General features: G+C 72.9%; 52 protein-coding genes and 1 pseudogene (2 of these 53 only partly in view). 18 read left to right on the top strand and 35 right to left on the bottom strand.

From position 1 onward, the window contains the following. The 3 genes from dnaG to dusB all read right to left on the bottom strand — a co-directional run. Positions 1-261, bottom strand: the beginning of a protein-coding gene (gene dnaG / locus ROT00_RS06120) for a DNA primase (RefSeq protein WP_404773191.1). 1629 nt of this gene lie to the left of the window's left edge; the window shows 261 of its 1890 coding nt (coding positions 1-261); the start codon lies at positions 259-261; the stop codon falls past the left edge of the window. A 73-nt stretch (positions 262-334) separates the two neighbouring features. Continuing rightward, positions 335-1624, bottom strand: a complete 1290-nt coding sequence (locus ROT00_RS06115) for a deoxyguanosinetriphosphate triphosphohydrolase (RefSeq protein ID WP_404773190.1) — start codon at positions 1622-1624, stop codon at positions 335-337. A 2-nt stretch (positions 1625-1626) separates the two neighbouring features. Next, positions 1627-2796 carry a tRNA dihydrouridine synthase DusB gene (dusB, locus tag ROT00_RS06110; protein ID WP_404773188.1) on the bottom strand — a complete coding sequence of 390 codons (1170 nt, stop codon included), beginning with the start codon at positions 2794-2796 and terminating at the stop codon, positions 1627-1629. Between the two features lie 91 nt (positions 2797-2887). Here dusB and ROT00_RS06105 point away from each other — a divergent pair, with 91 nt between their 5' ends. From ROT00_RS06105 to ROT00_RS06075, 7 genes are all read left to right on the top strand, one after another. Then, positions 2888-3370 (top strand): aminoacyl-tRNA deacylase, encoded by a 483-nt coding sequence (locus ROT00_RS06105; protein ID WP_404773187.1) that lies wholly within the window; start codon positions 2888-2890, stop codon positions 3368-3370. A gap of 51 nt (positions 3371-3421) precedes the next feature. Next, positions 3422-4087 carry a DsbA family oxidoreductase gene (locus tag ROT00_RS06100; protein WP_404773185.1) on the top strand — a complete coding sequence of 222 codons (666 nt, stop codon included), beginning with the start codon at positions 3422-3424 and terminating at the stop codon, positions 4085-4087. Then, positions 4084-4248, top strand: coding sequence for a hypothetical protein (locus ROT00_RS06095; protein WP_404773183.1), 165 nt, complete (start codon positions 4084-4086; stop codon positions 4246-4248). Before ROT00_RS06100 ends, ROT00_RS06095 begins: the two co-directional genes overlap by 4 nt. A 71-nt stretch (positions 4249-4319) precedes the next feature. Next, positions 4320-4883, top strand: coding sequence for a PadR family transcriptional regulator (locus ROT00_RS06090; RefSeq protein WP_404773181.1), 564 nt, complete (start codon positions 4320-4322; stop codon positions 4881-4883). 4 nt (positions 4884-4887) lie between these two features. After that, positions 4888-6651 carry an ABC1 kinase family protein gene (locus ROT00_RS06085; protein ID WP_404773179.1) on the top strand — a complete coding sequence of 588 codons (1764 nt, stop codon included), beginning with the start codon at positions 4888-4890 and terminating at the stop codon, positions 6649-6651. Between the two features lie 20 nt (positions 6652-6671). Then, entirely contained in the window at positions 6672-8012 is a 1341-nt protein-coding gene (locus tag ROT00_RS06080) for an SWIM zinc finger family protein (RefSeq protein WP_404773177.1), read from the top strand. Beyond that, the gene (locus ROT00_RS06075) at positions 8009-11290 is read left to right on the top strand and encodes a hypothetical protein (RefSeq protein WP_404773176.1); all 3282 of its coding nucleotides are present in this window, start codon (positions 8009-8011) and stop codon (positions 11288-11290) included. Before ROT00_RS06080 ends, ROT00_RS06075 begins: the two co-directional genes overlap by 4 nt. 50 nt (positions 11291-11340) lie before the next feature. Here the strand turns inward: ROT00_RS06075 and ROT00_RS06070 are convergent, their stop codons facing one another. Next, positions 11341-12147 carry an isoprenyl transferase gene (locus ROT00_RS06070; RefSeq protein WP_404773174.1) on the bottom strand — a complete coding sequence of 269 codons (807 nt, stop codon included), beginning with the start codon at positions 12145-12147 and terminating at the stop codon, positions 11341-11343. Then, positions 12144-12941: a DNA repair protein RecO gene (gene recO / locus ROT00_RS06065; RefSeq protein WP_404773173.1), complete on the bottom strand. Its 798-nt coding sequence runs from the start codon at positions 12939-12941 to the stop codon at positions 12144-12146. The genes ROT00_RS06070 and recO overlap by 4 nt, the downstream gene beginning before the upstream one ends. A 98-nt stretch (positions 12942-13039) precedes the next feature. Between recO and ROT00_RS06060 the strand changes: the two genes are divergently transcribed. Beyond that, complete coding sequence (locus ROT00_RS06060) at positions 13040-13708, top strand: trimeric intracellular cation channel family protein (protein ID WP_404773498.1); 669 nt, start codon at positions 13040-13042, stop codon at positions 13706-13708. A gap of 61 nt (positions 13709-13769) precedes the next feature. Here the strand turns inward: ROT00_RS06060 and leuA are convergent, their stop codons facing one another. The 13 genes from leuA to hrcA form a co-directional block, all read right to left on the bottom strand. Next, positions 13770-15542: a 2-isopropylmalate synthase gene (gene leuA / locus ROT00_RS06055; RefSeq protein ID WP_404773171.1), complete on the bottom strand. Its 1773-nt coding sequence runs from the start codon at positions 15540-15542 to the stop codon at positions 13770-13772. Positions 15543-15775: 233 nt separating this feature from the next. Next, positions 15776-17173, bottom strand: coding sequence for an ABC transporter permease (locus ROT00_RS06050; protein WP_404773169.1), 1398 nt, complete (start codon positions 17171-17173; stop codon positions 15776-15778). Then, positions 17173-17934, bottom strand: a complete 762-nt coding sequence (locus tag ROT00_RS06045) for an ABC transporter ATP-binding protein (protein WP_404773167.1) — start codon at positions 17932-17934, stop codon at positions 17173-17175. Before ROT00_RS06045 ends, ROT00_RS06050 begins: the two co-directional genes overlap by 1 nt. A 118-nt stretch (positions 17935-18052) precedes the next feature. Beyond that, a complete protein-coding gene (locus ROT00_RS06040; protein ID WP_404773165.1) occupies positions 18053-18712 on the bottom strand; it encodes a response regulator in 660 nt (219 codons plus the stop codon). Next, positions 18709-19902: a sensor histidine kinase gene (locus tag ROT00_RS06035; RefSeq protein ID WP_404773163.1), complete on the bottom strand. Its 1194-nt coding sequence runs from the start codon at positions 19900-19902 to the stop codon at positions 18709-18711. The genes ROT00_RS06040 and ROT00_RS06035 overlap by 4 nt, the downstream gene beginning before the upstream one ends. A gap of 103 nt (positions 19903-20005) precedes the next feature. Next, positions 20006-20899 carry a GTPase Era gene (gene era / locus ROT00_RS06030; protein WP_404773161.1) on the bottom strand — a complete coding sequence of 298 codons (894 nt, stop codon included), beginning with the start codon at positions 20897-20899 and terminating at the stop codon, positions 20006-20008. Further along, positions 20892-22205, bottom strand: a complete 1314-nt coding sequence (locus ROT00_RS06025) for a hemolysin family protein (protein WP_404773159.1) — start codon at positions 22203-22205, stop codon at positions 20892-20894. The genes era and ROT00_RS06025 overlap by 8 nt, the downstream gene beginning before the upstream one ends. Positions 22206-22207: 2 nt before the next feature. Continuing rightward, on the bottom strand, positions 22208-22669 hold the full coding sequence (ybeY, locus tag ROT00_RS06020) for an rRNA maturation RNase YbeY (protein ID WP_404773158.1): 462 nt from the start codon (positions 22667-22669) through the stop codon (positions 22208-22210). A 7-nt stretch (positions 22670-22676) separates the two neighbouring features. Further along, positions 22677-23771, bottom strand: a complete 1095-nt coding sequence (locus tag ROT00_RS06015; protein WP_404773156.1) for a PhoH family protein — start codon at positions 23769-23771, stop codon at positions 22677-22679. 4 nt (positions 23772-23775) lie between these two features. After that, on the bottom strand, positions 23776-24135 hold the full coding sequence (locus tag ROT00_RS06010; RefSeq protein WP_404773154.1) for a histidine triad nucleotide-binding protein: 360 nt from the start codon (positions 24133-24135) through the stop codon (positions 23776-23778). A gap of 24 nt (positions 24136-24159) precedes the next feature. After that, a complete protein-coding gene (locus tag ROT00_RS06005; RefSeq protein WP_404773153.1) occupies positions 24160-24894 on the bottom strand; it encodes a 16S rRNA (uracil(1498)-N(3))-methyltransferase in 735 nt (244 codons plus the stop codon). Position 24895: 1 nt separating this feature from the next. After that, a complete protein-coding gene (gene dnaJ / locus ROT00_RS06000; RefSeq protein ID WP_404773151.1) occupies positions 24896-25996 on the bottom strand; it encodes a molecular chaperone DnaJ in 1101 nt (366 codons plus the stop codon). 57 nt (positions 25997-26053) lie between these two features. After that, a complete protein-coding gene (hrcA, locus tag ROT00_RS05995; protein WP_404773149.1) occupies positions 26054-27079 on the bottom strand; it encodes a heat-inducible transcriptional repressor HrcA in 1026 nt (341 codons plus the stop codon). A gap of 182 nt (positions 27080-27261) precedes the next feature. Between hrcA and ROT00_RS05990 the strand changes: the two genes are divergently transcribed. Both ROT00_RS05990 and ROT00_RS05985 read left to right on the top strand, forming a co-directional pair. Beyond that, positions 27262-27669, top strand: a complete 408-nt coding sequence (locus ROT00_RS05990; protein WP_251204650.1) for a DUF4870 domain-containing protein — start codon at positions 27262-27264, stop codon at positions 27667-27669. Positions 27670-27813: 144 nt separating this feature from the next. Further along, complete coding sequence (locus ROT00_RS05985; RefSeq protein ID WP_404773147.1) at positions 27814-28233, top strand: DUF4870 domain-containing protein; 420 nt, start codon at positions 27814-27816, stop codon at positions 28231-28233. Between the two features lie 148 nt (positions 28234-28381). On the opposite strand, the gene hemW is transcribed toward ROT00_RS05985, so the two are convergent. From hemW to lepA, 3 genes are read right to left on the bottom strand one after another with little or no spacing between them, the layout of a single operon-like run. Further along, positions 28382-29605, bottom strand: a complete 1224-nt coding sequence (gene hemW / locus ROT00_RS05980) for a radical SAM family heme chaperone HemW (RefSeq protein ID WP_404773146.1) — start codon at positions 29603-29605, stop codon at positions 28382-28384. 3 nt (positions 29606-29608) lie between these two features. Then, positions 29609-30253, bottom strand: coding sequence for a DUF1990 family protein (locus tag ROT00_RS05975; protein ID WP_404773145.1), 645 nt, complete (start codon positions 30251-30253; stop codon positions 29609-29611). Positions 30254-30263: 10 nt separating this feature from the next. Further along, on the bottom strand, positions 30264-32141 hold the full coding sequence (gene lepA / locus ROT00_RS05970; protein WP_404773143.1) for a translation elongation factor 4: 1878 nt from the start codon (positions 32139-32141) through the stop codon (positions 30264-30266). Positions 32142-32221: 80 nt separating this feature from the next. Between lepA and ROT00_RS05965 the strand changes: the two genes are divergently transcribed. The 4 genes from ROT00_RS05965 (at position 32222) to rpsT (ending at position 35490) form a co-directional block, all read left to right on the top strand. Further along, positions 32222-33436, top strand: a complete 1215-nt coding sequence (locus ROT00_RS05965; RefSeq protein WP_404773141.1) for a sensor histidine kinase — start codon at positions 32222-32224, stop codon at positions 33434-33436. Continuing rightward, complete coding sequence (locus ROT00_RS05960; protein WP_404773139.1) at positions 33433-34056, top strand: response regulator; 624 nt, start codon at positions 33433-33435, stop codon at positions 34054-34056. The genes ROT00_RS05965 and ROT00_RS05960 overlap by 4 nt, the downstream gene beginning before the upstream one ends. 2 nt (positions 34057-34058) lie before the next feature. Beyond that, on the top strand, positions 34059-34952 hold the full coding sequence (locus ROT00_RS05955) for an alpha/beta fold hydrolase (RefSeq protein WP_404773138.1): 894 nt from the start codon (positions 34059-34061) through the stop codon (positions 34950-34952). A gap of 277 nt (positions 34953-35229) precedes the next feature. After that, positions 35230-35490 (top strand): 30S ribosomal protein S20, encoded by a 261-nt coding sequence (gene rpsT, locus ROT00_RS05950; protein WP_189086488.1) that lies wholly within the window; start codon positions 35230-35232, stop codon positions 35488-35490. Between the two features lie 481 nt (positions 35491-35971). Here the strand turns inward: rpsT and holA are convergent, their stop codons facing one another. The 9 genes and pseudogenes from holA to ROT00_RS05905 all read right to left on the bottom strand — a co-directional run bounded on the left by holA (position 35972) and on the right by ROT00_RS05905 (position 50230). Then, entirely contained in the window at positions 35972-37000 is a 1029-nt protein-coding gene (gene holA / locus ROT00_RS05945; protein ID WP_404773136.1) for a DNA polymerase III subunit delta, read from the bottom strand. Between the two features lie 412 nt (positions 37001-37412). Further along, a pseudogene (locus ROT00_RS05940) lies at positions 37413-38822 on the bottom strand (ComEC/Rec2 family competence protein); the annotation flags it as partial. Positions 38823-39532: 710 nt separating this feature from the next. Further along, positions 39533-40285 (bottom strand): ComEA family DNA-binding protein, encoded by a 753-nt coding sequence (locus tag ROT00_RS05935; RefSeq protein ID WP_404773135.1) that lies wholly within the window; start codon positions 40283-40285, stop codon positions 39533-39535. 90 nt (positions 40286-40375) lie between these two features. Further along, positions 40376-42952: a leucine--tRNA ligase gene (gene leuS, locus ROT00_RS05930; protein WP_404773134.1), complete on the bottom strand. Its 2577-nt coding sequence runs from the start codon at positions 42950-42952 to the stop codon at positions 40376-40378. 75 nt (positions 42953-43027) lie between these two features. Continuing rightward, a complete protein-coding gene (locus ROT00_RS05925) occupies positions 43028-44443 on the bottom strand; it encodes an anthranilate synthase component I family protein (protein WP_404773132.1) in 1416 nt (471 codons plus the stop codon). Between the two features lie 4 nt (positions 44444-44447). Next, positions 44448-46166 (bottom strand): thiol reductant ABC exporter subunit CydC, encoded by a 1719-nt coding sequence (gene cydC / locus ROT00_RS05920; RefSeq protein WP_404773131.1) that lies wholly within the window; start codon positions 46164-46166, stop codon positions 44448-44450. Further along, a complete protein-coding gene (gene cydD, locus ROT00_RS05915; protein WP_404773130.1) occupies positions 46153-47799 on the bottom strand; it encodes a thiol reductant ABC exporter subunit CydD in 1647 nt (548 codons plus the stop codon). Before cydD ends, cydC begins: the two co-directional genes overlap by 14 nt. Before the next feature lies 1 nt (position 47800). Further along, the gene (cydB, locus tag ROT00_RS05910) at positions 47801-48805 is read right to left on the bottom strand and encodes a cytochrome d ubiquinol oxidase subunit II (protein WP_404773129.1); all 1005 of its coding nucleotides are present in this window, start codon (positions 48803-48805) and stop codon (positions 47801-47803) included. A gap of 12 nt (positions 48806-48817) precedes the next feature. Next, complete coding sequence (locus ROT00_RS05905; protein ID WP_404773127.1) at positions 48818-50230, bottom strand: cytochrome ubiquinol oxidase subunit I; 1413 nt, start codon at positions 50228-50230, stop codon at positions 48818-48820. Between the two features lie 123 nt (positions 50231-50353). Here ROT00_RS05905 and ROT00_RS05900 point away from each other — a divergent pair, with 123 nt between their 5' ends. The 3 genes from ROT00_RS05900 (at position 50354) to ROT00_RS05890 (ending at position 52517) form a co-directional block, all read left to right on the top strand. Then, complete coding sequence (locus ROT00_RS05900) at positions 50354-50731, top strand: BlaI/MecI/CopY family transcriptional regulator (RefSeq protein WP_404773126.1); 378 nt, start codon at positions 50354-50356, stop codon at positions 50729-50731. 2 nt (positions 50732-50733) lie between these two features. Further along, positions 50734-51660: a M56 family metallopeptidase gene (locus ROT00_RS05895; RefSeq protein ID WP_404773124.1), complete on the top strand. Its 927-nt coding sequence runs from the start codon at positions 50734-50736 to the stop codon at positions 51658-51660. Positions 51661-51770: 110 nt separating this feature from the next. Beyond that, a complete protein-coding gene (locus ROT00_RS05890; RefSeq protein WP_404773122.1) occupies positions 51771-52517 on the top strand; it encodes a DedA family protein in 747 nt (248 codons plus the stop codon). A 34-nt stretch (positions 52518-52551) separates the two neighbouring features. On the opposite strand, the gene ROT00_RS05885 is transcribed toward ROT00_RS05890, so the two are convergent. The 5 genes from ROT00_RS05885 to ROT00_RS05865 form a co-directional block, all read right to left on the bottom strand. Next, positions 52552-53481 carry an ABC transporter substrate-binding protein gene (locus tag ROT00_RS05885; RefSeq protein WP_404773121.1) on the bottom strand — a complete coding sequence of 310 codons (930 nt, stop codon included), beginning with the start codon at positions 53479-53481 and terminating at the stop codon, positions 52552-52554. Further along, a complete protein-coding gene (locus ROT00_RS05880; RefSeq protein ID WP_404773120.1) occupies positions 53478-54221 on the bottom strand; it encodes an ABC transporter permease in 744 nt (247 codons plus the stop codon). The genes ROT00_RS05885 and ROT00_RS05880 overlap by 4 nt, the downstream gene beginning before the upstream one ends. Then, the gene (locus ROT00_RS05875; RefSeq protein ID WP_404773118.1) at positions 54218-54913 is read right to left on the bottom strand and encodes an ABC transporter permease; all 696 of its coding nucleotides are present in this window, start codon (positions 54911-54913) and stop codon (positions 54218-54220) included. Before ROT00_RS05875 ends, ROT00_RS05880 begins: the two co-directional genes overlap by 4 nt. Then, the gene (locus ROT00_RS05870) at positions 54910-55722 is read right to left on the bottom strand and encodes an ABC transporter ATP-binding protein (protein ID WP_404773116.1); all 813 of its coding nucleotides are present in this window, start codon (positions 55720-55722) and stop codon (positions 54910-54912) included. Before ROT00_RS05870 ends, ROT00_RS05875 begins: the two co-directional genes overlap by 4 nt. A gap of 99 nt (positions 55723-55821) precedes the next feature. Beyond that, positions 55822-56484: a TetR/AcrR family transcriptional regulator gene (locus tag ROT00_RS05865; protein ID WP_404773114.1), complete on the bottom strand. Its 663-nt coding sequence runs from the start codon at positions 56482-56484 to the stop codon at positions 55822-55824. A 113-nt stretch (positions 56485-56597) separates the two neighbouring features. Between ROT00_RS05865 and ROT00_RS05860 the strand changes: the two genes are divergently transcribed. Next, positions 56598-57671, top strand: partial view of an App1 family protein gene (locus tag ROT00_RS05860; protein ID WP_404773113.1) — the 5' portion only. The gene runs 12 nt beyond the window's last position; 1074 of the gene's 1086 nt are visible here — the first part of the coding sequence; the start codon lies at positions 56598-56600; its stop codon lies off the right edge, out of view.

Genomic DNA, 57671 nt, shown 5'->3' with positions numbered 1-57671 from the left:
GACCGCCTCCGTGAACGAGACGTGGTCCATCTTCTGCAGGAAGCTGTACACGTCGCCCGATTCGCCGCAGCCGAAGCAGTGGTAGAAGCCGACGCCCGGCCGGACGTTGAAGCTCGGACTGCGCTCGTCGTGGAAGGGGCAGAGGCCCTTCATCGAGCCGACGCCGGCGGACTTCAGACTCACGTACTCGCCGATGATGTCGGCGATGTTCGTGCGGGATTTCACCTCTTCGACATCGCTCTGTCGAATTCGGCCCGCCATGCTCACATCCTATGCTCCGCCGGACCCTCCGGGGCCCGATGCCACCGCGTCGTCACCGCGTCGTCGCCGCGCTTCAGCGCTGGACGAGCCGCTCGTGCCAGGCGAGGGCCGACTGATCGGTGAGGCTCTGGACCTGATCGACGACGACCCGCTTGCGCGCGGCATCGTCGGGCGCGGCCCGCCAGTCTTCCGCGAGGCCGGGATCGAGGTGCCGCTCCCCCGTCTCGAGGAGCACCTCGGCGAGCGAGGTCAGCACCTCGCGCTGCTGCCGGTAGATCGGCTGACGGGTGTTGCGCGACATCACGAACGCGGCGACGATGCCCTTCAGCACGGCGATCTCGGCCTGGATCTCGCGCGGCACCACGACGTCGCCGTCGAAGCGGATGAGGCTCGCCACGGGGAAGGCCGCGCGGGTCGCCTCGGTCGCGGCATGGGCGAAGCGGCCGATCAGCTGGCTCGTGAGGTTCTTCAGCCGGGCCTGGTCGAGCCGGCTGCCGCTCCACTCGTCGAGCCAGGCGTCGAGCGAGTCGAGCCGGTCGAACGCGGCCATCAGCTCGTCGTGCGAGTGCTGCCCGCCGATCCACTCGTACATCGAGGCGACGAGCTCGTCGTGGTCGACCCGGCTGCTGAGGGCCGCGACGTCGAGGTAGCCGTTGACGACGGCGTCCTCGAAGTCGTGCACCGAGTAGGCGATGTCGTCGGAGAGGTCCATGACCTGCGCCTCGATGCAGAGCCGGCGCTCCGGTGCGCCCGCGCGGAGCCACTCGAACACGGCCACGTCGTCGTGGTAGAAGCCGAACTTCTGCCGCCCGGAGGGATCGGCCACACCCTGCTCCTCGGGCCACGGGTACTTGCAGCTCGCGTCGAGGCTCGCGCGGGTGAGGTTCAGCCCGAAGCTGCGCCCGTCGGCGTCGAACACCTTGGGCTCGAGGCGGGTCAGGATGCGGAGCGTCTGCGCGTTGCCCTCGAAGCCGCCGATGTCGGCCGACCAGGCGTTCAGGGCCTTCTCGCCGTTGTGCCCGAACGGCGGATGCCCGAGGTCGTGCGCGAGGCAGGCGGTGTCGACGACGTCGGGGTCGAGCGCGAGGTTCGCCGCGAGCTCGCGGCCGATCTGCGCGACCTCGAGCGAGTGCGTCAGGCGGTTCCGTGCGAAGTCGAGGCCGGCCGTGGGGCTCAGCACCTGCGTCTTCGCCGCGAGCCGGCGCAGGGCGCTCGAGTGCAGGAGCCGCGCGCGGTCACGGGCGAAGTCGCTGCGGCGCGAGGAGTGCTCCTCGGGCAGCTGGCGCTCCGCATCGGCCTCGCCGTACCCGCCGAACAGCTCCGCGCCGCCGAAGAGGCGGTCGCCGAAGGCCGGGATCGTCACGCTCAGCCGCCGCTCGTGTCGAGCTCGGCGTCGACGAGCGTCACGCGGTCGTGCCCGGCGAGCTCCTGCGAGTCGAGCCAGCCGTCGGGCAGGGCCGGGTTCTTCGGCGTGCCGGCGCGACCGCGCGGGCCCTCCGCCCCCTCGCCCGGGTACGGCATCGACCAGTCGAGCGTGCCGAGCAGGTCGTCGAGCATCTGCAGGGACTCGACGGTCGCGAGTCGGGCGCGGAGCTCGCCGCCGACCGGGTAGCCCTTGAAGTACCAGGCCACGTGCTTGCGGATGTCGCGGCAGCCGCGCTCCTCGCTGTCGAAGAACTCGGCCAGGAGCTCCGCGTGCCGCCGGAACGTCTGCGCGACCTGCCCGAGGCTCGGCTGGTACAGGCCCGCGCTGCCGTCGGCGAGCTCTCCGCGGAACCCTGCGGCGAGATCCCCGAACAGCCACGGCCGACCGAGGCATCCGCGCCCGACCACGACGCCGTCGCAGCCCGTCTCGGCGACCATGCGGAGCGCGTCGTCGGCCGACCAGATGTCGCCGTTGCCGAGCACGGGCACCGAGGTCACCGTCTCCTTCAGCTTCGCGATCGCCGACCAGTCGGCGTGGCCGGAGTAGAACTCCGCCGCCGTGCGCGCGTGCAGCGCGATCGAGGCGACGCCAGCGCCCTCGGCGATGCGCCCCGCCTCGAGGTAGGTCAGGTGGTCGGCGTCGATGCCCTTGCGCATCTTCACCGTGAGCGGGATGTCGCCCGCGGCTCGCACCGCGCCCTCGACGATGTCGCGGAACAGCCCGTTCTTCCACGGCAGCGCGGCGCCGCCGCCCTTGCGCGTGACCTTCGGCACCGGGCAGCCGAAGTTCAGGTCGATGTGGTCGGCGCGGTCTTCGGCCACGAGCATCGTGACCGCCTCGGACACGGTCTTCGGGTCGACGCCGTAGAGCTGGATCGAGCGCGGCGTCTCGGACTCGTGGTGGGTGATGAGCCGCATCGACTCGGGCGTGCGCTCGACGAGCGCGCGGCTCGTGATCATCTCGGAGACGTAGAGGCCGGCGCCGAACTCGCGGCAGAGCCGGCGGAACGCCGTGTTCGTGATGCCCGCCATCGGCGCGAGCACGACGGGCACGTCGAGCTCGAGGGCGCCGATCGTGAGCGGCTTGGCGGTGGTGGGGATCGTTGACATCCCTTCGATTCTTCCAGATCAGGGCTCGCAGGCCGCCCGTTCCCGCACGGCGCGTAGGATTCGAACCGGATCGAGCGTTGTGGAGGACGAGATGACGGACGCACCCCGAACCGGTGTCGAGCGGGTCCGGGCCGACGCCGCGGCCCGCGGACTCGAGATCGAGGTGATCGAACGTCCCGCCGCCCGGAGCCTCGAGGAGGCGGCCGAGCTCCTCGGCATCTCCCCCGGCGACATCGTGAAGTCGCTCGTCGTGAAGCGCAGCGACGGCAGCTACCTCTTCGCCCTCGTGCCCGGCGGCCGCAAGATCAGCTGGCCGAAGCTCCGCGCCCTCGTCGGCGTCAACAAGCTGCAGCTGCCCGACGCCTCGCTCGCCCTCGCGGCGACCGGCTACGAGCGCGGCACCATCACGCCGCTCGGCTCCACGACCGCGTGGCCCGTGTACGCCGACGAGACGATCGCCGGACGCCGGGTCTCGATGGGCGCGGGTGAGCACGGTCGCAGCCTCTTCGTCGACGCCGACGCGCTCATCGCCGCGTACGGCGCGACGGTCGCCGACCTCAGCGACCCCGAGTAGCCCGGTCCGGCGGGTGGGAATGCCGCGCGAGGTCCGTGCGTTCGCATCGATGTGAGCTCTCCTATCAAGATCGACATCTGGTCCGACATCGCCTGCCCCTGGTGCTACATCGGCAAGCGCCACTTCGAGGCGGGCGTCGCCGCCCTGGGCGAGGACGCCCCCGAGATCGAGGTCGAGTACCACTCCTTCGAACTCGCCCCCGACACGCCCGTCGACTTCGAGGGCAGCGAGATCGACTTCCTCGCGAAGCACAAGGGGATGCCGGCCGAGCGCGTCCAGCAGATGCTGCAGCACGTGACCGGCGTGGCCGCGAACGCGGGCCTCGACTACGACTTCGACGCCCTCCAGCACACGAAGACGCTGAAGGCGCACGAGCTGCTGCACTTCGCGAAGTCCGAGGGCCGCCAGCTCGAACTGGCCGAGCGCCTCTTCCGGGCCTACTTCACCGAGGGCCGCCACGTCGGCCGCATCGACGAGCTCGTCGCGCTCGCCGCGGACGCCGGCCTCGACGCCGACGCCGCCCGCGAGGCGCTCGAGTCCGGGCGCTTCGCCGCCGCCGTCCAGGCCGACATCGCGCAGGCCGGGGCCTACGGCATCAACGGCGTGCCCTTCTTCGTCATCGACGGCAAGTACGGCGTCTCGGGCGCCCAGCCCGCTGAGGTCTTCGGGCAGGTGCTCACCCAGGTCGCGGGCGAGCGCGACGGAGCGGTCGCGTGACGAGCCCGGAGCTCGCGAGCGACGCGACGACGGATGCCCCGGCCGGCACGGCGCCGGCCGAGGCATCCGCATCGCCCTTCACGATGCTGCCCGGCGCGCCCGGCGCGATGGTCTGCGAGGGCGATGTCTGCTTCGTCCCGGGCACGACCCCGGCGGAGTAGGGCCACCCTTCCCTCCGGCCACTGAACGATATATCGTTGAGTATCGTTCGATCGCAGGCCAGGAGGTCATCATGAACGGACAGCGCCCGAGCGGCGGATTCGGCGGAACGGCTTTCGGCGGCGACGGCCCCGGCCAGGTGCTCTGGGAGGCGATGTCGCAGCTGCGCTCCTCGATCGACCCGCGCGCGGGCTCGAGCCGGATGGCGCGCGGCGACGTGCGGCAGGCGGTGCTCGCGCTCCTCGCCGAGGAGCCGATGCACGGCTACCAGATCATCCGCGAGATCGAGGAGCGCAGCGGCGGTGCGTGGAAGCCGAGCGCGGGCTCGGTCTACCCCACGCTGCAGCTCCTCGCCGACGAGGGCCTGATCTCCGCCGAGGAGCTCCGCGGTCGCAAGACCTACTCCCTGACCGAGGCCGGTCGCGCCGAGGCGGAGGCCGGTGCCGACCGCCCCGCGCCCTGGGAGACGGGCTCGCGCAGCGCGGCGCCGCACGCCGCGCTCTCGAAGGCCGGCATCGAGCTCGCCTCGGCGGCCGCGCAGCTCGGCCGCACGGGCACGCCCGAGCAGGTGGCGGAGGCCGTCCGCGAACTCGACGACACGCGCCGGCGGCTCTACTCGATCCTCGCCCAGGGCTGAGCGGGTGTCGCCCAGCGTCTCCGACGGCGCCGTCGCGTCCGGCGAAGCCGACGAACGCGCCCGGCGCGCCCGATCGCGGCGCATCCTGCGCTTCGCGGCGCGGCAGCTCGTCCAGCTCTGGTGGTTCGAGCTCGCGCTGCCGAAGCTCGGCCTCGGCGGCGTCTCAGAGCGCACCCGCGCGGCTCGCATGCAGCGGCTCGCCTCCCGCTTCCGCGGGCTCGCCGTGGAGCTCGGCGGCCTCATGATCAAAGTCGGGCAGTTCCTCTCCTCCCGGCTCGACGTGCTGCCGCCCGAGATCACCTCGGAGCTCGAGGGCCTGCAGGACGAAGTGCCCGCGGTCGCCTTCCCCGAGATCCGCGCCCTCGCCGAGCGGGAGCTCGGCGCCCCGCTCGGGCGCGTCTACGCGAGCTTCGACGAGACGCCCGTCGCCGCCGCCTCGCTGGGCCAGGCGCACCGGGCGCGACTCGCCGCCGCGGACGCGGACGACGCGGGCTTCACCGACGTCGTGGTGAAGGTGCAGCGCCCCGGAATCGACCGCATCGTCGCCGTCGACCTCGCCGCGCTCCGCCGCATCGCGGGTTGGCTGCGCCGGGTGCGGATCGTCGCCGACCGCGTGGACGCCCCGGCGCTCGTCGAGGAGTTCGCCACGACGAGCCTCGAGGAGATCGACTACCTGCACGAGGCGGCCAGCGCCGAGCGCTTCGCGGAGTCCTTCGCCGACGACCCGCGGGTCGCGGCCCCCGACGTCGTCTGGGAGCGCACCACCCGCCGCGTGCTGACCCTCGAGGACGTCACCGCGATCAAGATCAACGACACGGCGGCGCTCCGGGCCGCGGGCGTCGACCCGGCCGACGTCGCCCGCGTCTTCGCCGAGGTCATGTTCGACCAGGTGTTCACGCACGGCTTCGTGCACGCCGACCCGCACCCGGGCAACCTCTTCGTGACGCCGCTCGCCGGGCCGGCCGCCGCGGGCGACGGCGACGGCGACGCGGGCGACGGTGGCACCGCGTGGCGGCTCACCTTCGTCGACTTCGGCATGATGGCCGAGGTCCCGGGCGAGCTCCGCTCCGGCCTGCGCGCGCTCGTGATCGCCGTCGCGGCCCGCGACGGCCGCGGCATGATCGACGCCGCGCGGGAGATCGGCGTGCTGCTGCCGAGCGCCGACACCGGCGAGCTGGAGCGCGCCCTGTCCGCCCTCTTCGAGCGGTTCGGCGGCATGGGCTTCGCACAGCTGAAGGACGTCGACCCCCGCGAGTTCCGCGAGTTCGGCACGGAGTTCGGCGACGTCGTGCGCTCGCTCCCCCTGCAGCTGCCCGAGCATCTCCTGCTCCTCATCCGCGCGATGGCGCTCACCTCGGGCATGTGCAGCGGCCTCGACCCCGAGTTCAACGTCTGGGACGCCGTGGAGCCCTACGCCACGCAGCTGCTCCGTGAAGAGGGCGGCGGCGTCGCGCGCGGGTTCCTCGACCAGGCGATGACGAGCGCCGGCATCCTCTGGGGCATGCCGCAGCGCCTCGACTCCGTCGTCACGAAGGTCGAGCAGGGCCGGCTCTCCTTCGACACCTCGCGCCTCGAGCGGCGCCTCGACCGGCTCGAGGGGGTCGCCAGACGCGTGGTGTCGGCCGTGCTGTTCGCCGCGCTCGTCATCGGCGGCGCGGTGCTCCTCGGCTCAGCACCTGGGCTCGGCTGGACGCTCATCGGCCTGTCCGTCCTGCCGCTGCTGCACGCCCTCCTCGCGGGGCTCTTCGCGCGACGCGGCCCGCGGTGAGGCTCGGCTAGGCTGCCTGCATGGGGGATCGCGGATTCGCGTCGGCGTCGACGGCGACCGCGAACGGGCTCGCCCTCGCACTCGCGCCGGGGCTCGCACCCGACGGTCCCGACCCGCGGCCGAGCTTCTTCCACGGCTTCGCGACCGAGCCGCAGCTCGTCGCCCGCGGCCTGCTGACCCTCGCCGACCTCACCGCCACGAGGTACTTCAAGTACACCCCGACGACGCAGCGCGATCCCGTGCTGACCGCGCACGGCGACCGGCTCCGCGCCGAGGTGTTCTCGGCCTGCAACAGCGTCTACGCCAGGCTCGATCTGCTCGCGAGCGGGCTCGACGGCGGTGAGGTGTCGCACGGCACGACGAACGTCGATCTGGGCCTCGCGACCAGGCAGGCGCTCACCTCGGTGGGCCGGGCGGAGCTCCTCCACCTCGATGTCGGCGTCGACGGGCTCGCGCTCGCGACCCCGGAGCGGACCGAGTTCGAGCGCCCCGTCGAGATGCCGGCCCGCTGGATTCCGGCGTTCGGCAACGTCGCCGAGCTGCACCGCCGGCTGCGCCTCGCATTCGAGCTCGATCGTGCGGGTGCCCGGGCGCTGCTGCACTCGCTGCCCGCCACGACGGCCGCCGGCGCGAGCGGCTGGCTCACGCCCACCCCGACCGGCGCGCGGCTCGCTCCCCGTCGGACGGCCGGCGCAGTGCACGTCCAGGGGCTCCATCGGCTCGCGGCGCTGAAGCGACTGCTCCCCCACGTGCATGGCCTCGCCGTCTACGGTCCGGCCGACGGCGAGCCGGGGGCGACCGCCGTCGAGGTCGCCCTCCCCCACGCCCGTCTCCTCCTCGGGCTCACGGTCGAGGCCTGGCGCGGCTTCTCGGGCGAGGGCTCGCTCGTCGCCGCCCTCGCCCCGCCCGACGTCGCCGAGCACGCCGCGCTGCTCTCGGCGCTGCTCGCCTTCGAGCCCGTGATCGACGTCGACCGGCTGCAGCGGGAGTCGGGCCTCAGCCGCACCCAGACCGAGTCGGGCCTCGCCGTGCTCGCCGCCTCGGGCCGGGTGGGCTGGGACGTGCGGACGAACGCCCACTTCCATCGCGAGCTGCCCGACGATCCGGCACGGGTGACCCGTGACCACCCCCGGGTCCGCACGGCGCGCCGGCTCGCGGCGGAGCGACGGGTCGCCCCCGGCGATGCGCCCGGGGATTGGCTCGTCGCGGGCGGCACCGCCGCGGCTCCGGCGAGCTACCTGGTGCGGATCGCGGATGCCGGGAGCCGCTGCAGCTGCACCTGGCAGCTCGCCGGCGGCCGAGACCGAGGACCCTGCGCGCACGTGCTCGCCGTGCGCATCGTGATGGAGGAGAACGCATGACCGACGCCCTCGCCCGCTCGCTCGAGCTGTTCCGCGAGCTCGGCTGGGCGCAGGCCCGGCTCGCCGACGCGCCGACCCTCCCCGTCGGCACCGCGGCGCAGCAGCGGGAGGCCAGTGCGGGCCTGCGGCGCGGCGAGTGGACCGAGTGGGCGGAGCACGACGGCGGCTTCGTCCGCGCCTCCCTCGTCGGCGAGACCGAGCACGGGATGCTCGCGCTGTTCGCGGTACGCACGGGGGTCGACGCCCGGCGGGCCGAGGACGTGCTCGGCGGGGCCGGCGTCGTCCCGGACGAGCTCGCGACCGAAGTGCTCGCGAGCCGCGGCCCGGAGTTCGCGACCGCGTTCATCGCCCGTGCCTGCCGTTCGAACCGGCGCGCGTGGGAGCACTCGAGCTCGGTCCACGCCGGCCGCGCGGTGCGCCTCGTGCACCGGCTCGAGCTTCCCGTGCCCGAGAGCGTCGAGTACCTGAAGGACTGGGCGGTGTACGCGGCGCTCGCCCTCGGCGAGGAGGCCGAGCTGTTCCCGGGCGATCGGGGAGGGATCGACGCCGAGCTCATCCGCTCCCGCTTCGCCGAGCACGTGCGCGTCGGCGTCGCGGTCGGCGCACCGGCCACCGGACCGTTCGGCCGGGCGGTCGCCGCGGGCACCGCAGCCGGCTGGATCGAACGGGACCAGGCGGTCGAACTCGTGCTCGTCGCCCTCGACGCCGCCCAGCGCCCCGGCGATCGGAAGGCGTGGGCCGGCGCCCTGACCGACGCGCTCGCACTGAGCGATGCGGAGCTCGTCGCGCACGCCGGCGCGCTGCTGGGGCCGCTGAGCCACGCCGAGGCGCCCGTCGTCCTCACGCTCGCACCGGCGCTCATCGAGCACGGCGACCCCGACGAGGCATCCGAGGCGCTCTCCCTCGCCCTCGCGACCAAGCCGAAAGCCGCCCGGCGCGCCGTGCTGGACGCGGCCGCGCGGCGGGCGAGGCCGCTCACCGGCGAGCCCGGCGACACGGCGCGGCTCGCGCTCGCCGAGGTGGCCGCGGGACGGGATGCCGGTCTCGCGAAGTCCGCGACCGCGCTGCTCGAGCGGTGGGGTCTCACGGGCGAGGACGCCGGCGCGGCGCGCGACGAGCCGGAGGCGGTCGCGTGGACGCCGACGCCGCCGATCTGGGCGGTCCCCCGCTTCGTCCCGGCCGAGGCGACGAGCGATGCGCTCTCGGAGGCGGCCGAGCGCCTCGCCTCGCGCCCGGAGAACGCGGTCGACCTCGAGGTCGACCGCTTCCTCGAACTCGCGAACACCGTCGCCCGTGCCGACCCCGAGCGTGCGCGCCTCGTGCTCCGCGGTCTGAAGCCCGGCTGGCGGGCGGGCGTCGGCGCCGTCGCCGACTGGGTCGCCGGCACGCCGATCCGCTCGCTCGACCGTCTCGTCGGCCCGGACGGTGACGACTGGCGCCGGGACGTGCACTACGGCCCGACGACCGCCCGCGAGGCCGCCGTCGCCCAGCGCCTGGGCGAGGTGCCGACCCTGCTGTCGACCCCGAGCTGGGACGACCTCCGCATCGATCCCGCCGACTTCCTCGCTCGACTGCACGCCTACCGCGAGGTCGGCGCCGCCGCGAGCGAGGCCGATCTGCTCCTCGCGCTCCTTCGACTCGACCTCGGACTCGTCGTCCCGGCGCAGCTCGACGAGCTCGCGGGGCTCGATGTGCCGGTCGTGCTGCAGTCCGGGGCGCCCCTCGCGAGCGCTGCGGGACCGGCCGCACTGGCGTACGTGCTCGATCCACTGCGCGAGCCCGCGCTCGTCCAGGACGAGGACGGCGACTGGGCGCGGGCAGACACGGCGCTGCCGGCCTCCCTCGCCGGGTTCCCGCCGCGACTCGATCCGGCCCGCTACGGCTGGGGCACCGCGTACGAGCTGCCCGGCTGGGACGACGGCGCGTACTTCGGCGACTGGTCGGAACCTGGGAGCGGATTCGCCTGGCGCCAGCTCGCCCGGCGCGGCCGCCCGCTCGGCCCCAGGCTGGCCGCCGCGATGCTGGGCGGGCTCCGCTCCCCGCACGAGCAGGCCGCGGGCGCCATGTTCCAGGCCGTACTTGAGGCGTGGGAGCGGGGGCTCCTCCGCCCCGGTGTCGCCGAGCTCGGCCTCATCGAGCGCGGCGGCCCGAGCGGGGCGGCGCAGCTCGCCCGCGTGGCCGGGGAGCTCGCCGAAGCGGGCCTGGGCTCGCTCGCCTGGCCGCTCCTCGACCAGACCGTCGCCGCGTCCGTCGCGGCCGTGCGCATGATCCCCGGGACGGCGGAGCTCGTCGAGACGATCGATGCCCTGCTGCCCGCCGCCCTGGCCGCGGTCGCCGACCGTGCCGCCGACCCCTCGGTGCTCGATCTCCCCGGCACCCGCGCGCTCGCGGCCCGAAGCGGGTCGTCGCGCGCCGTCGCCGCCGCGCGAGCGGTCGTCGCCCGGCTGCCCGAGCCGAGCATCCCCGCGGTCGCCGCAGCGCCCGCGGAGCCCGGGATCGACCTCGATGACGTCTGGCCCACGGGCGACGGCGAGGGCGAGGCGATCGACGACGGCGTCGAGCCCACGGCGACCGTGCTGACTCGCGGCTCGAAGCGCTTCGTCCCGCTCGAGTTCGCGCTCCCGGACGCCCCGGACCTCCGCTACCGGGCGCTCATGGCCTGGTCGTACGCGCTCGACCGCGAGGGGCAGCTCGACGCCGAGACGGTCGAGGGCGAGGCGCGCCGCTGGATCGAGTGGGATGCCGCGGCGCACCGGCTCTCGGTCTCCGAGTTCCGCGACCGGAGCACAGGCGGCAACGGCCCGCGCAGCGACGGACTCCAGCCGCCGCTCACCGTGCTCATGGTGTCGGTCGTGCTCGCCTCGCTGTGCTCCGACGTCGAGTCGCGGTACAGCGTCGACGCGATGGTGGCCAGGCGGGCGTTCTCCGCGGCATCCGTCCGGCTCGCGGCCCGCCGCCTCGTCCCGCTTCCGGAGTTGACGCCGGCGCGCATGATGGGCTCCATCGAACGCGAGCTCCGCGCGCTGCCGGTGCTCTGGCCGCTGCTCACCGAGTCGGTCCGCTTCGCGGCGGCCCAGCCGAAGCCGCCGGCGTGGCTGAACCGGGTGCTCGACGTCGCGCTCCTCCGCGCCCCCGTGCTGCGCGCCGCGGCGGCGAACGGCCGGATCCCGGCGGAGGACGCCGCATGGCCGGGCCTCGCCGAGATCGCGGCGCGGTCGGGCTCGTCGGCCGCGCTCGTGAAGGCGCGCGCCCTGCTCGGCGAACTCGGCCTCGGCTGACGTCGCGTCGACCTGCTCCGGCCCCGGCCCGGGGCTCAAGCCCGGCTGGACTACCCGGCCGTGGGCGCGTCGACCGCCCCGCCGAATCGCCGGGTGCGGCTCGCGTACAGCTCCACCGCGCGCCAGAGGTCGATGCGGGAGAAGTCGGGCCAGAGGGTGTCGAGGAACACCATCTCGGCGTAGGCCGACTGCCAGAGCAGGAAGTTCGAGGTGCGCTGCTCCCCCGAGCTGCGCACGAAGAGGTCCACGTCCGGCATGTCCGGCTGGTAGAGCCGTTTCGAGATCTGCTTCTCGCTCACCGCGGAGGGACGCAGGCGACCGGCCGCGACGTCGTCGGCGATCGACCGCACGGCGTCGGTGATCTCGTTGCGGCCGCCGTAGTTCACGCACATCGTGAGCGTGAGCACGTCGTTGCCCGCCGTCAGCCGTTCGGCGAACTGCAGCTCTTCGATGACCGACTTCCAGAGCCTCGGCTTCCGCCCGGCCCAGCGGATGCGCACGCCCCACTCGTTCAGCTGATCGCGACGGCGGTGCAGGACGTCGCGGTTGTAGCCCATGAGGAAGCGGACCTCGTCAGGGCTCCGCTTCCAGTTCTCGGTGGAGAAGGCGTAGACGGAGAGGTGCTTCACCCCGATCTGCACGGCCCCCGCGACGACGTCGAGCAACGCGGCCTCGCCGGCCTTATGCCCCTCGATGCGCGTCAGCCCCTGGCGGTTCGCCCAGCGGCCGTTGCCGTCCATCACGACCGCGACGTGGTTCGGCACCGCGCCCCGCGGCAGCTCCGGCGGGTAGAGGCCCGTCCAGTCGATCGGGCGGTACGGCACCGCGTCGCGGTGGGTGTAGGGCTTCGGGGTCACTGGATTCCTGTCTGGGCTGGGGTGCTCGGCGCCGCCCGATCGGGCGCGCGGCGCGCGGCGGGCTCGTCGGCGTCGCGGCTGACGTGCGGCAGGGAGCGGAGCCCCCGCTCGAGATGCCACTGGGCGTAGGCGGCGACGATGCCGGACGCCTGGTTGCGGTCGCGCTCCGGCGCCGCCTCGGCGCGCGCCCAGTCGCCGGTGAGGAGCGCGCCGAGCAGCGCGATCGTCGATCGTTCGATGCGGGGCGCGCCGGGCGGGGCGCACTCGTCGCAGACGATGCCGCCGAGCTGCACGACGACCGCCCGGTGCTCGCCCGGCTTCGCGCAGCGCGAGCAGTCCTCGAAACTCGGCGCCCAGCCCGCGAGGGCGAGCGCCCGCAGCAGGTAGGAGTCGAGGGTGAGTCCCGGCCCGTGCTCGCGTCGGGCGAGGGAGCGGAGCGCGCCCACCAGCAGCAGGTACTGCTGCAGGGATCCCTCCGCCTCCGTCACCCGGTCGGCCGTCTCGACCATCGCGTTCGCCGCGGTGTAGGCGGCGTAGTCCTGCGAGATCTCGGCCCCGTAGGAGCCGAGCGACTCGGCCTGGGTGATCACGTCGAGCGTGCGGCCCTCGTAGAGCTGCAGATCGGCGACCATGAACGGCTCGAGCCGGGCCCCGAACTTCGACGCGGTGCGCCGCACGCCCTTCGCGACCGCGCGGATCTTGCCGTGACGCCGGGAGAGCAGCGTGACGATGCGGTCGGCCTCGCCCAGCTTGTGGGTGCGCAGCACGACGGCTTCATCTCGGTACACGGGCACCCGACGATTCTCCCACCTCCACCCGGGCGAACCGCCGGAACACGGGGCCATCCGACGCATCCGCTTGCGAGAATGGGCGGGTGGAGACCTCGCAGTTCATGATCCCGCTCTGGCTGGACCTCACCGCCGTCGGCCTCGGCGGCGTGCAGGGCGCCCTGTTCGCCTCCGGCTTCCGCGGCGAACGCCGGCTCGACCTGCTCGGCGTCGCGATCGTCGGCATCGTGATGGGCTTCGGCGGCGGAATCATCCGCGACCTCCTGCTCAACCAGCCGATCGGCGCGCTGCAGAGCAACTGGTACCTCGTCACCGCCATCGCGGCCTCGCTCGTCGGGATGCTGCTCGCGGGGCCGCTCACGCGCCTGAACGGGGCCATCGTCGGTCTCGACGCCGTCGTCATCGGCATGTTCGGCGCCTTCGGCACCTCGAAGGCGCTCGGGCTCGGACTGCCGATCCTGCCGGCCGTCTTCGTCGGCGTCGCCGCTGCGGTCGGCGGCGGCATCCTGCGCGACATGCTCATGAGCCTGCCGGTCGCGATCATGCACGTCGGCTCGCTCTACGCGGTCGCCGCGGGCGCCGGATGCCTCGTGCTCGTCGTGCTCGACCTCTTCCACGTGCCGATCTTCATCGCCGGCATCGCGTGCGTGGTCGTCACGAGCATCATCCGCTGGCTCGCGGTGATCTTCGACCTCTCGCTGCCCGAGCAGCGCATGCTCTACCGCCGGAAGGTCGCCACCGAGACCGGCGTGCTCCCCGTCATCCGCCGCTGACCGCGCGACGACGAACCGCCCGCGTCCGGCGGACGCGGGCGGTTCGTGCAGGCGCTGCGGCTCAGACCGCAGCGAGCTCCGGCTCGGACGCGACGGCGACGCCGCGCAGCGCGCGGTTCACCGAGGAGACGACGGCCTTCAGCGAGGCGGTCGAGATGTCGGCGTCGATGCCGACGCCCCAGAGCACCCGGCCTTCGACCTCGAGCTCCACGTACGCCGCCGCGACCGCGTCGCCGCTCGCGGCGAGCGTGTGCTCGACGTAATCGCGGAGCTTCACGTCGACGCCCTCGGCGCCGAGCACCGCGAGGAACGCGGAGATCGGCCCGTTGCCGCTCGCGTCGGCGTCGACCCGCTCCTGCCCGTCGCGGAGCCCGACGCGCACGTTCACGACGCCGTCGAGGGCGCTCTCGGTGCGCAGGCTCAGCAGCTCGAAGCGGCCCCACTTCTCGTCGGGGCGCGACTCGGGCGCCGGGAGGTACTCGTCGGTGAAGATCCGCCAGATCTCCTCGCTCGTGACCTCGCCGCCCTCGGCGTCGGTCTTCGCCTGGACGACCCCGGAGAACTCGATCTGCAGCCGCCGCGGCAGTTCGAGGGCGTGATCGCTCTTCAGGAGGTACGCGACCCCGCCCTTGCCCGACTGCGAGTTGACCCGGATGACGGCCTCGTAGCTGCGCCCCAGGTCCTTCGGATCGACCGGCAGGTACGGCACCGCCCACTCGAGCTCGTCGACGCTGACGCCGGCCGCCTCGGCCTTCGCCTCCATCGCCTCGAAGCCCTTCTTGATGGCGTCCTGGTGCGAACCGCTGAACGCCGTGTAGACGAGGTCGCCCGCCCAGGGGCTGCGCTCGTGCACGGGCAGCTGGTTGCAGTACTCGGCGGTGCGCTTGATCTCGTCGAGGTCGCTGAAGTCGATCTGCGGATCGATGCCCTGCGTGAACAGGTTGATGCCGAGCGCGACGAGGTCGACGTTGCCGGTGCGCTCGCCGTTGCCGAACAGGCAGCCCTCGATGCGGTCGGCCCCGGCGAGGTAGCCGAGCTCCGCCGCCGCGATCGCGGTGCCGCGGTCGTTGTGCGGGTGCAGCGACAGGATGACGTTCTCGCGGTGCGCGAGGTGGCGGCTCATCCACTCGATCGAGTCGGCGTACACGTTCGGCGACGCCATCTCGACCGTCGCGGGCAGGTTGATGATGACCTTCCGCTCGGGCGTCGGCTCGAACACCTCGAGCACCTGGTTGCACACGTCGACCGCGAACTCGAGCTCGGTGCCGGTGTAGCTCTCGGGCGAGTACTCGTAGTAGACGGCGGTGTCCGGGATCGTCGACTCCATCTCGCGGCACTTGCGCGCGCCGTGCAGGGCGATGTCGATGATGCCCTGGCGGTCGGTGCGGAACACGACCTCGCGCTGCAGCACGCTCGTCGAGTTGTAGAGGTGCACGATCGCCTGCTTCGCGCCGGCGATGGCCTCGTAGGTGCGCTCGATCAGGTGGTCGCGCGCCTGGGTCAGCACCTGGATGGTGACGTCGTCGGGGATCGCGCCGTCGTCGATGAGCTGGCGGACGAAGTCGAAGTCGGTCTGGCTCGCGCTCGGGAAGCCGACCTCGATCTCCTTGTAGCCCATCTTCACGAGCAGCTCGAACATGACCCGCTTGCGCTCGGGGCTCATCGGGTCGATGAGGGCCTGGTTGCCGTCGCGGAGGTCGACCGCGCACCAGCGCGGCGCCTCGGTGATGCGCCGATCGGGCCAGGTGCGGTCGGGCAGCTCGACGCGGAGCTGCTCGTGGTACGGACGGTACCGGTGCACGGGCATCGGGGACGGCTTCTGGGTGTTCTGCATGGTGCTCTCTTCTCGCTTCAGTCCGGTGGCAGCCGACGACGAACTCCGCAGCGAGGGAGGCCTAAGACGAGGACTCGCTGCGGCAGCTAAGGAGAAGCAGGCCGTGAAGCACGGAACCAGGGTAGCACCGCGACGGAGAAGGGCGGAACCGGAGCATCCCCCACGGAGCTCCGGTCCCGCCCGGGCGGGCACCCCCCTGGTGCCCGGTCTGGTGGCCGGTCGGCCTGCCCCGCTCAGTCGGTGGCGAGGGCGACGACCGGCGAGACGCGCACCGCGCGTCGGGCCGGGGCGATCGAGGCGATCGCCGTGAGCAGGCCGGCGGCGACGATCAGGATGCCGATCATCGCCCACGGGATGCCGGGGAAGATGAACACCGGCTCACCCTGCGCACCGCCGAGCAGCGCCTGCGCGCCCGCCCAGCCGTAGACGAATCCGAGCACGAGCCCGGTGATCGTCGCCGCGATCGTGAGCGCCGCCGCCTCCGCGATGATCATGCCGCGCAGCTGGCGCGCCTCGAAGCCGAGCGCGCGGAGCAGCCCGAGCTCGCGGGTGCGCTGGAGCACGCTGAGCGAGAGGGTGTTCACCATGCCGATCGCGGCGATGAGCGCGCTGAAGCCGATCAGCACCGCGAAGACCGCGATCGTGACGTTCAGCATGCCTTCGACGCCCGCGAAGACCTCCGGCTGCGCCTCGATCGCCGCGTGGATCATGGCGCGGTACGACTCCATCGTCACCGAGAAGGTCGTCACGAGCGTGACGCCGATCACGAGTCCGATGGTCATGCGGGACGAGCGCTCGGGGTTGCGGACGGCGTTCTCGGCGGCGAGCCTGGCCGCCGGGGTGCGGCCGAAGATGCGGCCGACGAGCCGGAGCACGGGCGGCATGACGAGGTGCGCGGCGAGCACGACCCCCGAGAAGGAGAGGACGCCGCCGAGCAGCCCGATGAGGACGCCCTCCGGGCGCACCAGCCCGACGACGATGCCGGCCGCGAGCAGTCCAGCGCCGAGCACGATGAGCACGACGGCGGCGATGTTGCGGCCGCGCCGGCGGACGAGCTCCTCGCGGTCCGACTCGACCGACTGGCCGATCGCCTCGATCGGCCGCACCCGCAGCACGCGACGCGAGCCGACCCACGAGGCGAGCCAGGTGGTGAGGACGACGGCGATCGCCGGAAGCAGCACCGAGACGTTGACGTACTGGTACGCGACATCGGGCATGACCCCGGTCGTGACGGCGACGCGCTGGAGACCGAACGCGGCGAGCGTGCCGAGCACGATCCCGATGGCTGCGCCCGCGAAGCCGACCGCGAGCCCCTCCCGGGCGATGCGACCGCGCTCGGCGCGCGCCGAGGAGCCGATGAGGCGGAGCAGCGCGATGAGCCTCGTCCGTCCGGCCACGACGGTGGCGACGGTGTTCGAGGTGACGATCGCGCTCACGTAGATCGCGATCACGATGAACACCCACGCGAGCACCTGCAGCATGAGCGCCACGGTGTCGCTGTCCCCGGTGACCGAGTCGGCGGCGATCGCGACGGCGAGCATGCCGGTGACGTGGAGCAGCAGGACGCCGAAGGTCCCGGCGAGCACCGCGACGAGGAGCGTGGGCACCTGGTCTTTCAGTCGGGCGCGCATCAGGCCGCGGTCTCCATGGAGAGCATGAACGTCGCGATCTCCTCGGGCGTGGACCGGCCCGCGTCGCGCACGATCCGCCCGTCGGCGAGGTAGAGGATGCGGTCCGCGTGGCTCGCCGCGATCGGGTCGTGGGTGACCATCGCGATCGACTGGCCGTAGCCCGCGCTCGCTCCGGCGAGGAGCCCGAGGACCTCGCGCCCGGTGCGGGAGTCGAGGTTGCCGGTGGGCTCGTCGGCGAAGACGAGGTCGGGGCGGGTCGCGAGCGCGCGGGCGATCGCGACGCGCTGCTGCTGACCGCCCGAGAGCTCGTGCGGCCGGTGCCCGAGCCGATCCTTCAAGCCGAGCACCTCGTAGAGCTCCTCGATCCACATGCGCTCGTCGAGACTGGGCTTCCGCCCGTCGAGCTCGAAGGGCAGCAGCACGTTGCCGCGCACGTCGAGCGTGGGCACGAGGTTGAAGGACTGGAAGATGAAGCCGACCCGGCGGCGGCGGAGCACGGTGAGCGCACTGTCGGGCAGCGAGGTGATCTCGGTGTCGCCGAGCCACACCTGGCCCGAGCTCGGGGTGTCGAGGCCGGCCATGATGTGCATCAGCGTCGACTTGCCGGAGCCGGACGGGCCCATGATGGCGGTGAACTCGCCCCGGCGCAGGCCGAGCGAGACGTCGTCGAGCGCGGTGACCTGGCCGGAGCCGCTGCCGTAGCGCTTGCCGAGAGTGGCGACGCGGGCGATGAGACCGAGGTCTGAGGGTTGGATCTGCATGTCTTCGACGCTACGGATCCGTGCCCGACCGGGGCATCCGGCCGGCGGATGGTCTGCCGTCATCCTGCAGGATGACCGTGGATCCGTCGCAGGTCGGCGTGCCGCTGCCGGATACGCCTCAGAGCTCGTGCTCGTAGGCGAAGACGACGAGCTGCACCCGGTCGCGGAGGCCGAGCTTCGCGAGGATGCGGCTGACGTGCGTCTTCACGGTCGCCTCGCTCAGGTACTCGCTCGCCGCGATCTCGGAGTTCGAGAGCCCCTTCGCCGCGAGGGCGAAGATCTCGCGCTCGCGCGGGGTCAGCTCGCCCCAGGCGGGCGGCGCCGGGCTCCGCTCGCTGCCCCGCCCGGCGTGGGCGATGAGGTTCCGCGTGGCGTTCGCCGCGATGACCGCGTTGCCCTGATGCACGGTGCGGATCGCGGCGAGCAGGAACTCCGGGTCGGCGTCCTTCAGGACGAAACCGCTCGCCCCGGCCCGGATGGCGCGCGCCGCGTTCTCGTCGAGGTCGAAGGTCGTGAGGACGAGCACCCGCGGTGCCGGGTAGCCGCCGCGGTCCGCATCGGCGATGATCCGCTCGGTCGCGGCGATCCCGTCGAGCACCGGCATCCGCACGTCCATCAGCACCACATCGGGTCGGGCGCGGGCCGCGAGGGCGGCGCCCGCGGCGCCGTCGGCCGCCTCCCCGGCGAAGGAGAGGTCGGGCTGCGATTCGATCAGCATGCGGATGCCCGCGCGGAACAGGGCCTGGTCGTCGATCAGGCAGACACGGATCTCGGTCATCTGGCGCTCCCCTGCTGGGCCGGGATCCGGGCGATCACCCGGAACCGGTCGTCATCGGTCTCGATCGTGAGCTGTCCGCCGGTGAGCTGCGCGCGCTCGCGCATGCCGGGGATGCCGTGGCGCGCGCCGCGCCCGCCCGATCCCGCGTCGCCCGGACGGACGTGGTTCGTGACGGTGGCGACGACGCCGGCCGGGTCCCAGTCGAGCACGACCCCCACCGGCTGCGCCGCGTCGCCGTGCCGGAGCGCGTTGGTGAGCGCCTCCTGCACGATGCGGTAGACGGCGATCTGATGCCCGGTGCCGAGCTCGACGCGCGGACCGCGCTCCACCAGCTCGACGTCGAGGCCGGCGGTGCGGAGCTGCGCGAGCAGCTCCCCGAGGTCGTCGAGCACCGGCTGCGGGGTATCGGTCTCCGCGTGGCGGAGTTCGGCGAGGAGCATCCGCACGTCCCCGAGCGCGCCGCGCGCGACGCCCGCGATCGTGCCGAGCGCCTCGACCGCGGTCTCCGGCCGGGTGCGTGCGGCGAAGCGGGCGCCGTCCGCCTGCGCGATGACGACGGCGAGCGAGTGCGCGACGACGTCGTGCATGTCGCGGGCGATGCGGTTGCGCTCCTGCTCGACGACGTAGCGGTACTCGGCGAGCTCGCGCTCGCGCAGCGCCACCTCCTCGCGGCGGCTGATCTCGCGCGAATCCCGGACGGCCCGGACGAGGAGTCCGGCGGTCCAGCTGAGGACGAGCACCGAGATCGCCGCGATGAACGCCACGCCGAGCCACAGGGTGAGCGCGACCGCGTTGTCCGGGGCGAAGAGGAACTCGCTCTGCGCGAGCGCCGGCTTCAGCAGTCCGAGGTACAGCGTCGCGACGACGGAGCCGACGCCCGCGGAGGCGAGGCCGAGCCACTTCACGATCGGCATACCGTGGGCGGCCGTCGTGTACAGCACCCCGAGCACCGCGACGTCGTACAGCTGGAGATCGCGGAGCGCTCCCATCTGCACGACGGCGGCGATCCACGCGATGCCGAGCGACCAGCCGGGCGAGAGTCGACGCACCGCGAGGGCGCCGGCGAAGCCGGCGAGGGCGAGGAGGTCGACGACGTTGCCGAGGAGCGCGAGCGGGAGGCAGAGCAGCGCGAAGACGCCGGCGAGGACGATGTCGGTCGTCAACCGCCCCCGGCTCAGAGTCGTGCGCATCGAACCACCGTACGCCCCGCTCCCCCGCAGCTCACGCCGATCGGCCCGGAATCATCCTCGAGACGGACCGTCGGGGCATCCGCCCGCCGTCCGCACGCCGGCCTCAGAAGCCGAGGCGGCCGAGCTGCTTCGGATCGCGCTGCCAGTCCTTCGCGACCTTCACGTGCAGCGCCAGGTAGACCTTGCGGCCGAGCAGCCGCTCGATCTCGGCGCGCGCAGCGGCGCCGACCTCCTTCAGCCGGGCGCCGCCCTTGCCGATGATGATGCCCTTCTGGCTGTCGCGCTCGACGATGAGGTTCGCGTAGACCTCGACGAGGTCCTTGTCGTCCCGCTCGATGAGGTCGTCGACCGTCACCGCGATCGAGTGCGGCAGCTCGTCGGAGACGCCCTCGAGGGCCGCCTCGCGGACGTACTCGGCGATCCGCTCGGTGACGTCCTCGTCGGTCGTCGCCTCCTCCGGGTAGAGCGGCTGGCTCGACGCCGGCATGAGCGCGAGCAGCTCGTCGACCAGCACGTCGAGCTGCTCGCCCCGGGGCGCCGAGACGGGCACGATCGCGTCCCACTCGCGCAGCCCGGACACGGCGAGGAGCTGCTCGGCGACCTTCGCCTTCGAGGTCGCGTCGGTCTTCGTGACGATCGCGACCTTCTTCGCCCGCGGGTACTGCTCGAGCTGCTCGTTGATGAAGCGGTCGCCCGGGCCGATCGGCTCGTTCGCCGGCACGCAGAAGGCGATCACGTCGACGTCGCCGAGCGTCGTCTGCACGAGGGCGTTCAGCCGCTCGCCGAGCAGGGTGCGGGGCCGGTGCAGGCCCGGCGTGTCGACGAGGATCAGCTGGCCGTGCGGCCGATGGACGATGCCGCGGATGGCCCGACGGGTGGTCTGCGGCTTCGAGCTCGTGATCGCGACCTTCTCGCCGACGAGCGCGTTCGTGAGCGTCGACTTGCCGACGTTCGGCCGGCCGACGAAGGAGGCGAATCCTGCACGGTACTCAGTCACGGTGGTGCTCCTGTTCTGCGTCGCCCGCGAAGGCGGCGGTCGCGTCGAGCAGCGCGGCGTCGGCCTGCACGAGCACGGTCGCGATCCGCCTGCGTCGGCCCTCGGTGCGCTCGGCCTCGAGCTCGAGCCCGCTGGTCGTCGCCCGGTCGCCGGACTGCGGCAGCCGGCCGAGCGCCTTCGCGAGCAGGCCGCCGACGGTGTCGACGTCCTCGTCCTCCAGTTCGAGTCCGAAGAGCTCGCCGAGCTCGTCGATCGCGAGCCTGGCGCTCACCCGGTAGCGTCCGTCGCCGAGGGCCTCGACCTCCGGGGCCTCACGATCGTACTCGTCGGAGATGTCGCCGACGAGCTCCTCGATCAGATCCTCCATCGTCGCGAGCCCGGCGATGCCGCCGTACTCGTCGACGACCATCGCGAGGTGGTTCGAGTTCGTCTGCATCTGCCGGAGCAGGGCGTCGGCCTTCATCGAGTCCGGCACGAACTCGGCCGGGCGCGCGAGCTCGCCGACGGTCAGCCCCTCGGCGTCGAGGGGACGCTCGAAGCCGAGCTTCGCGAGATCGCGGAGGTACAGGATGCCCGTCACGTCGTCGGAGTCGAGCCCGATCACGGGGATGCGCGAATAGCCCGCCTTCAGGAAGACGCTCATCGCCTGCGGCAGGTGCGCCGTCGCGTCGATCGTGACCATGTCGGTGCGCGGCACCATCACCTCGCGCACGACCGTGTCGTTGAACTCGAAGATCGAGTGGATGAGCTCCCGGTCGCCCTCCTCGAGCACGTCGAGCTCCGTCGCCTCGTCGACCATGCTGAGCAGCTGCTCCTCGCTCGAGACGCCCGCGAAGCGGATGCGGCCCGGCGTCACCCGGTTGCCGAGCTGCACGAGGGCCCCGGCGAGCGGGCCGAGCAGCACCCGCAGGAAGTGCACGAGCGGGGCCGTCAGCCGGAGGACGAGCGCCGAATGGGCCCGCCCGACGCTGCGCGGGCTCGCACCGACGAGCACGAACGAGACCGCCGTCATGATGAGCGCCGACCACAGCAGCACGAGCCAGGGGTTGTCGAGGATGCTCGCGAACGCGAGGGTCACGAGCACCGCGGCCGTGGTCTCGGCGAGGATGCGCATGAAGTTCACGGCGTTGACGTGGGCGCCGGTGTCGTCGGCGATGGCCGCGAGCGAGCGCTTCGCCCGGGCGCGCTCGGCGAGTTCGGCGATGTCGGCGCGCGAGCTCGAGCCGATCGCGGAGTCGACGGCCGCCATCAGGCCGCCGAAGGCGACGAGGACGAAGGCGGCGACGAGGAAGTACCAGGGTTCCATCGCTAGCGGCGTCGCTCCTGCATCGCGAACCCGACGAGGATGTCGCGCTGGATGCCGAACATCTCCTTCTCCTCGGCGGGCTCGGCGTGGTCGAAGCCGAGCAGGTGCAGGATGCCGTGCGCGGTGAGCAGGAGGAGCTCGTCGGTGACGGTGTGCCCCGCCGCCTTCGCCTGCGACTCGGCCACCTGCGGGCAGAGCACGATGTCGCCGAGGAGGCCGGGCGGGGTCGGCTGGTCCTCCGAGCCCGGACGGAGCTCGTCCATCGGGAAGCTCAGGACGTCGGTCGGCCCCGGCTCATCCATCCATTGCACGTGCAACTGCTCCATCGCGCCCTCGTCGACGAGGACGATCGCGAGCTCCGCATCCGCGTGCACGTGCATCGCGTAGAGCGCGTAGACGGCGAGCCGCTGGATGGCGGCCTCGTCGACCTCGATCGCCGACTCGTTGTTGATCTCGATGCTCATGCCTCGGTCACTTCGCCTTTCTCGGCAGGTGGTCTCTGGGCCCGCCGCTCGCGCCGCGTCCGCGGCGCTCGGCGCGGTTCGCGAACTCGCGGGCCTCGGCCCGCTCGTAGCGCTGTGCCTGCTGGCGCTGGTCGAACTCCGTGTACGCGTCGACGATGCGGCCGACGAGGGTGTGCCGCACGACGTCGTCGCTCGTCAGCCGGGAGAAGGCGATGTCGTCGATGCCGTCGAGGATGCGGGTGACGATGCGCAGGCCGGACGCCCCGCCGGGCAGGTCGATCTGGGTGATGTCCCCCGTGACGACCATCTTCGAGCCGAAGCCGAGCCGGGTGAGGAACATCTTCATCTGCTCGGGCGTCGTGTTCTGCGCCTCGTCGAGCACGACGAACGAGTCGTTCAGGGTGCGCCCGCGCATGTACGCGAGCGGCGCGACCTCGACCGTGCCCGAGGCGAGCAGCTTCGGCACGAGCTCCGGGTCCATCATCTCGTTGAGCGCGTCGTAGAGCGGGCGCAGGTACGGGTCGATCTTGTCGGTGAGCGTGCCCGGCAGGAAGCCGAGCCGCTCGCCCGCCTCCACCGCCGGACGGGTGAGGATGATGCGGCTGACCTCCTTGCGCTGCAGCGCCTGCACGGCCTTCGCCATCGCCAGGTAGGTCTTGCCGGTGCCCGCGGGCCCGATGCCAAACACGATGGTGTGCTCGTCGATCGCGTCGACGTAGGCGCGCTGTCCCTCGGTCTTCGGGCGGATCTGCTTGCCGCGGCTCGCCACGATCACCTGTCCGAGCAGTTCCGAGGGCTTCGCGCCGGGGTCGTGCTTGAGGATGCGGGCCGAGCTCGTCACCTCGGTCGTCGTCGGGTCCTGGTCGCGGCGGACGAGCGCGAGCAGCTCCTCGATCAGCCGGCGCGCGCGGAGGCGCTCGGTCTCCTCGCCGCGGATCGAGATCTGGTTGCCGCGCACGTGCACGGTGACGCCCGGGTACTCGCGCTGGATCTGGGCGAGCAGGCGGTCCTGCGGTCCGAGGAGGCGCACCATCTCGATGCCGTCGATGCGGAGCAGCTCCTCGTCGGGGCGGGGACGCTCGTCGGCGTCCAGGTCATTCATCGGCTCAGCCGGCAAGCGTGCGCTCCTCGAGGCCTCCGGCGAGGACGTGCGCGTGCACGTGGAACACGGTCTGGCCCGCGCCCGCACCGGTGTTGAAGATGAGTCGGAACTGGCCGTCGGCGAGCTCCTCCGCGACACCGTGCGCGACCTCGACGAGCTCGGCGAGGAGTGCGGGGTCGCCCGCGGCCAGTTCGGTGACGTCGCGGTAGTCGCCCCGCTTCGGGGTTACGACGACGTGGACGGGCGCCTGCGGTGCGATGTCCCGGAACGCGATGACCCGATCGGTCTCGGCGACGATCGTCGCGGGGATCTCACGGGCGGCGATGCGCTCGAAGACGGTGGGGTCGGCGGCCTGGGCGGTCATGGGTCCATCGTAGCGACGGATGACTCACCACCGCCCGAGTCGTGCGCTGAGCAGCGCGATCGCCGCGGGGCCGGCCGTGGAGGTGCGCAGCACGTTCGGCCCGAGCCGCACCGGCTCCGCGCCCGCCGCGGTGAGCCGGGCGAGCTCCTCGGGCGCGACGCCGCCCTCGGGCCCGACGAGGAGCGCGAGCTCGCGCTCGTCGAGCTCGAGCTCCGTCAGGCGCGCCTCGGCACTCGGCTCGAGCACGAGGAGACGCGCCCCCGCGAGGAGCCCGGCGAGCCCCGCCGTCGGGGTCGCCGCCTCGACGGCCGGCACGCGCGAGCGGATGGACTGCTTGCTCGCCTCCCGGGCGATCGTCGCCCACCGCTGCCGCCCCTTCTCGGCCTTGGGTCCGTCCCATCGGGACACGGAGCGGGCGGCGGCCCACGGCACGATGCGATCGACGCCGAGCTCGGTCGCGGCCTGCACGGCGAGTTCGTCGCGATCGCCCTTCGCGAGCGCCTGCACCAGCACCAGGGCGGGCCGCGGCGGCTCCTCGAACGAGACCTCCGCCGCCTCGACGGTGAGCTCGCCGGACTCGCTCGCGACGACCTCGCCGCGCACGACCGTGCCCCGCCCGTCGCCGACGGCGATCCGCTCGCCGACGCGCACCCGGGCGACCTGCAGCGCGTGCCGAGCCTCCGGGCCCGTCAGCCGCACCACATCGCCCGGGGCGACCGAGCCGAAGTCGGCGCCCTCGTCGAGGTAGAGGCTCGCCATCTCAGCCGAGGAACCGGTCGCGGAGCTTCGCGAAGAGCCCCTGCTGGAAGTGCGCGAGCTCCGGCTCCTTCTGCTTGCGGGAGCCCGCGAGCTTCTCGACGAGCTCGCGCTCCTTGCCGGAGAGCTTCGTCGGGGTGAGCACGTGCACGCCGATCCGCAGGTCGCCGCGCCCGTTGCCACGGAGCCGCGTGACGCCGCGGTCCTTCACGGTGAGCACCTCGCCCGACTGCAGCCCGGGCTTCAGCTCGAGCTCGACGTCGCCGTCGAGGGCGTGGACCGTCGTGCTCGTGCCGAGGATCGCGTCGGTCATCGCGACCTCGAGGGTGCAGAGCAGGTCGTCGCCGTCACGGCTGAACACGTCGTGCGTCTTCACCTTCATCTCGAGGTAGAGGTCGCCGTTCGGGCCGCCGGCGGGGCCGGCCTCGCCCGAGCCCGGCATCTGCAGGCGGAGCCCGGTGTCGACGCCGGCGGGGATGTCGACCGGCACCGTGCGGCGCGCCCGGACCCGGCCCTGGCCCTGGCAGCTCACGCAGGGCGTGGCGATGATCGTGCCGTAGCCGCGGCACGAGCCGCAGGGGCTCGCGGTCACGACGTTGCCGAGGAGCGAGCGCACCGTGCGCTGGATCTGCCCGGTGCCGTGGCAGATGTCGCACGTGACGGGCGAGGTCCCCGGCGCGCAGCAGCTGCCCTGGCAGGTCTCGCAGACGACGGCCGTGTCGACCTCGAGCTCGCGGTGCGTGCCGAAGATGACCTCCTCGAGGCCGAGCTCGACCCGGATGAGCGCATCCTGCCCGCGCTCGCGCCGGGAGCGCGGCCCCCGGCTCTGCTGACCGCCGCCGAAGAAGGTCTCGAAGATGTCGCCGAACCCGCCGAATCCGGCCTGGCCGCCGAAGCCGCCCTGACCGCCGAGGTCGTACTGCTGGCGCTGCTTGGGGTCGGACAGCACGTCGTAGGCGTGCGTCACCTCCTTGAAGCGCTCGGACGCCTCGGCCCCGGGGTTCACGTCGGGGTGCAGCTCGCGGGCGAGCCGTCGGTACGCCTTCTTGATCTCGTCAGGGGTGGCGTCGCGGGAGACGCCGAGGACCTCGTAGTGGTCTGCCACGGAGGGCGGTTCCTTTCGATGGGTGCCGGGGGCCGGCGGGTCGATGAGGGCGGCGGGTCAGTGCTCGCCGAGCGCTCGGGAGAGGTAGCGGGCGACCGCGCGCACCGCCGCCATGCTCGTGGTGTAGTCCATCCGGGTCGGACCGACGACCCCGAGCCGCGACAGGTCGCGCCCGGCCACGGCGAAGGAGCTCGCGACGACCGAGGTCTCGCCGAGCCCGAACGGCGCGTTCTCGCGGCCGATGCTGACGGCGACGCCGTGCTGGTGGTCGGCCGCCATCTCGCCGAAGAGCTTCAGCAGCACGACCTGCTCCTCGATGGCCTCGATGACGCCGAGGATCGACCCGGCGAAGTCCTGCTCGGTGCGGACGAGGTTCGCAGCTCCCGCGACGACGAGGCGGTCGCCGCGCTGCACGCGCGCCTGCTCGGCGAGCGTCGTGGCGAGGGTGTGCAGCACCTCGGCGTGGCGCGGGTCGAGCTCGGGGACCTCCCCGGACAGCGCCTGCGCGGCCTCGGCGAGCGTCCGCCCCGCGGCGAGCTCGTTGAAGCGGGTGCGGAGCGCGGCGAGCGTCTCGTCGTCCACCGGCGAGACGAGCTCGGCGACGCGCTGCTCCACCTGGCCGGAATCGGTGATCAGGATGCAGAGCACGCGCTCCGGCGCGAGCGAGACGAGCTCGACGTGCCGCACCCGCGAGCTCGCGAAGCTCGGGTACTGGACGACCGCGAGCTGGTTCGTGAGCTGGGCGATGAGCCGGACGGTGCGGGCGAGGAGCTCGTCGAGGTCGCTCGACTCCCCGAGGAAGGTCTCGATGGCGTGCCGCTGGGCCTGGCTCAGCGGGCGCAGCTCGCTCAGCTGGTCGACGAAGACGCGGTAGCCCTTGTCGGTGGGGATGCGCCCAGAGGAGGTGTGCGGTGCCGCGATCAGCTCCTCCTCCTCGAGCAGCGCCATGTCGTTGCGGATGGTCGCGGCGGAGACGCCGAAGGCGTGTCGCTCGACGATCGTCTTCGACCCGACGGGCTCGCGGGAGGCGACGTAGTCCTGCACGATCGCACGGAGCACGGCGAGTCCTCGATCGGAGACCATCTGCCCCACCTCCCGTCGATTGGCACTCGTCTTCTCGGAGTGCCAATCCTACCGCGACATCCTGCGCCTCGGGCATTGCGACGCCCCACGCGCGGCGCTACGGTGATCCCGAGTCCGCGAGCCGTCCCCCGAACGGGTCTGCACGAGCCGCGGCCGATCCCCAGCCCCGAAAGGCAAACGCCATGACCGACCCCAACGCACAGACGCCCGACCCGAACGTGCCGCCCCAGCAGCCCGTCCCGCCGCAGCCGGCCGCCACCGCCGGGCCGCTCCCGCAGGACCAGGACATCCAGTGGGCCTCCTTCGCCCACCTCGGCGGCATCCTCGGCTTCCTGCCCTCGCTCATCATCTGGCTGGTGTTCAAGGACCGCGGCCAGTTCACGAACGTCGAGGCGAAGGAGGCGCTGAACTTCCAGATCACGATGCTCATCGGCTACGTCATCGGCGCCGTGCTCTCGATCATCCTCATCGGCGGCCTCATCTCGCTCGCCGTGTGGGTCATCTCCATCGTCTTCTCGATCATCGCCTTCCTCCGCGTGAAGGACGGCCAGCACTACCGCTACCCCTTCGCCCTCCGGCTCATCAAGTAGGCACGAGGCCGCACCGACCGCGCCCGCCGCGGTCCGTGCGCAGACGGCGCGCCGGACGGACCTACCGCCCGGCGCGCCGTTTCTGCCAGCATGGAAGCGATCCGACCATCCACCGCCCCGGCGGTGCAGCCGAGGAGGCAACCCATGACCGACGTGCCCACCCCGCCGACCCCGCCGACGCCGCCTCCCCCCGGACCGCCGGCCCCGCCGCCCGGCAACCCCTACCAGCAGACGCAGCCGCTCAGCCCGGCCGACGAGAAGCTCTGGGCGACGCTCGTGCACATCGGCGGCATCTTCTTCGGCTTCATCCCGGCGCTGCTCGGCTACCTGCTGCTGAAGGACAAGGGCCCGTTCGTGCGCGCGCACACCGCCACGGCGCTGAACTTCCAGATCACGATGCTCATCGCGAGCGTGGTCGGCGGCGTGCTCTCGATCGTCATCATCGGCTTCTTCGTGCTCGCCGCGGTCGCCGTCGTGGTGATCGTGTTCAGCATCATCGCCGCGATCAAGGCGAACCAGGGGCAGCCGTACAGCTACCCGCTGACGATCAAGTTCGTCAGCTGAGCCGAGGCTCCGCGGAATCGCCCGTCTCCCCAGCGGAGGCGGGCGATTCGCCGTTTCGGCAGCGCCGCGATCCTCCGGCGAGCCGCAGTCTTCCGGCGCGACGCAGACTTCCGGCGTTCCGGCGCGGCCGCAGTCTTCCCGCGCGACCTCAGTCGAGGAGGCGGCGGACGACGGCGTCGGCGAGCAGGCGCCCGCGACGGGTCAGGGTGAGCCGCCCGGCGAGCGCCGCGCGCGGATCGACGAGTTCGTCGGCGATGAGCCCGGCGACCGCGCGGCGCCCGGACTCGCCGAGGGAGGCGATCTCGAGGCCCTCCCGGATGCGGGTGCCGAGGAGCACCCGCTCCGTCTCCCGCGTCGGGGCGTCGAGGGTCTCGCGTCCGACGGCCGGCGAGACGCCCGCCGCGATCCGATCGGCGTAGGCCGCGGGATGCTTCGCATTCCACCAGCGCACCCCGCCCACGTGGCTGTGCGCCCCGGGCCCGACGCCCCACCAGTCGTCGCCGCGCCAGTAGCCGAGGTTGTGCCGGGAGCGGTGCTCGTCGCCGCGCGCCCAGTTGCTCACCTCGTACCAGCCGTAGCCGGCGGCCTCGAGCAGCTCGTCGGCGAGCTCGTACATGTCGGCCGCGAGATCATCGTCCGGCGCCGCCAGCTCGCCCCGCCGCACCTGCCGGGCGAGCTTCGTGCCGTCCTCGACGATGAGCGAGTACGCGCTCAGGTGATCGGGGGCCGCGGCGATCGCCGCCTCGAGGCTCGTGCGCCAGTCGTCCAGCCGCTCCCCCGGCGTCGAGTAGATGAGGTCGAGGCTCACGTCGAGTCCGGCCTCGCGGGCCCACCCGACGACGAGCGGCACCCGGGCCGGGTCGTGCGTGCGGTCGAGCGTCGCGAGCACGCTCGGCACCGCCGACTGCATGCCGAAGGAGACCCGGGTGAACCCGCCGTCACGCAGCTCGGCGAGGTAGCCGGCGTCGACCGAGTCCGGGTTCGCCTCGCTCGTCACCTCGGCGCCGTCCTCGATCCCGAAGGTCTCGCGCGCGGCATCCAGCATCTCGACGAGCTGCGCGGCCGGCAGCAGCGTCGGCGTCCCGCCGCCGAAGAACACGGTGCGGAGCGGCCGCGACGGCAGACCGGATGCCTCGAGCGCACGCGCCCCGAAGCGGAGCTCGCCGATCGCCTGCTCGGCGTAGTCCGCCTGCCGGGCGCCGCGCAGCTCGCTTGCGGTGTAGGTGTTGAAGTCGCAGTATCCGCAGCGGACGCGGCAGAACGGCACATGCACGTAGAGGCCGAGCGCGCGCTCGGCGGCGCCCTCGGCGGCGTGGCCGGGCAGCAGGCCGTCGGCGGGCGCGGGGTCGCCGAGCGGGAGCGGTCCGCCCACGGCTCAGACGAAGGCGGGATGCAGCGCGCGCAGCTCCCGCTGGGTGAGCTCCCGCCGCCGACGGCGGACGGCCGGAGCGACGACGGCGCGCGCGCCGCCCGCGGTCTGCAGCACCGATCGGATGACGAGCCAGACGCTGTCGTCGTCGCGGCGCTCGAGCACGAACGACTCCTCGCCGCTCTCCTCGCCGTCGGCCGTCGTGCCGTAGGCGAAGCCGATGCGATCGGGCTCGTCGATGACGTACACGACGAGCACGTGCGTGTCGTGATGACCGAACCGGCGCTGCGAGCGCAGCGTCGCCGTCATCCCCGCGGCGAGGTACGGAGTGCCGTCCGCGGCGAAGCGCTGCTCCGTGTGCGGCTGCGCGCCCGCCGCGGGAGCACCCTCGGCGTCGTAGGCGATGCCCGTGTACTGGGTGCCGGTGCCCGCGGTCACGTCGAGCACCTCGAAGCCCGCGCCGCGCTGCACGCCCCAGGTCATGAGCTCCTCGGCGGCCTTCTCGAACCGCTCCCGGCCGGAGCCGATCTTGACGCTGTCCTCCGCCGGGCGGTAGCCCTCCGGCGGGTAGCGGAGCAGATCGGGCGCCTGCGTGGCCCCGATCGCCCCGTACGTCACCGACTGGTCGGTGAACGAGCTCCGTCGCTTCATGACGCGCTCCCTACTTCTTCTTTCCGTCCTTGGCGGACTCGGTGTCTCCCGAGAGCGCGGCGATGAACGCCTCCTGGGGGACCTCGACGCGCCCGACCATCTTCATGCGCTTCTTGCCCTCCTTCTGCTTCTCGAGGAGCTTCCGCTTGCGGCTGATGTCGCCGCCGTAGCACTTCGCGAGCACGTCCTTGCGCATCGCGCGGATGGACTCGCGGGCGATGATGCGGGCGCCGATCGCGGCCTGGATCGGCACCTCGAACTGCTGGCGCGGGATGAGCTCGCGGAGCCGCCCCGTCATCAGCACGCCGTAGGCGTAGGCCTTGTCGCGGTGCACGATGGCGCTGAACGCGTCGACCTGCTCGCCCTGCAGCAGGATGTCGACCTTCACGAGGTCGGCGGCCTGGTCGCCGGACGGCTCGTAGTCGAGCGAGGCGTAGCCCGCGGTCTTCGACTTCAGCTGGTCGAAGAAGTCGAACACGATCTCGCCGAGCGGGATGTTGTAGCGGATCTCGACCCGGTCCTCGCCGAGGTACTCCATGCCGAGCAGCGTGCCGCGGCGGGACTGGCAGAGCTCCATGATCGTGCCGACGTAGTCCTTCGGCGCGAGGATCGCGGCGCGCACCATCGGCTCGCGCACCTCGGCGATCTTGCCGCCCGTCGGGAACTCGCTCGGGTTCGTCACGGTGACGGTCTTCTTGTCTTCCGTGGTCACCTCGTAGACCACCGACGGGGCCGTCGCGATGATGTCGAGCCCGAACTCGCGCTGCAGCCGCTCGGTCACGATCTCCAGGTGCAGGAGTCCGAGGAAGCCGGCGCGGAAGCCGAAGCCGAGGGCGACGGAGGTCTCGGGCTCGTAGACGAGCGCGGCATCCGACAGCTTCAGCTTGTCGAGCGCCTCACGGAGCTCCGGGTAGTCGCTGCCGTCGATCGGGTACAGGCCCGAGAAGACCATCGGCAGCGGTTCGGTGTAGCCGGCGAGCGGCTCGCCCGCGGGCTTCACCGCCGTGGTGACGGTGTCGCCGACCTTCGACTGGCGCACGTCCTTCACGCCGGTGATGAGGTAGCCGACCTCCCCGACGCCGAGCCCCTTCGTGGGCGTCGGCTCGGGCGCGCTCACGCCGATCTCGAGGATCTCGTGGGTCGCCTTCGTCGACATCATCTGGATGCGCTCGCGCGGGTTCAACTGGCCGTCGACCATGCGCACGTAGGTGACGACGCCGCGGTAGCTGTCGTAGACCGAGTCGAAGATCATCGCGCGGGGCGGGGCGTCGGCGTCGCCGACGGGGGCGGGGATGCGCTCGACGACCCGGTCGAGGAGCGCCTCGACGCCGAGGCCGGTCTTGCCCGAGACCTTCAGCACGTCCTCCGGCGAGCCGCCGATGAGCTCGGCGAGCTCGCGCGCGTACTTCTCCGGCTCCGCGGCGGGCAGGTCGATCTTGTTCAGCACGGGGATGATCTCGAGGTCGTTCTCGAGAGCGAGGTACAGGTTCGCGAGCGTCTGCGCCTCGATGCCCTGCGCGGCGTCGACGAGCAGGATGGCGCCCTCGCAGGCCGCGAGCGAGCGGGAGACCTCGTAGCTGAAGTCGACGTGACCGGGCGTGTCGATCATGTTGAGCGCGTAGGCCACGTCGCGTCCCGAGTCGTCGGCCACGGCCCACGGCATCCGCACCGCCTGGCTCTTGATCGTGATGCCGCGCTCGCGCTCGATGTCCATCCGATCGAGGTACTGCGCCCGCATGTCGCGGTCGGAGACGATCCCAGTGATCTGCAGCATCCGGTCGGCGAGGGTCGACTTGCCGTGGTCGATGTGCGCGATGATGCAGAAATTGCGGATCAGCGCAGGGTCGGTGGCAGCAGGCACCGGCGGGTTCACAGCTCTCGGAGACATCGGTCGATTCTCCCATGACTTCGGGTGCGACTTTCGACGGATGCCCCGGTCAGGCCGCCGGGGCTACGCTGAGGCGCATCATGGCCGTCCTCGAAGCCCCCGCCGACGAGCGGGTGCAGCCCTCCGCGCTGCGCCCGGTCTTCATCGCGCTCCGCGCGGGGCTGCACGTGCTCGTCGTGGGCCTCGCACTCTTCGTCGTCGTCCGCGCCCTGCTCGCCGACGACGGCCTCGAGGTGCCGGTGACGGTGCTCGCGATCGTCTTCCTGGCCTGGTACGGGGCCGGCGTCGCCGCCGCGCACCGCCATCTGCCGGTCTGGGCGCGCGTGCTCTGGCTCATCGGCCTGCTCTCGCTCTGGGCCGCGCTCAGCGTGCTGACGCCCGACGCGGCCTTCCTCGCGTTCCCGCTCTTCTTCCTCGAGCTGCACGTGCTCGCGGCATCCATCGCCGTCCCGCTCGTCGTCGTCACCTTCGCCATCTCGGTCGCGAGCACCACGATGCACCTCGGCTTCGAGCCCGGCAGCGTGCTCGGCCCGTTCATCAGCGCCGGCGTCGCGATCGTCATCGGCCTCGGCTACCGGGCGATGGCGCAGGAGACCCGGGAGCGCCAGGCCCTGATCCTCGACCTCATGGCCACCCGCGAGGAGCTCGCCGCGGCGAGCCGCGAGGCCGGCACGAAGGCGGAGCGCGAACGGCTCGCCCGCGAGATCCACGACACCGTCGCGCAGGGACTGTCGAGCATCCAGATGCTGCTCCACGCGGCCGAGCGCGACGTGCAGGATGAGCGCACCCGGGAGCGGCTCGAGCTCGCCCGGGAGACCGCCGCGGAGAACCTGCGCGAGACGCGCCGGTTCATCCGGGAGCTCACCCCGGCCCCGCTCGACGGCCGCGGGCTGCCCGCCGCCCTGCAGCGCCTCGTCGACGCCGCGAACGCGCAGGCGAGCCAGTCGGGCTCCCCGCTCCGGGCGAGCTTCACGACGAGCGGTGAGGCCGGCCCGCTGCCGATGGCCGTCGAGGCGACGCTGCTCCGGATCGCGCAGGGCTCCCTCGCGAACGTCGTCGCCCACGCGAACGCCGCGCACGCGGAGCTCACCCTGAGCTTCCTCGGCGACGAGGTCGCGCTCGACGTCGTCGACGACGGCGTCGGCTTCGATCCGCGCAAGGTCGGCGCGGGAGACGGATTCGGGCTGCCCGCGATCCGGCGCCGCGCCGAGCGGCTCGGCGGCACCGCCGATGTCGAGTCCGCGCCCGGCGAAGGCACCGCCGTGGTCGTGCGCATCCCGGTGGTGACGGCATGATCCGACTGATGCTCGCCGACGACCACCCCGTGGTGCGGGCCGGCATCCGCGCGATGCTCGAGGCCGATCCCGAGCTCGGCGTCGTCGCGGAGGCTGGGACCGCGGCCGAGGCGGTCCGCCTCGCCGAGGCGGGCGGGGTCGACCTGGTGCTGATGGACCTGCAGTTCCCCGGCGAACTCCAGGGCGCCGAAGCGACCCGCCGCATCCGTGCGCTCCCCGACGCTCCGCGCGTGCTCGTGCTGACGAACTACGACACGGACGCAGACATCCTCGGCGCCATCGAGGCGGGCGCGAGCGGCTATCTGCTGAAGGATGCCCCGCCCGAGGAGCTGCTCGCCGCGGTCCGTCTCGCGGCGGCCGGCGAAGCGGCGCTCGCACCGGCCGTCTCATCGCGGCTCGCCGCCGCGGAGGGTGCCGAGCAGCGCCTGACCGCACGCGAGGCGGAGGTGCTCACGCTCGTCGCCGAAGGGCGCTCGAACCGCGACATCGGTCGCGCCCTCTTCCTCAGCGAGGCGACGGTGAAGAGCCACCTCGTGCACATCTTCACGAAGCTCGGCGTCGGCTCACGCACCGCGGCGGTCGCCCGCGCCCGCGAGCTCGGCGCGATCCGGGCGGGGTGACCATGGCTCGCGCGCGCGTCGTGCTCGTGCACGGCATCCGCACCTCGGCGACGATGTGGCGCGCGCAGCTCGACGCGCTCGCGCGCCACGACGTCGAGGCCGTCGCCGTGGACCTGCCCGGGCACGGCAGCCGGATCGGGGAGCCGTTCACGCTCGATGCCGCGATCGGCACGATCGCGGACGCGCTCCGGCCGGACTCGCTCGACGCAGGCCCGCTCCGCCCGGACTCGCACCGCGCGGACGCGCTCCGGCCGGACTCGCTCCGCGGCGACACGACCTCGGACGGGGACGCGACACCGGGCGGCGGCGACGGACCAGCCGCGCCCAGAAGCCCCACCCCGCGGCTCCTCGTCGGCCTGAGCCTCGGCGGCTACCTCGCGGTCGAGGCCGCGGCCCGGCACCCGGTGCTGCTCGACGGGCTCGTGGCGGCGTCCTGCGGCACGCGGCCCCGCGGCGTCGGCCTCCGCGGCTACCTCGCGCTCGCCGACGCGATCGGCCGACTTCCCGACCGCGGACGCCGGCTCAACGACGGCTTCGTGCGCCTCATGCTCTCCCCCGCCGCGGCGCGCGACGTCGTCGCCGGCGGGGTCGCGCTCGACGTCATGCGGCCGGCGCTCACCGCTGTCGGCACGATCGACCTCGAGGCATCCCTCCGCGCCGTGCGCTGTCCGGTGTGGCTCGTGAACGGGCGGCTCGACCACTTCCGGCTGGAGGAGCGCCGTCTCGCCGGCGCGGTGGCCGACGGCCGACTCGTCGTCGTGCCGGGGGCCACGCATCTCGTGAGCCTCAGCCGACCCGAGGCGTTCACCGCGGTCGTGCTCGACGCCGTCGCCGAGCTCGAACGGCGCGCGGCCGTGCGCCCGCGCTCGCCGCGATCCGATCGCAGCGGCCGCTGACCCTGCACCGGCCTCCGATCCGCGCCGGCCGCTGACCGTGCGCCGGCCGCTGACCCTGCGCCGGCCCCCGATCCGCGCCGGCCCCTGACCCTGTGCCTGCCTCTGATCCGCGCCGTACGGGACCTCGACACCCGTCCGGCCGCTTTGGTACCGCCAGGGTGGAACTGGTATCGTTGCCTGTTGGCTTGCGTGTGGGTCCCACCCCGCACGAAACGTCGCGGCGGCCCCTCTACCGTTCGCGGCACATCCCGTACCGCACGACAACGAAAGAATCCACGTGGCAAACATCAAGTCGCAGATCAAGCGCATCCGCACCAACCGCAAGGCCGAGGAGCGCAACAAGGCCGTCAAGAGCGAGCTCAAGACCGTCGTCCGCGCTGCGCGCGAGGCGATCGCCGGTGGCGACAAGGACAAGGCGACCGCCGCCGTTCGCGTCGCGAACCGCAAGCTGGACAAGGCCGTCTCCAAGGGCGTCATCCACAAGAACCAGGCCGCGAACCGCAAGTCGGCGATCGCGAAGCAGGCCGCCGCGCTCTGAGTCGCAGCAGTTTCCTCGAAGGCCCCGCTCCGGCGGGGCCTTCGTCGTTCCCAGCCCCGCCCCCGCACTACGTCCCACCCCGCCCGCCCGCCCGCGCCTGCCCAGCCCACACTCGCCCGGCCCCGGCCGGCCCTCCCGCGCCGCGCCTTGCCATCCCCGCCCGCGCCGCGCCTTGCCGCTCCCGCCCGCGCCCCGCTCTGCGAGGTGCACGACGAATCGCGGGGCGCGCACGTCTGCGGCGGCGCGCCGCTCCATTCGTCGTGCACCTCGCAGCGCTGCGGGTGGCGCGAGTGGCCGCCGGAGGCGGAGACGGAGGCGGAGACGGAGACGGAGGCGGCAGGCGCGGGGGCCGACCGGCGTGCGGAGGCAGGCGCGGGGGCGGGCTGGGGCGCGGGGGCGACGAGGAGCAGCGGCAGCGGGGGCGGAGCCGGGCGCCGGGCCGGAGCCGGCGTCGATGATGCGCGCTGGGCGACCCCTCGGCTCAGGCCCGGCCGCGCGCGGCGATGATGCCGATGAGTCGCTCGAGCGCGAACACCGGATCGCGCTCGGCGCCCTTCACGGCGGCGTCGGTCGCCGCCAGGGCCTCGATGGTGCGGGCGAGGCCGGCGTCGTCCCAGCCGGCGAGGTCGCGACGCGCACGATCGACCTGCCACGGCGCCATGCCGAGGGAGGAGGCGAGCTGCGCGCCGCCGCCGCGCGCGCCGGACACCTTCGCCATCGTGCGCACCTTCATCGCGAACGCGGCGACGATCGGCACCGGGTCGGCCCCGCTGTCGAGCGCGTGCCTGAGCGCGATCAGCGCTTCGCCGTGACGACCGGCGAGGGCGGCGTCGGCGACAGTGAACGCGGTCGTCTCGACCCGGCCGCCGTAGTACTTGGCGACGAGCTTCTCGTCGATGTCACCCGGGGAGTCCGCCATCAACTGGCGGCACGCCGCCGAGAGCTCGGCAAGGTCGTCACTGAAGGCGGCGACGAGCGCCCGGAGCGCCGTCGGGCTCACCTTGCGCCCGGCGGTGCGGAACTCCGTCGCAGCGAAATCCTGCTTCTCGGCGTCCTTCTTCAGCTCCGCGCAGACGATCTCGATGCCACCGCCGGATCCGGCCCGGATGGCGTCGAGGAGCTTCTTGCCGCGCTGGCCGCTGCGATGGCGGAGCACGAGGGTCGTCGACTCCGCGGTCTGCTCGAGGTAGTCGAGCGCGTCGAGGAGGAAGTCGTCGCTGGCCTTCTCGACCCCGCTCACGCGGATGAGGCGCGGCTCGCCGAAGAGCGACGGGCTCGCGAGGGTCAGCAGCTCGCCGCGCCGATACGCATCGGCCTCGAGGTCGCTCACCTCGAGCGCCGGATCCTCGGCGCGGAGGAAGTCGCGCAGCATGCCGATGGCGCGCTCGGCGAGCACGTCCTCCGGACCGGCGACGAGGACGACCGGCGCGGGCCGGACGGCGTTCCACGCGAGCTGCGGGATGGCCGCCTTCGCCTTCGGTGCGGCGCGTGCCGCGGTGCGTGCCGCCACAGTCTCCTCCTGCCCGGCGGGATGCGCCGGCTCGACCTCCAAGTCTAGGCCGGAGTCTACGGCGACCCGCCGTCACCGATGCCGAACGGCCGGTGACGCTCATCCGAGGTGGCACCTCGCCCGCCACCATCGGCAGCGCCCCATCGGCCAGGGCCCCGGCGCCGCGCTCGCCCCAGAGCCGGAGCGCCCCGTCGTCGGCTGCGAGGAACACCGTCCCCATGAGATCGGTGCGGGCCACGCGCGCGCCCTGCCGCTCGAGCAGTTCGAGCAGACTCGCGGTGGGGTGTCCGTAGCCGTTGTCCGCGCCGACGCCGATGAGGCCGACCGCGGCACCGATCCGCTCGTACAGGCCGTCGTGCTGGTCGGCAGAGCCATGGTGCGCGACCTTCACCACGTCGAACCCGCTTCCGGGGCGCGCGGCGTCGAGCCGCTGGGCGACGCCGATCTGCGCGGTCTCGCCGAGATCGCCGAGGAAGAGGCCGCTCGCGTCCGGTCCGTCGATCGCGAGCACGACGCTGGCATCGTTGCCCGGGCGCGTGCGGGGCTCCGGCCAGAGGACCTCCCAGCTCGCCTCGCCGAGCTCCCCGTGCCGGCCGGCCTCGACCTGCACGCTGGACGCACCGCCCGCGACGAGCGGGCCGAGCGCCCGGTCCGAGCGGCCGCCGTCGAGCGGGCCGTGCAGCACCGCAGCGACCCGCCCCGCGATCGCCGGGACTCCCCCGACGTGGTCGGCGTCCCAGTGCGTGAGGACGAGCAGGTCGATGCGTTCGACGCCCGCCACGTCGAGGCATCGCTCGAGCGCAGAGGGGTCGGGCCCGGTGTCGATGAGCATCGTCCGATCCGCCGACCTCAGGAGCACGGCGTCGCCCTGTCCGACATCGCACGCGGCCAGGAACCAGTCCGCCGGCCGGAGGAGCCCGGGCAGCACTCGCGCGCCGATCGCTCCGCCCACCGTGCCCGCGGCCACGAGCAGCACGAGGGCGAGCGAGCCGAGCGCCAGCGGAAGACGCTGGCGACGACCGAGCGCGAGCCGGAGGGCGAGCATCGTGGTGGCCGCGAGGAGAACCGCCCCGGGCGCCCCCGGCGGCCAGGGCAGCTGCGCCACGGGGAGGGCGGAGGTCGCGTGCGCGAGCGCCGCGATCCAGCTCGCGGGCACCCAGGCGAGCTGCGCGAGTGCGAAGCCGACCGAGGGCAGCACCGGCAGCACCAAGCAGGCGAGGAGCCCGAGCACGGTCCCGAGGGGAGCGGCCGGTGCCGCGAGCACGTTCGCGGCGACACCCCCGAGCGGGATGGCCGGTTCGAGCAGGACGAGGATCGGCTGACAGGCGAGCTGCGCCGCGAGCGGGACCGCGAGCACGAGGGCGACGGGAGCGGGCATCACCCGCGCCAGGCGATCCGCGAGGGGCGGCGCGAGGAGCAGGAGCCCCGCGGTCGCGGCGACCGAGAGGGCGAAGCCGAAGTCGCCCGCGTACCAGGGGTCGACCACGAGCAGCACGATCACCGCCGTCGCCAGTGCGGGAAGACCGCCGCCGCGTCGCCCGCGCGCGAGCGCGACGAGCAGCACGAGCGCCATCGCCGCCGCACGGACGACGCTCGCCTGCGGCGTGACGAGCACCACGAAGCCGAGCAGCGCTGCGATCGCGACGACGACCCGTGCCCACCGCGGCGCCCGGCAGCGTGCCGCGATCCCGAACGCCGCCGCGGTCACGATCGCGCAGTTCGCGCCCGAGACCGCGGTGAGGTGGCTGAGCGAGCTCGCCTTCATCGCCGCGTCGAGCTCCGCGCCGACCGCACCTTCGTCGCCGATGGCGAGGCCGGGCACCAGCGCTCCGCCGTCGCCGCCGAGCGCCGCCGCCGCCACCACGAACCCGGATCGGAGCGGAAGCGCCCACCCAGCCCACCACGGCGGCGCGGCGACCGTGTCGACCGCACCGCCCCTCAGTCGCCACGCGGCGCGCTCCGGCGCCGGCTGCGGACTCACCCGCGCCGAGAACCCGACCCGCGAGCCGAAGCCGATCCGCGCAGGCTCCGCCTCGAACTCCGCCACGACGCGCACCGGGCGCACCGCGATCCCATCGACCTCGAGGACGCGAGCGTCCGCCCGGAGCCGGCCCGCTGTTCGCGCGTCGTCGCTCGGCTCGGCTCCGCCGCCGAACCCGGCCGCGCGAGGCGCACTGACGAGTTCGACGAGGACGTGCACGCTCGCCGCCCGCGGCGCCTCTGCGAGCGGGCCGCGCTCACGGTCGGTCAGCGCGATTCCGGCGCTCGTCGCAACCACTGCAGCGCCCGCGCAGGAGACGAGGAGCACCGTCGCGACCGCACGACGTCGGCGGAGCACCGCGATGAGCGCGCCCACGGCGCCGAGCCAGCAGAGCGCCGGCACGACGCGCGGATCGATGCTGAGCTCCGGAGCGCGCACCGCACCCCAGGCGACCGTCCAGATGACGAGCGCAGGTACCGCGAGCCGAAGATCCCGGACCGTCGGGCGGCCGCCGAGCGGACCGGGAGCACCGCCGCTCACAGCACCGCCGCTCACAGCGCCACCCGGTCGACGAGCCCGGCGAAGACCGCGTCGCCGATCCCGGCGACCTCGAGGAGCTGCTCGACGCTCGTGAACCCGCCGTTCGCGGCGCGCCAATCGAGGATGCGCTGCGCGAGCGCGGGCCCGATGCGCGGCAGCGTGTCGAGCTCCGCGAGCCCGGCGGTGTTCAGCCGGACGACCCCGGGCTGCGCCGCACCGTCCGGCGCTGCGACGGGGCCCGCCGCCCCGGGGCTCCCGGGCGCCCCCGGCGGGGGCGCCTCGCCGGGCCGGGGGACGACGAGCTGCTCGCCGTCGGCGACCGGTCTGGCGAGGTTCACCCCGCCCGGGTCGGCGTCGGGAGCGAGCCCGCCCGCCGCGGCGATCGCGTCGATGACGCGGGCGCCCGGCGCGAGCTCGACGAGCCCGGGTTCGTCGACGGCCCCGAGCACGTGCACTAGGAGCACGGGAGACGAGGCGGTGCCCGTCAGCTGCTCCCCCACCGCGGCCGACTCCGCCCCGGCCGCGTCTGCGGTGCCCGGTTCCGCGGGAGCCCCGCCGCCGCGGACCGCACCGGCATCCCCTCCACCCGATCCGAAGAACGACAGCAGCGCCGCGGCCGCGATCGCCGCGATGAACACGACGACGGCCGCGCCGACCGCGATCCGGGTGCGCAGCTGGGTTCGGTGCGCACCCGGTGCGAGCAGGTCGAGCGGATCGTCGGGCGCTGCGGAGCTCGATCGCACGCCGCTCGGGAGTTCGGGCATGCGACGACGCTAGGACCCCGTCGCAGCACGACCGTCGGCGACGTCCCCATCAGTGGGCGGAGCGGCATCCGCCCGGGGTGTGGAGGACGGCTACCCGCGCGTCGCGATGTTCACGAGCTTCGGCGCGCGCACGATGACGTTCACGATCTCGCGCTCGCCGATCGCCCGGGCGACCGCGGCGGACTCGCGCGCGAGCCGCTCGAGCTCCTCCGCCGAGACCTTCGGCGAGACCTCGAGGCGGTCGCGCACCTTGCCGTCGACCTGGACGATCGCGGTGACCTGCTCCTCGACGAGCAGCGCCCGGTCGGCCTTGCGCCACGGCACGAGCGCGACCGACGGCTCGTAGCCGAGCCGCTGCCACATGTCCTCCGCCGTGAACGGCGCGAACAGGTCGAGGATCATCGCGGTGACCTCGGCGGCCTCGCGCACGGCGGCGTCGGCCGGGCCGGGGCCCTGGTCGATGGCCTTGCGGGTGAGGTTCACGAGCTCCATCAGGCGCGCGACGATGACGTTGAACTTGTACGACTCGGCGAGGCCCGGGGCATCCGCGAGGAGACGGTGCGTCGCGCGCCGCAGCGCGCGGTCTCCCGTCGACCAGTCGACCTCCGGCGCGCTCGTCACGTCGTGCGCGACGCGCCAGGCGCGGGCCAGGAACTTCGCCGATCCGACGGGCGAGACGTCGGCCCAGTCGATGTCGTCCTCCGGCGGCCCGGCGAACGCGAGCGTCACGCGGAGCGCATCGGTGCCGTGCGCGGCGAGCTCCGAGGCGAACTCGACGAGGTTCCCCTTCGACTTCGACATCTTCGAGCCGTCCATGAGCACCATGCCCTGGTTCAGCAGCGAGGTGAACGGCTCGGTGAAGGTGAGGTAGCCGAGGTCGAACAGCACCTTCGTGATGAAGCGCGAGTAGAGCAGGTGCAGGATCGCGTGCTCGACACCGCCGACGTACTGGTCGACCGGCGCCCACTTCTCGGCCTCGGCCGGGTCGAACGCCCGCGTGTCGTCGTTCGCGTTCAGGTACCGCAGGTAGTACCAGGAGCTGTCGACGAAGGTGTCCATCGTGTCGGAGTCGCGCTTCGCCGCACCGCCGCACTTCGGGCAGGCGACGTTGACCCACGCCTCGGCGGCGCCGAGCGGGCTCGTGCCCTTCGGCTTCAGGTCGAGCCCGGCCGCGTCGGGCAGCCGCACGGGCAGTTCCGACTCGGGGACCGGCACCTCGCCGCACTCGGCGCAGTGGATGATCGGGATCGGCGTGCCCCAGAAGCGCTGGCGGGAGATCAGCCAGTCGCGGAGGCGGAAGTTCTTCGCGGCGCGACCGGTGCCGCGCTCGTCGAGGATCTCGATCGCGCGACGGATCGCGTTCGACTTCGACAGCCCGTCGAGCGGACCGGAGTTGATCAGCCGGCCCTCGCCGGTGAGCGCCACGCCCGTGGCGGCGGGGTCGAGCGGCGGCAGGTCGTCGGGCTCGATCGCGTTGCCGTCGGCGTCGGTCGGGATGACGGGGATGACGCCGGTGACGGGCGCGTTCGTGTCGACGACGACGCGCACCGGCAGCTCGAAGGCGCGGGCGAAGTCGAGGTCGCGCTGGTCGTGCGCGGGCACCGCCATGATCGCGCCGTGGCCGTAGTCGGCGAGCACGTAGTCGCTCGCCCAGATCGGCAGTCGCTCGCCGTTCAGCGGGTTGATCGCATAGCGTTCGAGGAAGACGCCGGTCTTCGGCCGGTCGGTCGCGAGCCGGTCGATGTCGCTCTCGGCGCGCACGGAGTCGAGGTAGCCCTCGAAGTTGCGCTGCACCTCGGCCGAGGCGCCGCCCGCGAGCTCGGCGGCGAGCGGGGAGTCGACGGCGACGACCATGAAGGTCGCGCCGTACAGCGTGTCGGGGCGGGTGGTGAACACGGCGACGCGCTCGTCGCGGCCCTCGATCTCGAAGTCGACGTCGGCGCCCGAGGAGCGGCCGATCCAGTTGCGCTGCATCGAGACGACCTTCGACGGCCAGGTGCCCTCGAGCTGGTTGAGGTCGTCGAGCAGCCGGTCGGCGTAGTCGGTGACCCGGAAGTACCACTGGGTCAGCGCCTTCTTCGTCACGACGGCGCCGCAGCGCTCGCAGTGGCCGTCGACGACCTGCTCGTTCGCGAGCACGGTCTGATCGTTCGGGCACCAGTTGACCTGGCCGGCCTTGCGATAGGCGATGCCCTGCTCGTAGAGCTTCAGGAACAGCCACTGGTTCCACTTGTAGTACTCGGGGTCGCTCGTGTGCAGCTCGCGCGACCAGTCGAAGCTCGGCGCGTACTGGCGGAAGGAGCGCTTCTGCTGCGCGATGTTCGCGTAGGTCCACTCGCGCGGGTCGGCGCCGCGCTTGATGGCCGCGTTCTCGGCGGGCAGGCCGAAGGAGTCCCAGCCGATGGGGTGCAGCACGTCGAAGCCCTGGTGGCGCCAGTAGCGGGCGGCGATGTCGCCGAAGCCGAACGCCTCCGCGTGGCCCATGTGCAGGTCGCCCGAGGGGTACGGGAACATGTCGAGCACGTACTTGCGGGGGCGGGTGTCGCCCTCGCGGCCCGCGCGGAAGAGCTCGCGCTCCTCCCACACCGGAAGCCACTTCTCCTGGATGGCGGCGAAGTCGTAGGCGTCGGCGTCGGGGCGCGGCACGGATTCCTGCTCGTTGACCACGTGACTCTCAATCGTGCGTATCTGCGGGGTGGGATCGTGGGCGCGACGGAAGCGCGCTCGATGCGAGCTTCCAGCCTATTCGATCGCGGCGTCAGGGGCGGCGCCGAGCGCCTCGAGCAGCGCCCGGGCCTTGACCCGGGTCTCCTCGACCTCCTCCTCGGGCACCGAGAGCGCCGTGATGCCGCCGCCTGTGCCGATGGAGGCGCCGGTCGAGGTGACGACGATCGAGCGGATCACCATCGCGAGGTCCGCCCCGCCGTCGACCGACAGCGTGCCGAACGCCCCCGAGTAGACGCCCCGCTCGCCGGCTTCGAGCTCGTGCAGGATGCGCATGGCACTCTCCTTCGGCGCCCCCGTCATCGAGCCGGCGGGGAAGGACGCGGCCACCGCGTCGACGGCGTCGAGGCCGGGCCGGAGCCGGGCGGACACGGTGGAGACGAGCTGGTGCACCTGCGGGTACTCCTCCACCGTGTGCAGGCCGCTCACCCGGACGCTGCCGAGCTCGGCCACGCGCGAGAGGTCGTTGCGCATCAGATCGACGATCATGAGGTTCTCGGCGCGCTCCTTCTCGCTCGCGAGGAGCTCGGCGCGGAGGGCTGCGTCGCGGACCGGGTCGGGATGCCTCGGCCGCGTGCCCTTCATCGGCTTCGTCGACACGACGCCGCCCGGCTCCACGAGCAGGAACTGCTCCGGGGAGGCGCTGACGAGCGCGGTGTCGCCGAAGCGGAGCAGGCCGCCGTGGTGGCTCCGGCTCGAACGGCGCAGCCGCCGGTACAGCGTCACCGGGTCGAAGCCGCCGTCGACGTCGATGCGGTTGGTGAGGCAGAGCTGGTACGCGTCGCCGCGGGCGATCGCCTCCTGACAGGCGAGGATGCGGCGCCGGTACGCCTCCGGCGCGTGCCGCCAGCGGGGCGCGCCCGGACCGGCCATCGCCGCACCCGCGGGGACGGCCGACGGGGGCTCGGGCGCGGCGGTCTCCGGCAGTTCCGCGATCGCCGCGGCAGTGCGCTCCGCCCAGGATGCCTGCAGCGCGACGAGCGCGGGATCCGCCTCGTCCTCCAGCCACTCCAGGCGCATCTCGCCCGCACCGTGCTCGAACACGATCGCGCGATCGGCGAAGAAGAAGGCCGCGGCGGGCGCGCTGCTCGGCGCGGCGGGAAGCGCCAGCGCCCGAGCGCCGAACTCGTAGCCGAGCCAGCCGATCCAACCGAGCGGCGTCGTTCCGGGGTCGCCCGCGCGCAGCCCGCTCAGCTCCCCCGGGTCGCCGAGACCGGCGCGGAGCCGCTCGAAGACCGCCGAGGGCGGCGCCTCGTCGTCGACGACGAGCACCGCGGCGCCGTCTCGGGGAACGGCCACGACGCTCGCCCCGGACGTGGCATCGGCTCCGGAATCGAGCCACGCGGACACGGGGGCGTCGCCGGCGAGCTCGAGGTGCACGAGCTCCGGGTCGCGCCACCCGGGCAGCGGTCGGCGACGGAGGCGTCGGGGCATCCCCTCAGCCTAGGGCGCGCGAGGCGCGGCCGAGCGCAGTGCCGCCGCCGACGGCACAGCCGAGCACGAGCTCGCGGTCCACGAGCCCCGGCGCGACCGGCGTGTGGGAGATGAGCACGACCGAGCGGCCGGATGCCGCGCCCAGCAGTTCGGCGAGGAGCGCCTCGGCCCGAGCCCGGTCCACGCTCGCGGTCGGCTCGTCCAGCACGAGCACGTCGAAGTCCGCGAGCATCGCCCGCGCCAGCGCGATCCGGTGCGCCTGCCCACCGGACACGAGCGCACCGCGCTCGCCGACCGGCGCATCGAGGCCGCCCCGCTCGCGCATCCACTCGCCGAGCCCGACGCGTTCGACGACCGCCTCGAGCTCGGCATCGCTCGCCGTGTCGCGGGCGAAGATCAGGTTCTGCCGGATCGACTCGTCGAAGAGCCACGGTCGCTGCTCGACGAGCCCGATCCGGTCGCGCAACCGATGGGCGTCGAGTTCGCGAGCCTCGACGCCGTCCAGCCGGTACGAGCCGCCGTACTCGAGGAAGCGCACGAGCACATGGGCGAGGGTGGTCTTCCCGCTCCCGCTCGGGCCGCGCACGAGCACCCGCTCCCCCGGCGCCACGTCGAGATCGACGGGTCGGAGCGCGGCAGGCCGCCCGGATCCGGCCGCACCCGGCCAATCCGCGCTGACGCCGCGAAGCTCGAGCCGCGGCGCCCCGCCGTCGGGCAGCGCGCGGGGCGACGTGCTCGGCACCGGGAGCTCCGGGGGAACCTCCGCGGGCACGGCGTCGGCGACCCGCTGCGCGGCCGAGCGGGCCACCCGCCAGGCCGCGGCCGCGGGCGGAACGGCCGCCGCGACCTCCGCGATGGCGAGCGGCACGAGCGCGAGCACCGCGAGCGTCGGCCCGTCGATCGATCCGCCGGACAGGAGCGGGGCCGCGAGTCCGAGCGCGACGGCCGCACCGACCCCGCCCATCGCCGCGACGGATGCGGCGACGGCGCCCGACGCGACGGCCCGGGCCCGCGACACCCGGCCGAGCTCCGCGGCGACGCCGTCGATCCGGTCGAGATCGGCCTCGGCGGCGCCGTAGGCGACGAGCAGCTCCCGCGTCCGGAGGTGCTCGACGACGGCCTGCTGCAGCCGGCCGCGCAGCGGCGCCAGCTCCCGATCGGCGCGCGCGCCAGCCCGGTGCTGCGCGAGGAGCGCGAGGCCGATTCCGGCGACGAGCACGAGCGACAACCCGGCCGCGGCCCCCGGCGCGAGGAACGCGATCCCGGCGACCGCCGCGAGGAGGACCACGAGCGCGCTCACGACCGGCTGGACCACCCGCAGGGCGAGGTTCTGCAGTTCGTCGACGTCGCCCACGAAGCGGGCGAGGAGTTCGCCGCCGCGGGTGGCCGGCACCCCGTCCGGCGCCACGGGCAGCATCCGCTCGTAGACGCCGGCGCGGACCGCGGCCAGTTGGCGGAACGCCGCGTCGTGCCCGGCGAGGCGCTCGAGGTAGCGGAACACCGCCCGGGACAGGGCGAACGCCCGCACCCCGACGATGCCGAGGGAGAGGAACAGGATCGGCGGCTGCTCGGCGGCCCGGGTGATCAGCCAGGCGCTCGCCGCCAGCAGCGCCACCGCGGACGCGCCGGAGGCGATCCCGGCGAGCACGGAGGGCAGGAGCCGCCGGAACGGCGGCATCGCCTCGCGCAGCACGCGGCGGGTGGCGGGCTCAGTTCGCGACACGGACGGCCTCCCGGAGTTCGACGACGCGATCGGCTGCGGCGACGAGCGCCGGCCGATGGCTCGCCACGAGGACGCCCGTGCCGCGTGCGGCGAGCCGCCGGACGGCGTCGGCGAGCCTGGCCTCGTGGTCGGCGTCGAGCGCGGAGCTCGGCTCGTCGAGGACGAGGAGGCGCAGTCCCTCGGCGCGGGCGCGATGCCAGGCCCGGGCGACCGCGACGCGCTGCTGCTGGCCGCCGGAGAGACCGGCGCCATCGGCGCCGATCGGATGCCCGCCGTCGAGTCCGACGGCGAGCTCGGCGAGCGCCTCCGCGAGGAGGGCCTCCGGTGCGCTCTCGCTGCCGAGCCGGACGTTCGAGGCGACGGTGCCGGCGCGGAGCATCGGCTGCTGCGCGGCCCAGGCGAGCCGCGAACGTGCGGCCGCACCGGCGGGCACGCCGTCGACCAGGGCACGGCCCTCCGCCTCGGCGAAACCGAGGAGGGCGGCGATGAGGCTCGACTTGCCGGATCCGCTCGGGCCGACGAGCGCGACCACCTCGCCGGGCGCGATCTCGAGGTCGACGGGCGCGGCGACGGGTCTGCCGTCGCGGAGCGCCGCGAAGCCGTCGAGGCGGAGCACCGCCGCCTCGTCGCCGCGCACCGGTCCGGGCGCGCCCGACGTCGCGGTCGGCGCCGTCGCGGCATCCGCCCGTTCCCCCGCCTCGATCCGGTCGAGCGCCTCGCCGGAGGCCTCAAGCCCCTCGGTCGAGGCGTGGAAGGCCGCGCCGACGTTCCGCAGCGGCAGGAACACCTCGGGGGCGAGCACGAGGACGAACAGCCCGGCGAGCAGGCCCATCTCCCCGGACACGAGTCGGAGCCCGATCGAGACGGCGACGAGGGCGATCGAGAGGCTCGCCCCGAACTCGAGCACGAAGCCGGAGAGGAAGGTCACGCGCAGTACCCGCATCGTCTTGCCGCGGTACGCGTCGGTCGCGCGGCGGATGCGGCCGAGCTGCCGTTCCGCGCGGTTGAAGACCACGAGCGTGGACAGGCCGCCGACGATCTCGAGGAAGGCGGTCGAGAGCTGCTGCAGGCCCTCCCACTGGCGCTGCTGCACCTGCTTCGTGGCCAGCCCGATGAGCGCCATGAAGATCGGCAGCAGCGGCAGCACGATGACGAGGATCAGCCCCGAGAGCGGGTCGGCGAGCCAGACGGCGACGAGGAGGATCGGCATCGCGACGACGGTGAGGACGAGCTGCGGGAGGTAGCGCCCGAAGTAGTCGTCGAGCGCGTCGAGGCCGGGACCGAGGAGGGTCGCGAGCCGCCCGGTGCCGGCCGGCTCCCCGGCGCCGCGGTCGACGGCCTCGAGCACCGCCCGGCGGAGCTCCGACTTCACGCGCACCGCGCCCGCCGCGCCGGACCACTCCCACACCCAGGCCGCGAGCGAGCGGACGAGCACCGAGCCCAGCAGCAGGAGCATCACCCAGCCGAGCTCCGCGAACGGGACGCCCGCCACGAGATCGGTGACGAGGCGGGCGAGGCCGTACGCGAAGCCGATGACGGCGAGCGCCTGGACGAGGGCCACCGCACCGCCCGCGGCGAGGAAGCCGCGGGCGGCGCCGGAGCGCCGGATGAGGCGCGGATCGAGCGGTTTCACGTCAGTGCGCGGCCGCCTCGATGGTCTGCCTCGTCACGCGCTTGCGGAAGATCCAGTACGTCCACGCCTGGTACGCGATCACGAGCGGCAGGAAGATCAGCGCCGTCCAGCTCATGAACGTGAGCGTATACGGTGTGCTCGACGCGTTGACGATGGTCAGGCTGTTCGCGGGATCGTTCGACGCGGGCATGACCTCCGGGAACAACGCCGCGAAGAGCCCGACGACGGCCGCCGCGATCGTGAGCGCCATGAGCCCGAAGGCGAGCCCCTCCTTGCCCCGCATGTTCGCGAGCACGCCGCCGATGAGGGCGACCGCCGCGACGCCCGCGAGGGCCCAGAACCAGGCGGAGCCCTGCGCGACGCCGGTCCAGAGGAGGAAGGAGGCGGCCACCACGATCGTGATCAGCCCGGCCCGCGTCGCGAGGCGCTTCGCCCGGGCGCGCAGCTCCCCCTCCGTCTTCAGCGCGATGAACACGGCGCCGTGGGTGAAGAAGAGGAGCAGCGTCGTCGCACCGCCGAGGAGGGCGTAGGGGTTCAGCAGGTCGAACAGCGTGCCGATGTAGTTGTGGTCCGCGTCGAGCGGCACGCCCTGCACGATGTTCGCGAAGGCGACGCCCCAGAGCAGCGCCGGCACGGCCGAGCCGACGATGATCATCCGGTCGAACCAGGCCTTCCACTGCGACTCCGGCCGTTGATGCCGGTACTCGAACGACACGCCGCGGGCGATGAGGGCGAGCAGGATCAGCAGCAGCGCCAGGTAGAACCCGGAGAAGAGCGTCGCGTACCACTCGGGGAACGCGGCGAACAGCGCGGCGCCCGCGACGATCACCCAGGTCTCGTTGAGATCCCAGACGGGCCCGATCGTGTTGATCATGACCCGGCGGTCGGTGTCGTCCTTCGCGAGGAAGGGCATGGTCATGCCGACGCCGAAGTCGAAGCCGTCGAGCACGAAGTAGCCGACGAAGAAGAAGGCGACGATCCAGAACCAGAGCACGGCGAGATCCATGGCGAACTCCTTCTAGTAGACCGTCGAGGGCTGCTCGACGCGTCCGGTCTCGGGGTCGGGGGCGCCGATCTCGGGCGGCCCCTTCTTGACGGCGCGGATGATGAGGCGCACCTCCACGACGGCGAGGATGCCGTAGATCAACGTGAATGCGGTGAGCGAGATCAGCACGTCGAGGCCGGTGACGTTGGGCGACACCGCGGACTCGGTGAACATCTGGCTGAACACGATCCAGGGCTGCCGGCCCATCTCGGTGAAGACCCAGCCGACGATCATGGCGCCGAGCGAGAGCGGGAAGCTCCAGATGGCGACCTTCCACACCCACTTCTGCTTCGGCATCCGCCCCTTGCGGGTGAGCCAGAGGCCGACGACGGCGACGAGGACGTGCGCCATGCCGAGGCCGATCATCCAGCGGAACGCCCAGTAGGTGACCCAGATGATCGGGGTGTAGTCGCCGGGGCCCCAGAGCTCGGTGTACTGGGCCTGGAGGTCGTTGATGCCCTCGACGCAGCCGTCGAGGCTGTGCGTGGACAGGAGCGAGAGCAGGTACGGGACCCGGATGGAGAACAGCTCGTTGGTGCCGTCCGGGGTGCCGAGGGTGAAGATCGAGAAGGAGGCGTCGGCGCCGCAGACGGTGTCGTAGGTCGCCTCCGCCGCGGCCATCTTCATGGGCTGGGTGGCGACCATCGCGAGGCTCAGCTGGTCGCCGAAGAACGTGGTCAGGGCGCCGGAGACGATCATCGCCCAGAGACCGAACTTCAGCGCGGGACGCATCGTGTCGAGGTGCTGGTTGCGGGACAGGTGCCAGGCGGCCGCGGTGATGATGAGGCCGGAGGAGACCATGAACGCCGCCGCGATGGTGTGCGGGAACGCCGCGAGCGCCACCGGATTCGTCAGCACGGCCCAGATGTCGACGAGCTCCGCACGGCCGCGTTCGGCGTTGAGCTCGAACCCGACGGGGTTCTGCATCCACGCGTTCGCCGCGATGATGAAGTACGCGGAGACGATCGAGCCGACCGCGGTGACCCAGATCGTCGCGAGATGCAGTTTCTGCGGCAGCCGGTTCCAGCCGAAGATCCAGAGCCCGATGAAGGTCGCCTCGAGGAAGAACGCCAGGAGGCCCTCGAGCGCGAGCGGGGCGCCGAAGATGTCGCCGACGAAGCGCGAGTACTCCGACCAGTTCATGCCGAACTGAAACTCCTGCACGATGCCGGTGACGACGCCCATCGCGAAGTTGATGAGGAAGATCGAGCCGAAGAATCGGGTGATGCGGAGGTACTCGACCTTCGCGGTGCGCACCCACGCCGTCTGGAAGATCGCCGTCGTGGTGGCGAGTCCGATGGTGAGCGGGACGAACAGGAAGTGGTAGACGGTCGTCAGTCCGAACTGCCACCTGGCGAGCAAGAGCGGATCGAGCAGATCATTCACAGGGTGCCCCCTTCGCGGCCGTTCCGGGCCCGAGCGGATGACTTCTACACTTCGTAGAAGCGTGCGATGCCCATTCTTCTACTCGATGTAGAAGAAGCGCAAGTCACGCAGTACGATGAAGCAATGGCAAGCCTTGGCGAACTCGAGCGAGCGGTGATGGAAGAGCTCTGGACGAGCGATGCCGCCCTCACCGCCAACGAGCTGCGCGACCGCCTGGTCCTCGCAGGATCCGACAGCGGCCGCGCCCCCGCGACCACCACCGTCCTGACGGTGCTGTCCCGCCTCGAGCGCAAGGGCTTCGTCGCCCGCTCGCGCGACCAGCGCCCGCACCGCTACCGCGCCCTGCTGAGCCGGGCCGAGCACACCGCCGAGCTCATGCACGAGGTGCTCGACTCCTCGCACGACCGGGCCGGCGCCCTCGCCCGCTTCGTCGGCACCGTGTCCGCCGGCGAGGCGCAGACCCTCCGCCGCCTCCTCGACGAGCTCAGCGCCCGGCGCTGACCATGCTCGTCGTCGCGGCCGTGCTCGCCGCCCTCGCGATCACGCTCGCGTGGCCCGCCCCGCTCGCCCTCGCGAGCGCCGCCTGGCCCGCCCGGGCGCCCGCGCTCGCCCTCGTGCTCTGGCAGGCGATCGCCCTCGCCGGCGGGTTCTCGATGATCGGCAGCCTGCTCGCCTTCGGCGCCTCCGCGTCCGGCTCGCTGCTCGGCGGGCTCGACGACCTGCTCCCCCATCTCGTCGACGGACCCATCCCCTCGCACTACGGCGTGTTCGAGATCGCGGCGCTCACCCTCGCCGCGGGGCTCGCCGTGCACCTCGCCCTGAACCTCGCGCTCACCACGGTCTCCGCCGAGCGCGAGCGCCGCCGTCAGCACCAGCTCATCGACCTCCTGAGCGAGCCGCTGCCGGGCCTGCCGGGCACGCGCGTCCTCGCGCACCCGGTCCCCCTCGCCTACTGCGTGCCCGGGCTCCGCACGGCGACGGTGCTCACCGACGGGCTCATCGGCGCCCTCGAGGACGACGAGCTCGCCGCGGTCGTCGCCCACGAGCGGACGCATCTCGAGCAGCTGCACCACCTGGTGCTGCTCTCGTTCCGCGCCTGGCACAGCGCCCTGCCCTGGTTCCCGATCGCGAACCGCGCCGAACGCGCCGTCTCGACGCTCACCGAGATGCTCGCCGACGACGGCGCCCGGCGCACGACCGGTGCCGAGCCGCTCCGGCGCGCGGCCGAACGCCTCGGCGCCGACGTCGAGCCCTTCGCCTACGCCGACGCCGGCGGCGTCCGGCCCGATCCCGACCTGCTCGAAGCGCGGCTGCGCCGCCTCGACGGGCCGATCGAGCCGCTCCCCCTCGTCGAGCGGGCCGGCATCGTCGCCACCGCGATCATCCTCGTCGCGACGCCGGTGGTCTCGATGTTCGCCATCCTCCGCTGACCCGGCCGTTCGAGCCGCGGCCGCGTCACCCCACGGTAGGGGGCTGCGCAGGACGGAATCCCTCCCCGGTCGGATGTTCTCCCCAGCCGGGCGCCCTAGGCTCGTGGACGATGAACGAGCTGCTCGATTGGATCCTCGACACCGTCCAGAGCGTGGACCCGGTGCTCCGCACCGCCCTGGCCGGGATCGGCATCATGCTCGAGACCTCCGTGCTCATCGGCCTGATCGTGCCGGGCGACACCATCGTGATCGTCGCCTCGACGGCCATCGAGGACGGCACGCAGTACGTGGCGATGCTCGTCACCGTGATCATCGGGGCGCTCATCGGCGAGAGCATCGGATTCGTGCTCGGCCGCTGGTTCGGGCCCCACATCCAGACCTCCCGCCTCGGCCGACGCATCGGCGAGGCGAACTGGGAACGCGCCCAGCGCTACCTCGATCGCCGCGGCGGGCCCGCGGTCTTCATCTCCCGCTTCCTGCCGGTGCTGCACTCGCTCGTGCCGCTCACCGTGGGCATGAGCACCATGAGCTACCGCCGCTTCCTCGCGTGGACGGCGCCCGCGTGCACGATCTGGGCCGCCGCATACACGAGCGTCGGCTGGCTCGCCGCGGGCAGTTACCGCGAGCTCAGCCGGGAGCTGCACTGGGCGGGCTACCTCTTCGTCGCCGTCATCGCCGTGTTCCTCCTCGTCGTGTGGCTCGCGAAGAAGCTCATCCTCCGCTCGGAGGCCCGTCACCTGGAGCTCGACGAGTCAGGCGACGCGGTCGCGGGAACGCCCGGCGGGACGGCGCACGTCGAGCCGGGCTCGCCCGAGGCCGCCGCTCGAACGGCGGAAGGGCCGGAGCCCCGGGCCTGACCCCGGCCGCTCCGACCCTTCCCGATGCCGCGCGTCAGAACAGCGACTTCTCGGCCAGCCAGTCCTTCGCGATCTGGTCGGCCGACTGCTGCTCGTTGACGCTCAGCGAGTTGAGCGCGACCAGGTCTTCCGGCGTCAGCGCGGCGCTCACCGTGTTGATGACCTTCGCCATCTCGTCGGTGACCTTCTCGCTGACCACGGGCACGACGTTCGAGGCGAGGAAGAGCCCCTCCGGGTCCTCCAGCGTCACGAGGTCGTTCGCGGCGATGTTCGGGTCGGCGCTGAAGATGTTCACCATCTGCACCTGGTCGTCGACGAGCGCCTTCAGCGTCAGCGGGCCGCCGTTGTCCTCGATCGGCGTGAACGCGACGTCGACGCCGTAGACCGACTTCAGCCCCTCGGGACCGTACGGCCGCGTCGCCAGCTCGGAGTTGCCGCCGAGCGTGATCTTCGTCGTGACGTTCTTCAGGTCGGCGAGGCTCTTCACCTTGTTCGCGTCCGAGAAGGCCTTCGTCACGTTGTACGAGTCCTGGTCGGTCGCCGGCGACTGGTCGAGCACGCGCAGCCCCGACGGCAGCGCGTCCTGGAGCGCGGCGTACACGTCGTCGCTCGTCGTGGCCGTCGTGTCCTTCTCGAAGAACTGCAGCAGGTTGCCGGTGTACTCGGGGAAGACGTCGATCGCGCCGTCCTCGATCTCCGGCATGTAGACCTCGCGCTGCCCGATGCGGAACTGGCGGTCGACGGTGAAGCCGTTCTCCTCCAGCGCCTGAGCGTAGAGCTCGGCGATGATCTCGTTCGAGTAGTAGTCCTGCGAACCGATGACGATGGTGTCGCCCCCGGAGCCGCCCGGCGAGGACGACTCGTCGAGCGGGTCGCCTCCGGAGGCGCAGCCTGCGAGGGCCGTCATCGCTCCGACGGCGACGGCCGCCAGGGCGATGCGGAGGGTCTTGCGTGCCGTGTTCATACTGGATTCCCTTCGGTGATGGTGCGACGGGCAGGGGTGCGCTTCCGCGCCGGCTCGGTGCCCGTGCGGGCGGAGCGGGCGAGACGCACCCCGGTCGGTGTGACGAGGCGCTGCAGGATGGCGAACGCGCCGTCGACGAGGAGGGCGAGCAGGATGACGAGGAGGGAGGCGCCGAGCATCTGAGCGTAGTCGCGCGTCTTCAGCCCCTCGAAGATGAAGCGGCCGAGTCCGACGTCGGCGAGGTAGGCGGCGAGCATCGCGGTGGCGATCACCTGCAGCGCGGCGGAGCGGATGCCGCCGACGACGATCGGCATGCCGATCGGCAATTCGACCTTGCCGACGATCTGCGTCTCGCGCATGCCCATCGCGCGCGCCGCGTCGATCGTGCGGCGGTCGACGGACTCGAAGCCGGCGTACGCGCCCGCGAGGAGCGGCGGGATCGCGAGGATGACGAGCGCGAGCACGGGCGCGCGGAGCCCGATGCCGAGCCAGAGCCCGAAGAGCGTGAGCACGCCGAGCGTCGGCAGGGCGCGCAGCCCGCCGGAGACCATCACCGCGAGCTGTTTGCCCCGGCCCGTGTGGCCGATGAGGCCGCCGACCGGGAGCGCGATGACCGCGGCGATCGCGAGCACGACGGCGGAGACGGCGAGGTGCTGGCCGAGCCGGGCGGCGATCCCGGCGGGGCCGCCCCAGTTGGCCGGGTCGAGGATCCACCCGATCGCGTCGGCGAAGAGGTTCATGCCGCCTCCCGCGCCTCGACGGGCGTCGGCGACGGGGCGGCGCCACGGCGCGATGGCGCGCTCCGCCGCGACCAGGGCAGCAGGAGCCGCCCGCCGAGCACGCTCAGCGCGTCGAGGATGAGCGCGAGCACCATCGTCGCGACGATGCCCGTGACGATCTCGGCGACGATGCCCCGCTGGAAGCCGTCGGTGAAGAGGCTGCCGAGGCTCGGCACGCCGATGACCGCGCCGACGGTGACGAGGCTCACCGTGCTCACGATGACGACGCGGAGCCCCGCGAGGAGCACCGGGCCCGCGAGCGGCAGCTCGACCGCCCAGAACCGCCCGGTCGCCGAGTAGCCGACGGCCGTCGCGGCGAGCCGGGTGTCGGGCGAGACGGCGTCGAACGCGTCGGCGGCGGTGCGCACCATGACGGCGATGCCGTAGAGCGTCAGCGCGACGACGAGGTTGAGCGGCGAGCGGATGCCGAAGCCGGTGATCGCCGGCAGCGCGATGAACAGCGCCAGCGAGGGGATCGCGTACAGGATGCCGCAGAGCGTCAGCAGCACGCCCCGCGCCCACCGCTGGCGGTGCGCGAGGTAGCCGATCGGGATCGCGATCACGAAGCTCAGTATGATCGCGGGCACCGACAATCCGAGATGCACGAGCACGAGCTCGCCCACCTGCCCCAGGTTCTGGAGGAGCCAGTTCACGGCTCGAGGACTCCCGCCGGGCGCCCGTCCTCGTCGACCACCACGCGGCGGCCGTCGACGTCCTCCACGCGGAGCCGGCGGCGCCCCCGGTCGGCGCCGACGAAGCCGCTGACGAAGTCGTCGGCCGGATTCGCGAGGAACTCCGCCGGGGTGCCGGACTGCACGACCTCGCCACCGGTGCGGAGCAGCACGACCTGATCGCCGAGGAGGAACGCCTCGTCGATGTCGTGGGTCACGAATACGACCGTCTTGCCGAGCTCGCGCTGCAGCCGGCGGAGCTCCTGCTGCAGCTCCTGCCGCACGAGCGGGTCCACCGCGCCGAACGGCTCGTCCATCAGCAGGATGTTCGGGTCCGCGGCGAGCCCGCGCGCGACGCCGACGCGCTGCTGCTGCCCGCCCGAGAGCTGCGCCGGGTACTTCGGCGCGAGCGAGGCGTCGAGCCCCACGGTCTCGAGCAGCTCCATCGCCCGGGCACGGGCGGCGGCGCGGCGCGTCCCGCTGAGGAGCGGGACCGTCATGACGTTGTCGAGCACCGTGCGATGCGGCAGCAGCCCCGAGTTCTGCATGACGTAGCCGATGGAGCGGCGCAGTCGCACGGGGTCGACGGTCGCGACATCCGTCCCGTCGATGAGCACGGCCCCGGAGCTCGGATCCACCATCCGGTTGATCATCCGGAGCAGGGTCGTCTTGCCGGACCCCGAGGTGCCGACGAGCACCGTGGTCGTCCGCGGCGGGACGATGAGGTCCACGCCGCCGACCGCGAGGGTGCCGTCGGGGTACTGCTTGGTGACGCCGCGGAACTCGATCATGTATCGCTCTCCCCCGCTCGGCACATCCGAACGCGCGACGACAAGCCAAACATCATTCCGCCGAGCGGGCAACGCCCTTGGCGGCGCGGCGTGCGTCCGCTATGCGGCGGATTCCACCCTGCGGTGCACCTCGAGCACGTCCTCCAGGTAGTCGCGCACGACGCGCTTCGCCTCGCGCAGATAGCGCTCGTCGCCCTCCGGGTCCCGCGTGAACGCCCGGTTCACGAGGGAGTCGACGAGCTCGATCGCGATGCCGAGGCGGAAGCGGAGCTCCTCGCCGTCGGCCACCTCGCCGAATTCGGCCTCGATGACGCTCGCCAGCCGGTCGGCGAACTCGGGCTCGAGGCCGTCGTCGCTGAGCTCGCGCTCCGATCCGTGCACGACGCCGAAGCCCGGCTCGTCGCGGTACAGGTCGATGCACGCGTCGACCGCGAGCTCCACCGCATGCCACCAGCCCTCGAGCTCCGCGCCGTCGAACAGGTCGGCGACCCGCTCGCGGTAGCGGCGCACGGAGCGCTCGCGGAGGGCGTGCAGCACCGCGACCCGGTCGGGGAAGTAGCGGTACACCGTGCCGATGGACGCGCCCGCTCGCTCCGCCACCATCTGCGTGGTGAGCCGTTCGAAGCCGACCTCGTCGACGATCTCCGCAGCGGCGTCGAGCAGCGCATCGAGGCGCTGCGAGCTGCGACGCTGGGTCGGTTCGGTACGGACGGCACGCTTCCGAGCGTGGTCGGTACCGAGGATCAGGTCGACGTTCGACACGAAACCTCCTTGGACTTGCCTGGCTACTTTACCTGGCCGAGCGCGCCCGACCGACCGAACCGCGGGCGCGGGGGCGGTTCGACCCGGCTGGGCATGCATGACAGACTGAGGGGATGCCGGCGAGTCCCCCCACCCCGCCCGGACCCCGAGAGCGGACGGCCCGGCACGGCGCCGCACGCTTCGAGGACTGGGTGCACGAGGTGCGCGAGCGGTTCGCCAGGCGCCGCGGGCACGTGCCGACGGTGGTCCCCTACACGGGCTACGGCTCGACCGACTGGGTGCGGGTGTTCTGCCGGGTGCTGCTGTCGAAGCCCCGCACGGGCGACGAGCCGAGCGGCCGCCGGCGGCGGCGCCCCGGCCAGGAGAGCATCCGCGGCTGGCGGAGCTTCACGAGCGTCCCGGTCGGCGACGTGCCGGTCGTCATCCGCATCGGCGAGGTCCGCATCGAGGTCCTGGCCGATCGCGGCGGCGTCGTCGACACGAAGATCCCGGTCGAACTCGCGCCCGGCTGGCACCGCGCCGTGCTGTCCACGGAGGGCGCCGCCGAGGTCGAGGCACCGATCCTCGTCGTCTCGCCCGAGACCGACTTCGGCATCATCTCCGACGTCGACGACACGGTCATGGTGACGGCGCTCCCCCGCCCGCTCGTCGCGGCGTGGAACACCTTCGTTCTCGCCGAGCACGCCCGCATCCCGACCCCGGGCATGGCGGTGCTCTTCGAACGGCTCGCGCGCTCGCATCCGGGCGCCCCGGTGATCTACCTCTCCACCGGTGCCTGGAACGTCGCGCCCACCCTCACCCGCTTCCTCTCGCGGAACCTCTTCCCCGCCGGCCCCCTGCTCCTCACCGATTGGGGGCCGACGCACGATCGCTGGTTCCGCAGCGGCCGCGCGCACAAGGAGCAGAACCTCCGCCGTCTCGCCGAGGAGTTCCCCGGCATCCGCTGGCTGCTCATCGGCGACGACGGGCAGCACGACGAGGAGCTCTACGCGAGCTTCGCCGAGGAGCACCCCGACCGGGTGGCCGCCGTCGCCATCCGCCGGCTGTCGACCGGCGAGGCGGTGCTCGCCGGCGGGCGCACGAAGACCGGGGAGCACGACGACGCGATCCCCTGGGTCTCCGCGAGCGACGGCTCCTCGCTCGCCGATCGTCTGGCCGAGGCCGGGGTGCTCACCGGCCGGGGCGCC

Origin of the sequence: Agromyces mediolanus, assembly GCF_044917495.1 — a bacterium.
GTDB classification, from domain to species: domain Bacteria; phylum Actinomycetota; class Actinomycetes; order Actinomycetales; family Microbacteriaceae; genus Agromyces; species Agromyces mediolanus_B.
This window is presented reverse-complemented; position numbering and strand designations above follow the sequence as displayed.

Bases quoted from the DNA above. Each gene is read 5' to 3' on its own strand.
- dusB (WP_404773188.1), bottom strand. From the start codon at position 2,796: ATGTCAACGATCCCCACCACCGCCAAGCCGCTCACGATCGGCGCCCTC.
- ROT00_RS06105 (WP_404773187.1), top strand. From the start codon at position 2,888: ATGACGGACGCACCCCGAACCGGTGTCGAGCGGGTCCGGGCCGACGCC.
- ROT00_RS06090 (WP_404773181.1), top strand. From the start codon at position 4,320: ATGAACGGACAGCGCCCGAGCGGCGGATTCGGCGGAACGGCTTTCGGC.
- ROT00_RS06080 (WP_404773177.1), top strand. From the start codon at position 6,672: ATGGGGGATCGCGGATTCGCGTCGGCGTCGACGGCGACCGCGAACGGG.
- ROT00_RS06075 (WP_404773176.1), top strand. From the start codon at position 8,009: ATGACCGACGCCCTCGCCCGCTCGCTCGAGCTGTTCCGCGAGCTCGGC.
- ROT00_RS06060 (WP_404773498.1), top strand. From the start codon at position 13,040: ATGATCCCGCTCTGGCTGGACCTCACCGCCGTCGGCCTCGGCGGCGTG.
- leuA (WP_404773171.1), bottom strand. From the start codon at position 15,542: ATGCAGAACACCCAGAAGCCGTCCCCGATGCCCGTGCACCGGTACCGT.
- ROT00_RS06050 (WP_404773169.1), bottom strand. From the start codon at position 17,173: ATGCGCGCCCGACTGAAAGACCAGGTGCCCACGCTCCTCGTCGCGGTG.
- ROT00_RS06045 (WP_404773167.1), bottom strand. From the start codon at position 17,934: ATGCAGATCCAACCCTCAGACCTCGGTCTCATCGCCCGCGTCGCCACT.
- ROT00_RS06040 (WP_404773165.1), bottom strand. From the start codon at position 18,712: ATGACCGAGATCCGTGTCTGCCTGATCGACGACCAGGCCCTGTTCCGC.
- ROT00_RS06035 (WP_404773163.1), bottom strand. From the start codon at position 19,902: ATGCGCACGACTCTGAGCCGGGGGCGGTTGACGACCGACATCGTCCTC.
- ROT00_RS06025 (WP_404773159.1), bottom strand. From the start codon at position 22,205: ATGGAACCCTGGTACTTCCTCGTCGCCGCCTTCGTCCTCGTCGCCTTC.
- ybeY (WP_404773158.1), bottom strand. From the start codon at position 22,669: ATGAGCATCGAGATCAACAACGAGTCGGCGATCGAGGTCGACGAGGCC.
- ROT00_RS06015 (WP_404773156.1), bottom strand. From the start codon at position 23,771: ATGAATGACCTGGACGCCGACGAGCGTCCCCGCCCCGACGAGGAGCTG.
- ROT00_RS06010 (WP_404773154.1), bottom strand. From the start codon at position 24,135: ATGACCGCCCAGGCCGCCGACCCCACCGTCTTCGAGCGCATCGCCGCC.
- ROT00_RS06005 (WP_404773153.1), bottom strand. From the start codon at position 24,894: ATGGCGAGCCTCTACCTCGACGAGGGCGCCGACTTCGGCTCGGTCGCC.
- hrcA (WP_404773149.1), bottom strand. From the start codon at position 27,079: ATGGTCTCCGATCGAGGACTCGCCGTGCTCCGTGCGATCGTGCAGGAC.
- ROT00_RS05990 (WP_251204650.1), top strand. From the start codon at position 27,262: ATGACCGACCCCAACGCACAGACGCCCGACCCGAACGTGCCGCCCCAG.
- ROT00_RS05985 (WP_404773147.1), top strand. From the start codon at position 27,814: ATGACCGACGTGCCCACCCCGCCGACCCCGCCGACGCCGCCTCCCCCC.
- ROT00_RS05975 (WP_404773145.1), bottom strand. From the start codon at position 30,253: ATGAAGCGACGGAGCTCGTTCACCGACCAGTCGGTGACGTACGGGGCG.
- lepA (WP_404773143.1), bottom strand. From the start codon at position 32,141: ATGTCTCCGAGAGCTGTGAACCCGCCGGTGCCTGCTGCCACCGACCCT.
- ROT00_RS05965 (WP_404773141.1), top strand. From the start codon at position 32,222: ATGGCCGTCCTCGAAGCCCCCGCCGACGAGCGGGTGCAGCCCTCCGCG.
- ROT00_RS05960 (WP_404773139.1), top strand. From the start codon at position 33,433: ATGATCCGACTGATGCTCGCCGACGACCACCCCGTGGTGCGGGCCGGC.
- ROT00_RS05955 (WP_404773138.1), top strand. From the start codon at position 34,059: ATGGCTCGCGCGCGCGTCGTGCTCGTGCACGGCATCCGCACCTCGGCG.
- ROT00_RS05935 (WP_404773135.1), bottom strand. From the start codon at position 40,285: ATGCCCGAACTCCCGAGCGGCGTGCGATCGAGCTCCGCAGCGCCCGAC.
- ROT00_RS05925 (WP_404773132.1), bottom strand. From the start codon at position 44,443: ATGCCCCGACGCCTCCGTCGCCGACCGCTGCCCGGGTGGCGCGACCCG.
- cydB (WP_404773129.1), bottom strand. From the start codon at position 48,805: ATGGATCTCGCCGTGCTCTGGTTCTGGATCGTCGCCTTCTTCTTCGTC.
- ROT00_RS05900 (WP_404773126.1), top strand. From the start codon at position 50,354: ATGGCAAGCCTTGGCGAACTCGAGCGAGCGGTGATGGAAGAGCTCTGG.
- ROT00_RS05895 (WP_404773124.1), top strand. From the start codon at position 50,734: ATGCTCGTCGTCGCGGCCGTGCTCGCCGCCCTCGCGATCACGCTCGCG.
- ROT00_RS05890 (WP_404773122.1), top strand. From the start codon at position 51,771: ATGAACGAGCTGCTCGATTGGATCCTCGACACCGTCCAGAGCGTGGAC.
- ROT00_RS05885 (WP_404773121.1), bottom strand. From the start codon at position 53,481: ATGAACACGGCACGCAAGACCCTCCGCATCGCCCTGGCGGCCGTCGCC.
- ROT00_RS05880 (WP_404773120.1), bottom strand. From the start codon at position 54,221: ATGAACCTCTTCGCCGACGCGATCGGGTGGATCCTCGACCCGGCCAAC.
- ROT00_RS05870 (WP_404773116.1), bottom strand. From the start codon at position 55,722: ATGATCGAGTTCCGCGGCGTCACCAAGCAGTACCCCGACGGCACCCTC.